The sequence below is a fragment of the Streptomyces sp. NPDC096193 genome (genome assembly GCF_040302905.1).
GTDB lineage: Bacteria > Actinomycetota > Actinomycetes > Streptomycetales > Streptomycetaceae > Streptomyces.
Genome location: NZ_JBEOSJ010000029.1, coordinates 1 through 57671, shown reverse-complemented (window position 1 = coordinate 57671; position 57671 = coordinate 1). Strand labels below are relative to the sequence as shown.

Annotated in this window: 45 protein-coding genes and 1 pseudogene (1 of these 46 running past the window's edge); 17 read left to right on the top strand and 29 right to left on the bottom strand. The window is 70.2% G+C overall.

Annotation, left to right across the window (positions count from 1 at the left end):
• Window positions 1-531 carry the 3' portion of a LacI family DNA-binding transcriptional regulator gene (locus tag ABTX78_RS30965; protein WP_352210098.1) on the top strand. It extends 486 nt beyond the left edge of the window, so the window shows 531 of its 1017 coding nt (coding positions 487-1017); its start codon lies beyond the left edge, outside the window; the stop codon is at window positions 529-531.
• 284 nt (window positions 532-815) lie between these two features.
• Here the strand turns inward: ABTX78_RS30965 and ABTX78_RS30960 are convergent.
• From ABTX78_RS30960 to ABTX78_RS30935, 6 genes and pseudogenes are all read right to left on the bottom strand, one after another.
• Window positions 816-961 (bottom strand): annotated as a pseudogene (locus ABTX78_RS30960) (IS5/IS1182 family transposase); the annotation flags it as partial.
• A gap of 31 nt (window positions 962-992) precedes the next feature.
• The gene (locus tag ABTX78_RS30955) at window positions 993-1613 is read right to left on the bottom strand and encodes a hypothetical protein (RefSeq protein WP_352210133.1); all 621 of its coding nucleotides are present in this window, start codon (window positions 1611-1613) and stop codon (window positions 993-995) included.
• A 225-nt stretch (window positions 1614-1838) separates the two neighbouring features.
• Window positions 1839-2732, bottom strand: coding sequence for a geranyl diphosphate 2-C-methyltransferase (locus tag ABTX78_RS30950; protein ID WP_352210097.1), 894 nt, complete (start codon window positions 2730-2732; stop codon window positions 1839-1841).
• A gap of 12 nt (window positions 2733-2744) precedes the next feature.
• On the bottom strand, window positions 2745-3863 hold the full coding sequence (locus ABTX78_RS30945) for a family 2 encapsulin nanocompartment cargo protein terpene cyclase (protein WP_502994011.1): 1119 nt from the start codon (window positions 3861-3863) through the stop codon (window positions 2745-2747).
• A gap of 256 nt (window positions 3864-4119) precedes the next feature.
• Entirely contained in the window at window positions 4120-5532 is a 1413-nt protein-coding gene (locus ABTX78_RS30940; RefSeq protein ID WP_352210095.1) for a family 2B encapsulin nanocompartment shell protein, read from the bottom strand.
• Between the two features lie 723 nt (window positions 5533-6255).
• A complete protein-coding gene (locus ABTX78_RS30935; RefSeq protein WP_352210094.1) occupies window positions 6256-6537 on the bottom strand; it encodes a hypothetical protein in 282 nt (93 codons plus the stop codon).
• Between the two features lie 446 nt (window positions 6538-6983).
• Between ABTX78_RS30935 and ABTX78_RS30930 the strand changes: the two genes are divergently transcribed.
• Both ABTX78_RS30930 and ABTX78_RS30925 read left to right on the top strand, forming a co-directional pair.
• Window positions 6984-7589: a hypothetical protein gene (locus tag ABTX78_RS30930; RefSeq protein WP_352210093.1), complete on the top strand. Its 606-nt coding sequence runs from the start codon at window positions 6984-6986 to the stop codon at window positions 7587-7589.
• Window positions 7590-7854: 265 nt separating this feature from the next.
• Window positions 7855-10494, top strand: coding sequence for a SpoIIE family protein phosphatase (locus ABTX78_RS30925; protein ID WP_352210092.1), 2640 nt, complete (start codon window positions 7855-7857; stop codon window positions 10492-10494).
• Window positions 10495-10741: 247 nt separating this feature from the next.
• Here the strand turns inward: ABTX78_RS30925 and ABTX78_RS30920 are convergent, their stop codons facing one another.
• A complete protein-coding gene (locus ABTX78_RS30920) occupies window positions 10742-11539 on the bottom strand; it encodes a CAP domain-containing protein (protein ID WP_352210091.1) in 798 nt (265 codons plus the stop codon).
• Window positions 11540-12201: 662 nt separating this feature from the next.
• Here ABTX78_RS30920 and ABTX78_RS30915 point away from each other — a divergent pair.
• The 7 genes from ABTX78_RS30915 (at window position 12202) to ABTX78_RS30885 (ending at window position 21457) form a co-directional block, all read left to right on the top strand.
• A complete protein-coding gene (locus tag ABTX78_RS30915; RefSeq protein WP_352210090.1) occupies window positions 12202-13092 on the top strand; it encodes a helix-turn-helix domain-containing protein in 891 nt (296 codons plus the stop codon).
• 207 nt (window positions 13093-13299) lie between these two features.
• Window positions 13300-15288: a maleylacetate reductase and hydroxyquinol 1,2-dioxygenase domain-containing protein gene (locus tag ABTX78_RS30910; RefSeq protein ID WP_352210089.1), complete on the top strand. Its 1989-nt coding sequence runs from the start codon at window positions 13300-13302 to the stop codon at window positions 15286-15288.
• A 14-nt stretch (window positions 15289-15302) separates the two neighbouring features.
• Complete coding sequence (locus ABTX78_RS30905) at window positions 15303-17066, top strand: FAD-dependent oxidoreductase (protein ID WP_352210088.1); 1764 nt, start codon at window positions 15303-15305, stop codon at window positions 17064-17066.
• A gap of 124 nt (window positions 17067-17190) precedes the next feature.
• A complete protein-coding gene (locus tag ABTX78_RS30900) occupies window positions 17191-17976 on the top strand; it encodes a CoA transferase subunit A (RefSeq protein WP_352210087.1) in 786 nt (261 codons plus the stop codon).
• Window positions 17976-18638 (top strand): CoA transferase subunit B, encoded by a 663-nt coding sequence (locus ABTX78_RS30895; protein WP_352210086.1) that lies wholly within the window; start codon window positions 17976-17978, stop codon window positions 18636-18638. The genes ABTX78_RS30900 and ABTX78_RS30895 overlap by 1 nt, the downstream gene beginning before the upstream one ends.
• 87 nt (window positions 18639-18725) lie before the next feature.
• Complete coding sequence (locus ABTX78_RS30890; RefSeq protein WP_352210085.1) at window positions 18726-19916, top strand: thiolase family protein; 1191 nt, start codon at window positions 18726-18728, stop codon at window positions 19914-19916.
• A gap of 851 nt (window positions 19917-20767) precedes the next feature.
• Window positions 20768-21457 carry a phosphatase PAP2 family protein gene (locus ABTX78_RS30885; RefSeq protein ID WP_352210084.1) on the top strand — a complete coding sequence of 230 codons (690 nt, stop codon included), beginning with the start codon at window positions 20768-20770 and terminating at the stop codon, window positions 21455-21457.
• Window positions 21458-21464: 7 nt separating this feature from the next.
• On the opposite strand, the gene ABTX78_RS30880 is transcribed toward ABTX78_RS30885, so the two are convergent.
• The 21 genes from ABTX78_RS30880 to ABTX78_RS30780 form a co-directional block, all read right to left on the bottom strand.
• On the bottom strand, window positions 21465-22790 hold the full coding sequence (locus tag ABTX78_RS30880; RefSeq protein WP_352210083.1) for a glutamate-1-semialdehyde 2,1-aminomutase: 1326 nt from the start codon (window positions 22788-22790) through the stop codon (window positions 21465-21467).
• A 7-nt stretch (window positions 22791-22797) separates the two neighbouring features.
• Window positions 22798-23349, bottom strand: coding sequence for a dTDP-4-dehydrorhamnose 3,5-epimerase (gene rfbC, locus ABTX78_RS30875; RefSeq protein WP_352210082.1), 552 nt, complete (start codon window positions 23347-23349; stop codon window positions 22798-22800).
• Window positions 23346-24587, bottom strand: a complete 1242-nt coding sequence (locus ABTX78_RS30870) for a polysaccharide pyruvyl transferase family protein (RefSeq protein ID WP_352210081.1) — start codon at window positions 24585-24587, stop codon at window positions 23346-23348. The genes rfbC and ABTX78_RS30870 overlap by 4 nt, the downstream gene beginning before the upstream one ends.
• Window positions 24584-25531: a glycosyltransferase family 2 protein gene (locus ABTX78_RS30865; RefSeq protein WP_352210080.1), complete on the bottom strand. Its 948-nt coding sequence runs from the start codon at window positions 25529-25531 to the stop codon at window positions 24584-24586. The genes ABTX78_RS30870 and ABTX78_RS30865 overlap by 4 nt, the downstream gene beginning before the upstream one ends.
• Complete coding sequence (locus ABTX78_RS30860) at window positions 25528-26826, bottom strand: hypothetical protein (protein WP_502994010.1); 1299 nt, start codon at window positions 26824-26826, stop codon at window positions 25528-25530. Before ABTX78_RS30860 ends, ABTX78_RS30865 begins: the two co-directional genes overlap by 4 nt.
• Window positions 26826-28106, bottom strand: a complete 1281-nt coding sequence (locus ABTX78_RS30855) for a DUF4910 domain-containing protein (RefSeq protein WP_352210079.1) — start codon at window positions 28104-28106, stop codon at window positions 26826-26828. The genes ABTX78_RS30860 and ABTX78_RS30855 overlap by 1 nt, the downstream gene beginning before the upstream one ends.
• A complete protein-coding gene (locus ABTX78_RS30850) occupies window positions 28094-29158 on the bottom strand; it encodes an NAD-dependent epimerase/dehydratase family protein (protein ID WP_352210078.1) in 1065 nt (354 codons plus the stop codon). The genes ABTX78_RS30855 and ABTX78_RS30850 overlap by 13 nt, the downstream gene beginning before the upstream one ends.
• A 3-nt stretch (window positions 29159-29161) precedes the next feature.
• Window positions 29162-29809: a PIG-L deacetylase family protein gene (locus tag ABTX78_RS30845; protein WP_352210077.1), complete on the bottom strand. Its 648-nt coding sequence runs from the start codon at window positions 29807-29809 to the stop codon at window positions 29162-29164.
• Entirely contained in the window at window positions 29806-30615 is an 810-nt protein-coding gene (locus ABTX78_RS30840; protein WP_352210076.1) for a glycosyltransferase family protein, read from the bottom strand. Before ABTX78_RS30840 ends, ABTX78_RS30845 begins: the two co-directional genes overlap by 4 nt.
• Window positions 30612-31847, bottom strand: a complete 1236-nt coding sequence (locus ABTX78_RS30835) for a class I SAM-dependent methyltransferase (RefSeq protein ID WP_352210075.1) — start codon at window positions 31845-31847, stop codon at window positions 30612-30614. Before ABTX78_RS30835 ends, ABTX78_RS30840 begins: the two co-directional genes overlap by 4 nt.
• The gene (locus tag ABTX78_RS30830) at window positions 31844-33088 is read right to left on the bottom strand and encodes a glycosyltransferase (protein ID WP_352210074.1); all 1245 of its coding nucleotides are present in this window, start codon (window positions 33086-33088) and stop codon (window positions 31844-31846) included. Before ABTX78_RS30830 ends, ABTX78_RS30835 begins: the two co-directional genes overlap by 4 nt.
• Before the next feature lie 2 nt (window positions 33089-33090).
• A complete protein-coding gene (locus ABTX78_RS30825) occupies window positions 33091-34395 on the bottom strand; it encodes an O-antigen ligase family protein (protein WP_352210073.1) in 1305 nt (434 codons plus the stop codon).
• 1 nt (window position 34396) lies between these two features.
• Complete coding sequence (locus tag ABTX78_RS30820; RefSeq protein ID WP_352210072.1) at window positions 34397-35917, bottom strand: right-handed parallel beta-helix repeat-containing protein; 1521 nt, start codon at window positions 35915-35917, stop codon at window positions 34397-34399.
• 8 nt (window positions 35918-35925) lie between these two features.
• Window positions 35926-37911, bottom strand: a complete 1986-nt coding sequence (locus ABTX78_RS30815) for a heparinase II/III family protein (protein WP_352210071.1) — start codon at window positions 37909-37911, stop codon at window positions 35926-35928.
• The gene (locus tag ABTX78_RS30810) at window positions 37908-40109 is read right to left on the bottom strand and encodes a bi-domain-containing oxidoreductase (RefSeq protein WP_352210070.1); all 2202 of its coding nucleotides are present in this window, start codon (window positions 40107-40109) and stop codon (window positions 37908-37910) included. The genes ABTX78_RS30815 and ABTX78_RS30810 overlap by 4 nt, the downstream gene beginning before the upstream one ends.
• A 17-nt stretch (window positions 40110-40126) precedes the next feature.
• A complete protein-coding gene (gene asnB, locus ABTX78_RS30805; RefSeq protein ID WP_352210069.1) occupies window positions 40127-42061 on the bottom strand; it encodes an asparagine synthase (glutamine-hydrolyzing) in 1935 nt (644 codons plus the stop codon).
• A gap of 3 nt (window positions 42062-42064) precedes the next feature.
• Entirely contained in the window at window positions 42065-43585 is a 1521-nt protein-coding gene (locus ABTX78_RS30800) for a Wzz/FepE/Etk N-terminal domain-containing protein (RefSeq protein WP_352210068.1), read from the bottom strand.
• Window positions 43582-44979, bottom strand: a complete 1398-nt coding sequence (locus ABTX78_RS30795; protein ID WP_352210067.1) for a Wzz/FepE/Etk N-terminal domain-containing protein — start codon at window positions 44977-44979, stop codon at window positions 43582-43584. The genes ABTX78_RS30800 and ABTX78_RS30795 overlap by 4 nt, the downstream gene beginning before the upstream one ends.
• Complete coding sequence (locus ABTX78_RS30790; RefSeq protein WP_352210066.1) at window positions 44976-46241, bottom strand: glycosyltransferase family 4 protein; 1266 nt, start codon at window positions 46239-46241, stop codon at window positions 44976-44978. The genes ABTX78_RS30795 and ABTX78_RS30790 overlap by 4 nt, the downstream gene beginning before the upstream one ends.
• Window positions 46231-47550 carry a nucleotide sugar dehydrogenase gene (locus ABTX78_RS30785; protein WP_352210065.1) on the bottom strand — a complete coding sequence of 440 codons (1320 nt, stop codon included), beginning with the start codon at window positions 47548-47550 and terminating at the stop codon, window positions 46231-46233. The genes ABTX78_RS30790 and ABTX78_RS30785 overlap by 11 nt, the downstream gene beginning before the upstream one ends.
• 82 nt (window positions 47551-47632) lie before the next feature.
• Window positions 47633-49111: a sugar transferase gene (locus ABTX78_RS30780; protein WP_352210064.1), complete on the bottom strand. Its 1479-nt coding sequence runs from the start codon at window positions 49109-49111 to the stop codon at window positions 47633-47635.
• Between the two features lie 1934 nt (window positions 49112-51045).
• Here ABTX78_RS30780 and ABTX78_RS30775 point away from each other — a divergent pair.
• On the top strand, window positions 51046-51492 hold the full coding sequence (locus ABTX78_RS30775) for a cupin domain-containing protein (RefSeq protein WP_502994009.1): 447 nt from the start codon (window positions 51046-51048) through the stop codon (window positions 51490-51492).
• Between the two features lie 250 nt (window positions 51493-51742).
• On the opposite strand, the gene ABTX78_RS30770 is transcribed toward ABTX78_RS30775, so the two are convergent.
• On the bottom strand, window positions 51743-52387 hold the full coding sequence (locus tag ABTX78_RS30770; RefSeq protein ID WP_352210063.1) for a dihydrofolate reductase family protein: 645 nt from the start codon (window positions 52385-52387) through the stop codon (window positions 51743-51745).
• Between the two features lie 421 nt (window positions 52388-52808).
• On the opposite strand from ABTX78_RS30770, the gene ABTX78_RS30765 reads away from it, so the two are divergent.
• The 6 genes from ABTX78_RS30765 to ABTX78_RS30740 all read left to right on the top strand — a co-directional run bounded on the left by ABTX78_RS30765 (window position 52809) and on the right by ABTX78_RS30740 (window position 57568).
• Window positions 52809-53912, top strand: a complete 1104-nt coding sequence (locus ABTX78_RS30765; protein ID WP_352210062.1) for an eCIS core domain-containing protein — start codon at window positions 52809-52811, stop codon at window positions 53910-53912.
• Window positions 53885-54445 (top strand): hypothetical protein, encoded by a 561-nt coding sequence (locus ABTX78_RS30760; RefSeq protein ID WP_352210061.1) that lies wholly within the window; start codon window positions 53885-53887, stop codon window positions 54443-54445. The genes ABTX78_RS30765 and ABTX78_RS30760 overlap by 28 nt, the downstream gene beginning before the upstream one ends.
• A gap of 8 nt (window positions 54446-54453) precedes the next feature.
• Window positions 54454-54633, top strand: a complete 180-nt coding sequence (locus tag ABTX78_RS30755; RefSeq protein ID WP_352210060.1) for a hypothetical protein — start codon at window positions 54454-54456, stop codon at window positions 54631-54633.
• Between the two features lie 187 nt (window positions 54634-54820).
• A complete protein-coding gene (locus ABTX78_RS30750; RefSeq protein WP_352210059.1) occupies window positions 54821-55846 on the top strand; it encodes a PstS family phosphate ABC transporter substrate-binding protein in 1026 nt (341 codons plus the stop codon).
• A 555-nt stretch (window positions 55847-56401) separates the two neighbouring features.
• Window positions 56402-56815 carry a DUF6153 family protein gene (locus ABTX78_RS30745; RefSeq protein WP_352210058.1) on the top strand — a complete coding sequence of 138 codons (414 nt, stop codon included), beginning with the start codon at window positions 56402-56404 and terminating at the stop codon, window positions 56813-56815.
• Between the two features lie 123 nt (window positions 56816-56938).
• Window positions 56939-57568, top strand: a complete 630-nt coding sequence (locus ABTX78_RS30740; protein WP_352210057.1) for a DUF305 domain-containing protein — start codon at window positions 56939-56941, stop codon at window positions 57566-57568.
• Window positions 57569-57671 lie beyond the last annotated feature (103 nt).

The following is a 57671-nucleotide window of genomic DNA, read 5'->3' as shown; positions in this document are numbered from 1 at the left end:
AGCCACGCCTACTCCGACAACCTCGGCGGCGCCGCGGCGGCGGTTCGACACCTCGTGGCCCGCGGCCGGACCGCGATCGCGACGATCACGGGGCCGCTGGACATGGATGTCGGCCGCGCGCGGCTCCAGGGCTGGCGGGAGGCACTGGCGGAAGCGGGCCACGGCGCGGACGAACGCCTGGTCGAGACAGCCGACTTCACCGAAGAGGGCGGTCGGCGGGCCATGCGTTCGCTTCTTGAACGGGCACCGGAGCTCGATGCCGTCTTCGTCGCTTCGGACGTGATGGCTGCGGGGGCGATGCTGGAACTCCACAGCCAGGGTCGACGTATCCCGGACGAAGTGGCGGTGGTCGGCTTCGACGACTCGTTCATCGCTCGCCACACCGACCCTCCGCTGACGAGTGTGCGTCAGCCGGTCGAGGAGATCGGGTCCACGATCGCCCGCATCCTGCTCGCGGAGATCGCCGACGCCGATGCGCCCCGGGAGCAGGTCATGCTCCCGACCGAACTCATCGTGCGCCGCTCGTCCTGACGGCGGGCGACGAGAGCGGAACGCGGCTCGGACTTCGCGCATGCGAAACCTGTCCCACCACCGGCAACAACGGTTCCAGTGCCGTCCACTGCTCGTCCGTGAGATCCCTCGGCCCCAGACCGCAATCATCCCGAGGCGAGGCGAGAGGTGTCGCGCACAATCCGACAGCACCTTCGCCGTGATCCAGCCTGACGAGGACGATCCCGCATGGTTCGCCTCCGTCGCTGTCCTGGACGAGGGCGGTTACGAGATCGTCTGTCCCGAAATGATCTCTGAGCCGTCTCGGGCACAGTGCGGGTGAAGACGTGCTCGACCCGGGCTGTCGCGAACCGCTTGCGGGGAGAAGGACGAGCATCGACCCGAGGTGATCGATGATCCGGTCCGCCGCCGACTTGGACAGCTCGAACAGCGGGGCGAGCTGCCGCATCGTTCCATGGGCGACTGGCGGGCTCGTCCCACCTTCAGCTGCCGCTCAGCGGAGACGCCCACGTGGGGTCGTGTAGGGCTTTCCTCGTGAGGTGAGCAAGCAGGTGCTCCGCCGCAATGGCAACAGCGTCCTGCGGTGCCCCGACTACGCTCAGGGCGGCGATAAGCCTCGCCGATGCTGTTTCCGGCACGTCCGGGTCGGTGAGGAGGGGAAGCAGCAGCAGGAAGCGGGTTGCCGTGTCATGGACCCCTTCGGCCGCGAGGGACGGGCTGTCAGCGATCCGAATCAGTTCGTGCCATGTCAGCCCAGTACCCGAGAAGTCTCCGTCCCAGCCGGCGATCTGCTCGACGTAGCTTCTGCCTACATGGGTGAGGAGGTAGTCGGTGCCGTAGTCGCCATCCAAGTTGCGGTAGATCACCACCGCTCCGGGGCTCTCTTCTGCCGGCACCCTGAACACTGGCCAGCGTCCAGGCTCGAAGAGGACCTCGGACAGCGCATCGGCATCGGCGCCGTCCTCACCGAACCATTCCGGAACCGGACGCTCGGCACACCCCCCGTCGCTACACATCGCCAAGAGGTAGTTCGACCAGAAGCCCGGATGGTCCAGCAGTGACTCGCCCGGCACCAATGGGCCGCCGTCATATCCCTTGATCATCACCCCTCGATCCTGTCAGTAGCCACTGACACGGTCCGATCGGGGATCGGCAACGGGGGCGACGCCCAGTTACGGGGCAGCCCATAGGCGCGGTGGTGCCGGACACCCCGCCTGCATATGGACGTACCGCTGCTGACTCGCCGACGAAACTCCTGAACCCCCGCTCGCGGAGGGAGGGTTCAGAAGCACACATCGCTCTATGGCGGTAAGGATCGGCGCGCTCGGTCAGATGCGGTCGGCCGCGATCAGGACGTACTGGAAGGAGCCGTCCTTGTAGGAGTTGATGAACGCCTCTTCGATGCCGGTGACCAGCCGTGACGTGGCCCGCAGTTCCCAGTAGGGCAGGGTCGCGGGGGTGAGGTCGACGACGGCCTGCGGTACGAGGCGGTTGTCGGCCATCGCGCGCAGGTACTCCCGGCGGGAGTGGATGTTGCACTCGAAGTGTGCGTTGATCTGGGAGACCCACTTGGACGGCTGGCCGTAACGGGGGTTCCAGCAGCCGGTGATGGTGACGTAGCGGCCGCCCACTTCCAGAACGCGGGAGTGTTCGGCGAAGAGGTCGTGGAGGTCGACGTACATGCTGGACTCGTTGTTCCAGGAGGCAGCGGCCTGACCGGTCTCGAAAGGCGTGTTGAGCATGTTGCAGACTCGGGCGCGGACATGGTCCTCGAAGCCGAGTTCACGGGTACGCCGGTTGGCGAACTCCGCCTGTTTGGCGGACAGAGTGACACCCTCGACCTTGCATCCGAAGCGCTGGTGGGCCATGACCATCGAGCCGCCGCGGCCGCAGCCGGCGTCCACGAGGGTGTCGCCGCGCCCGATGGGTCCGAGGTGGTCGAGGAGGAGTTCGGCCTGCGCCGATTCCAGCCGGTGGAGTTCCGCGATCAGCCTCTTCTCGTACGCACTGTCATCGGTGTCGCCGAGAGCATCGTGGTCGACGTCACCGATGCCGTAGTGGTGGTGGTAGAGGCCGTCGACATCGCCGAGACGCAGGTTCACCGGCCGGGACTCGTGGTCCCAGTAGCGGGCGATGTCCCCCTGGTAGGGAGTCGTCGGGGCCGGGATGAACGCGGAGGGTGCTGCGGAGGCCTCGGTGGTGGTGAGTTCGGCGCTCGTCATGTGATTCCATCCTTACCAGAAGTCGGGCAGGCTGTAGCGGTAGGTATTGGTCCGGTGCCAGTAGTGGTTGCCGTCGACCCACGCGGCGACTCCCCGCAGGAAGCGCTGGACCCCGGGGAGGGGACATGCCGCGGAGAGAGCGGCGGCCTCGTCCTCGAAGGCGTGCATCAGGTCGTTGTGGACCTCCACCGCCTTGAGGTACGCGTCCTTTTCCGCCGCGCCTTCGCGTTCGGCGATGACCACGGGCAGGTTCAAGTGCTTCCCCGGCGCGGCGAGTTCCTTGGTGTAGGAGTACAGGTCGTTGACGATGGTGGTGGCGTTCCCGGCGAGCGCGATGACGCGCTGCATGGCGGGCTGCGCGTGGAGGTCCGCCGGCAGCTCGTAGCCGCCGACGGTGTCCGTGATGGTGGGGCAGGGGCGGAAGTTGTTGAACTGCCGCATCGCCAGGTACTCCCACACCTCCGGCACGTGGTCGGTCTGGCTCCAGGCGGCCTCGGCGAGGTACCCCAGATGCAGACGTGCCATGTCGTGCCGGTAACGGTCGGCCTGGGAGGGCGTCGACTGCTGGACGAAGTACTCCATGGCGGAGCGGTACGCACGGCGCGGGGCGTCCGAGTGGAGGGACTGCGCCCACTGCGGCTGGTACTCCTGCGTGGTGTGGAGGTGGTCGAGGGCGGTGTGCGCCAGCAGGAGCCGTCCGCCGAGACCGATGGGCGAACCACCGTGGTCCTCGCAGTAGCAGTCGTCCACCGCGTTCTCGGCGACCATCAGCCTGGTGGCGATCATCAGGTGGTCGACGGTCGGTGCGTCCGGATGGCAGGCCACCATGTAGCGGCCTACCGAGAAGCCGTCGAACTGGTCCTCCCACTCGTCCGGATACAGGTCGACTTCCTCCAGCGCCCAGGCCTTGATCCGTGCGCTGACTTCCTCCACCCGCGACGGGTCGGGTTCCGGTACGGGGTGGTGATAGAGGCCGGGGATCGGGTGGCCCGCCACCGGCGTTTCGGCCCCGGGGGGCGTCGGTGGGTCCTCGCGCGGGGTCAGGTACAGGCCCGCCGTGCCCAGGCCGCTGGGACCGCGCAGGATCCTTGCGAGAGCGGACGGGACAGGCGGGACAGGTGGGTCAGGCATGACAGGCGGGTCATGCAGGACAGGCGGGTCAGATCGAACAGGACGGTTGGGCGGAACGGGCGGGCTGGGCAAAACAGGCGGGACGGCGACTTCGGCGGCAGAGGCCCGTGCGGTGTCGACGACAGGCGCCCCGAAGCGGGCCGCAGCGGCAGGCAGGCTCGACTGCACGGTGGAAGGCCCGGGATCGGACATCCAAAGCTCCTTGATGAGGCGGGTGGCTGCCCCGGTTCCGGACGGCCGGGGACGCGGACCGTGCCTAGGCGGGCCGACGGGCGATCTGCACGTTCTCCAGGACGCCGAGCGCGTCGGGCACCAGGACGGCGGCGGAGTAGTACGTGGTGACCAGGTAGGAGATGATCGAGCGTTCGTCGAGGCCCATGAAGCGCACCGACAGACCGGGTTCGTACTCTTCCGGCAGGCCGGTCTGCCGGAGCCCGATGACCCCCTGGTTCTCCTCGCCCGTTCGCATGCAGAGGATCGAGCTGGTGTTCTCCTTGGTGATGGGGATCTTGCCGCACGGCAGAATCGGGACGCCGCGCCAGGCCGGGACCTGCTGTCCGCCGAGATCGACGTGGTCCGGGTAGAGCCCGCGGGCGTTGAACTCGCGCCCCATCGCCGCAATCGTCCGAGGGTGGGCGAGAAAGAACTTGGAGCCCCGGCGACGGCACAACAGCTCATCGAGGTCGTCCGGAGTGGGCGGCCCTGAATGGGTCTGGATGCGTTGCTTGAAAGAGGCGTTGTGGAGCAGACCGAACTCGCGGTTGTTGATCAGCTCGAACTCCTGCCGCTCGCGCAGCGCTTCGATGGTGAGCCGCAACTGCTCCTCGGTCTGGTTCATCGGCTCGTTGTAGAGGTCGGCGACCCTGGTGTGGACCCGCAGCACCGTTTGCGCGATGGAGAGTTCGTACTCGCGCGGGTGGGGCTCGTAGTCGACGTAGGTTCCGGGCAGTTCGGGTTCGCCGGTGTGTCCGGCAGACATCGCGATCTCGGCCTCGCCGTGCCGGTTCTGCCGCTGCCGCGGAAGCGCACTGAACTCCCGTACGTGTGCCTGGAGGCGGGGTGCGGCGGACAGTGCGGCGCTGAACTCCTCGCGGGACAGGGTGAGCAGGGTCCCGGCGGTTTCGGCGGTGGCGGTGACATCCCAGGTGGCTTCGGGGGTCAGGAGGGCGTGCTCCCCGAACCGGTCGCCGTCGGCGAGCACGGCGACGGCGATGTCGTCGCCGTACTTGCCTACGGAGGTCTGCCTGATCCTGCCGTGAGCGATGAGGTGGATCTGCTCCGCAGGAGCGCCACGCTCGGCAAGCACTTCGCCGGCGCGGAAGTCGCGCTGGACGCACCGCCCGGCGAGCGCGGTGAGAACCTCGTCGTCCTCGAAGCCCCGCAGCAGGGCCAGTTCCCTCAACTCACGCGGGATCACGCGGACACGGGCGCCGTCCTGCACGAACTCGACACGGCCGTCGCCGACGGTGTAGCTGAGCCGGCGGTTCACCCGGTAGGCACCGCCCTTGGTCTCCACCCAGGGAAGCATCCGCAGCAACCAGCGGGAGGTGATCTCCTGCATCTGCGGGGCGGACTTGGTCGTGGTGGCGAGGTTGCGGGCGGCTGCAGTGCTGAGACTGGACCGCGGGGGCGGCTCCAGTTCGGCTTCCGGGCTGGTCTCAACGGTCATCGGACGAGGACTCCTTCGGCAGGGCGGCGACCGGCACGCCTGTGCGTTGCCGGTGAAGGGCAAAAGGGAGTGAATATGCGGATTCGGTCCGGATCCTGGTAAACCGTAGTGGCCGCTGCTCCCCGTCTGACCTGGAAAGCCGTCGGGATTACTTCGATGCAGTGGCAATGCGGTGCATGACGTTTGCCCAACGACCGGCGAGATCCGGTCACTTCCAAGATTTTTTCCCGGCGAGGGAGGGGAGGCATGCTGGCCGGGCCCACAGGGAGCGAAACGCGGGCGGTGGCCGGGGCACCGGGTGGAAACAGTCCGGAATGACGACCGGTGCCTGGCGCGAACCGGCGCCGAGGTGAGCTGTTCCCTGTGTGACGGAGCCCTGCGTGGATGGCGATCCGGCCACGCTCCTCAGCCGCGAACTGACGTGAGTTCGCGCGCACGTGTGGGATGTGGCCGTGCGGGGGTGACGTGCCCTGGCGCGCGGCGTCGGCTGCGGGGTCGATGCCTGCCGCACCGGCACAGCGTGCCGGTGCGATGGGCGTCATCGGCGAACGGCCACCTGTCAGGCCGCAACCGCGGGCGTCAGCTGGGGAGCTCTGACGGCCCGGGGTGCCGGCTGCGGCCTCGCCTCACCCGGGCGCAGTCGCCCCCCGTATGTCGTCGACGGTCAGCGTCGGCTGCCTGCGGGCACTCTCTGGTGCAGGTTCGTCGCAGGGTGCAGGTTCGTCACAGGGAGGACGAGACCGCTCGGCGCGAGGCGCTGGAGCGCCTGCCCCGCGGTGACTGCGCGTCAGTCCTCTTGCGCGTGTGCAGGATCACCCAGCAGGCGAGTGCGACGCTGGTGACAGTCCAAGCCGCGAACCACAGCGTCAGCCACCAGCGCGGATCGGGTCGCAGGAGTGCCTCCGTGGCTGCCAGCGAGACGGCGACGGACAGGCCGCAGCACAGGAACAAGGCCGCCCAGACCACAGCGAGACGCCTCCTGTGCTCGGCTGCCTGTCGTTGCACTTCGCGGTTCCTCATGGTTCCCCTTGATGGCGCGTCGAACAGCCGGGCCGGCAGCCGCGTTGCCAGGTAACGCTTTTGGCGCCACGGATGCCTGGAAGCCGAGTGCTCGGCAGGCCGTGTTCCACGCGCCAAGCATGTGTGACGGCGGTCACACGCACCTCCCTGTGGGCGGCGTTGAGCCGCTTCGCCCCGTGTCGGCCGCCCTGGCAGGGCCTTGGTGGGCGAGTGAGGCGAGGCGTGATGACCGGCCTCGAAGACGATCCGCCCCTGCGGTCGACTGCCTCCTGCGCCGCACGCTCCGTACGCCGACCAGGTGCCGCGTTCCTGACGTTTGACCACGGAGAGCGATGGAAAGGTCCAGTCCGACGTACGGTCGACCGACCGGCTGAGCCTCACCCGGCGGGGGCCGCTTCTCCTCGATGCCCTGACCGAACGGGAGCCCGCCGATGCGCCTCTACGCCCAGACTCCAGCTCGTCGGAACCGTCAGGTGCTCGGGGACGTGATCGCCCTGGTCCTGGTGGCCGCCGCGGTGAAGTTCGCCCTCGTCGTCCGTGAAGCGATCATGATGCTGGTCGAGCCGGGGCGGAAGGTCGAGAACTCGGGCGACGACCTCGCTGCCGAACTCGACAATGCGGGCGACGCCGCCTCGGACGTGCCGCTTGTCGGAGATCTGCTGAAAAGGCCGCTTCAGTCCGCGGCCGATGCCAGTACCGGGTTCGGCGACGCCGGACAGTCGCTCCAGGACGCTGTCAGCCAGATCGCCACTCTGACGACAACCGCTCTGATCGTCATTCCCGTGATCTTCGTGCTGCTGCTGTGGCTTCCTCGGCGCCTGCGCTGGATCCGGCGCAGTGGCGACCTTCGACGCCTCGTCGATGCCCCTGGAGGCGCCGATCTGCTCGCACTGCGCGCCCTCACCGGCCCGCCTGGTGATCTCGCCGGGCTCCAAGCTCCCCCAGGCGGCCTCGTTGACGCGTGGCGCCGCGGGGATCGGCAAGTCATCGCCGACCTGTCCGGGGTCGCGCTCAGGCGGGCCGGCTTGCGGCCCTGACCGGCAAAGCGGGGGCGTTTCCGTGCTCGGCTCGGTATGGTTCCCGCCCTCCCGGGCCGTGGTCGTCGACCATCCAGCCGGACGGAAAGGCCCTACGGGTCGGAATGCCCCTCCGGGGCACCCGTCCGACCCGGCGCCTAGGCGTCTATAGCCCGATTACCTCCAGTAATGCTAGAAAGGACGCGTGATCAGGCGTTTTGACCGATTCCGTGGCGTGTCGGTTCAGCCACGGAACGACAAGCGCCCCAGGAGTGTCGCCGGTCAGATGTTCCTCCTGCAGGTCGTGGTCGTGGTCCTGCTCGTGCTGGGGGCGGTCCTGGCGCTGTTTCTGCAGTCGCGGTACGACGGCAACCGGGAAGCCAGGACGCGATCGATCGCCGTGGCGGAGACATTTGCGCAGACGCCGGGTCTGCTCGCGGCTCTGAAGTCGCCCGATCCGTCCCGGGTGCTCCAGCCGATCACGGAGCAGACCCGTGAAGCCGCGGGCGTGGACTTCATCGTCGTCATGGACACCAAGGGGATCCGCTACACCCACCCTCAGCCGGAGCGGATCGGTCAGCGTTTCGTGGGCACGATCGAACCCTCGCTGGCGGGAGAGGTCACTGTCGAGAGCGTCGACGGTCCCCTCGGCCAGGAGGTGCAGGCCGTGGTCCCCGCCACCGCGCCCGACGGCTCCGTCGTGGGTCTGGTCTCCGCCGGTCTGACCGTCGAGAGCGTCACCGGCGCGGTGTACGGGCAGCTGCCCGTCATTCTCGGCGCGGGCGCCGCGGCCCTCGCGCTGGCCACGGCAGGTACGGCACTGGCGGCGAGACGGCTGAGACGGCAGACCCATCTACTCGGCCCGGCCGAGCTGGCCCGGATGTACGAGCACCACGATGCGGTGCTGCACGCCGTACGCGAAGGTGTCGTGATCACCGGCGACGACGGACGGCTCGTGCTGGCCAACGACGAGGCCAGACGACTGCTGGGCCTGGGCCCCGACTGCGAGGGACAGCGCGTTGCCGATCTGCCCGGCCTCGATGCCGCCACGGCCGATCTGCTGGCCTCCGGACGCGCGGCCACGGACGAAGTCCAAGCGGCCGCGGACAGGCTGCTGGTCGTCAATCAGCGCCCGACGCACGGGTCGGCCGGACCGACGGGCGCCGTGGCCACCATCCGCGACTCCACCGAGCTCCAGGTGCTGACGGGCCGCGCGGAGATCGCCCGTACACGGCTCAGGCTGCTGTACGACGCCGGTGTCGGCATCGGCAGCACACTCGACGTCAGGCGTACCGCCCAGGAGCTGGCCGATGTCGCCGTCCCCCGCTTCGCCGATTTCGTCACCGTCGACATCGCCGACCCCGTACTGCACGGCGAGGAGCCGAACGGCGAGGGGACCATGCGACGCACCGGCGTGAGCGGCATCCGTGACGATCACCCCCTCTATCCCCGGGACCGACTGATCATGTTCGTGCCCTCGACGCCACAGGCCCGCGGGCTGGGCAGTGGGCGTGCGGAGGTGGTGACCGATCTGTCCAAGGCGCCGGGCTGGCAGGCCCAGGACCCGGAGCGGGCGCGGGAGATCGTCGAGTACGGCATCCATTCGCTCATCACGGTGCCACTCCGGGCCAGGGGCGTCGTCCTCGGCGTGGCCAACTTCTGGCGCTCACAGGAGCCGGGCGCTTTCGAGGAGGAGGACCTCTCTTTGGCCGAGGAACTGGTCGCCCGCGCCGCCGTGTCCGTGGACAACGCCCGCCGCTACACGCGCGAGCACGCATTGGCCGTGACGCTCCAGCGCAGTCTGCTTCCCCGCACCCTGCCGGACCAGAGCGCCGTGGAGGTCGCGCACCGCTATCTGCCGGCGCAGTCAGGGGTGGGCGGCGACTGGTTCGATGTCATCCCGCTGCCCGGTAGCCGGGTGGCGCTGGTGGTCGGCGATGTCGTCGGGCATGGTCTGCACGCCGCGGCGACGATGGGGCGACTGCGCACCGCGGTGCACAACTTCTCCACGCTCGACCTGCCACCCGAGGAGATCCTCGGCCATCTCGACGATCTTGTCGGGGGCATCGACCAGGGCGAGTCGGAGTGCGACGGCGGCCGCGAGATGGCGGGTGCGACCTGTCTCTACGCGATCTACGACCCCGTCTCACGGCGCTGCACCATGGCCCGTGCCGGGCATCTGCCACCCGCCCTGGTGCGCCCGGACGGCACCGTCGACTTCCCCGACCTTCCGGCCGGGCCGCCGCTGGGACTCGGCGGTATGCCTTTCGAGGCCGCCGAGTTGGAGCTCGCCGAGGGGACCCAGCTCGTTCTCTACACGGACGGGCTGATCGAGGAGCGAGGCCGTGACATCGACGTCGGCGTCGAGGAACTGCGTCGCGCCCTGGCGCATCCCGGCCGGCCGCCGGAGGAGAGCTGCCGGGCCGTGCTGAGTGCCATGCTGCCAGCGCGTCCCACGGACGATGTGGCACTCCTGATCGCCCGTGCGCGGGTGTTCGGGCCGGACCGGGTCGCCGAGTGGGATGTGCCGCGCGATCCGAGTGCGGTGGCAAGGACGCGGGCGGCGGCGACGGCGCAGCTGGACGAGTGGGGTCTGTCCGAGCTGGCGTTCAGCACCGAGCTCATCCTCAGCGAGCTGGTGACCAACGCGATCCGTTACGGCTCCGGAGCGATCCGGGTCCGGCTGGTGAACGATCACGGCCTGACCTGCGAGGTGGCCGACGGAAGCAGCACATCGCCGCATCTGCGGTACGCGGCGACCATGGACGAGGGAGGCCGCGGGCTGTTCCTCGTGGCCAAGATGGCTGAACGCTGGGGCACCCGCTATACGGCCGAGGGCAAGATCATCTGGGCTCAGCAGGCCCTGCAGGGGGAGACCGGCGACGGTGAGGCGCTGCTCGAGCTGTTCGACACCGAGGGCATGTGACGGGGACTCCCGCGCAGAGAGGTTGGGGGAGGGGTGCGCCGGTGGGCGCAGCATGCCGGCTACGCGCGGGGCGGCGGCCGCTGTCCATCGGCCGCCGTCCCGCGAGGGCGATCACCACCTCTCCGGCGGCGAGATGGTGCGCCGGGGCCGCCGGTGAGGTGGGTGACGGTGGACAGTCCGGTGGCGTTGCGGTCGCATCGCTGCCGGTGCGGCCGGTCCTACGGTGCGGCCGGTCCTGCGGTGCCGCTTAGCGGGCGGTGCCGAAGTCCTGCGTCCAGTAGTCGTCGGGCTGCGCGTGGCCGACGCCGATCTCCTTGAACGCGCAGTTGAGGATGTTGCGCTTGTGGCCGGGGCTGGCCATCCAGCCCGCCATGACGCTCTCGGGGGTGTCGTAGCCGTAGGCGACGTTCTCGCCGTAGGTGCTCCACTGGTAGCCGGCACGCGTGATCCGCTGGCCCGGCTCCGATCCGTCGGAGCCCGTGTGGGACATGTTGCGGTGGGCCGCCATGTCCTTGCTGTGATCCTGCGCGGCCTTGGCCAGCTTCGCGTTCGACTTCACCGGTGCGCATCCCGCCTTGCCGCGCTCACTGTTGACGAGTGCCACGACGCGGGCGACGTCGCCGGACACCGGAGCGGCGGGCTTCGGGATGGCGGGCTTGGGCGCCGCGGGCTTGGGTGCTGCGGGCTTCGGGGTGGCGGGCTTGGGCGCCGCGGGCTTGGGTGCTGCCGGCTTCGGCGTGGCGGGCTCGGGCGCGGCCGGCTTCGGCGCGGCCGGCTTCCCGGTGCCGGGTGTGGTCGTGGGCGCCTGCGCGTCGGGGCGGCTCGGCTCCCGGTCCCATGTGTCACCGTCCCACCGCCGGTCGGTCTCGTCCCCCTGCCACCGCTGCTCGGCGCCTGCGTTCTTCCAACGGCCATGGGACCGGCTGTCCTGGGTCCCCTCCGGATCCATACAGGCCATGGCGACAGAGGGCACACCCACGGCCGCCATGGCGACGGCCGCGATGGTGATCTTCCGGTAGTGCTTCGTCTTACGGTGCTTGCTCATGTGTGACCTCACTCGGCATCGCGGAGCGCCACCGAAAGCGGTTGGCCCGGTCCGTTCTGTGGGTGACCTGTGGTGGCGCCTTTGCGGGCAGCCATTGTTAGGACCGCTGAACGTGGAGGGCAACGACCAGCGACCACGGCACACGATCGTAGGTTCGGATCACCCTTGCCAAGAGCGTGCGGTCGTGTATGCAGACCCGTCCACGCTCTTTGACGCCCCATCAAAAGAGCCTGTGCGCCCGCCAGGCCGTCGCAATTGCAACGAGGTCGGAAGGCCGCCGAGCACCGTGCGAGTGGTGCTCGCAGCGAGATGGACAAATATCCTTATGTCGCCAAGCGCGACATCCACCAGCGGCCCCCTGGCGGCGGAATGGCTGTGGCAGATGTCACGGAACCATTGCTTCCGTTTCATCTCCGGGCTCGAGCCTGAGGTCGACGTTCGCCGTTCCTGTTCGCGGCGGCCTGCTCTCTGGAACGGGTCGGACGCAGGTTCAGCCTCGCCCGAGCTGTCTGTGCGTACGGCGGTGGACAGGGCGCGGCTGCGGGCACCTCGCGGCAGGGAATGCGACGGGATGCCTCCGCATTGATTGAGTATTCAATAGAATGCAATCGGACGGTGCCGTAAAGGAGGCCGCATGGTCACCTTCGACCTCGGAGGAAAGAATGCCTGAGCTGGGGCTTCTCGACACCGGCGGCATTCTGCGCCAGCCATGGGTGAGCCCTCGGAGGACCAGCTCCGGCCTGGGCTGGGAGCACGCTTATGTCTCCACACAGAGTGAGCAGCCGTACCACGCGAGGTTCGACGCGGCGGCCACGCATCTGCTGATCCTCCATCTGGGTGGGCCGGTGACCGTCAGGCGCCGGTCCGGCCCGTCCACGCAGGCTCGGCGCGTCCCGGCCGGGGGGATCTTCCTCCACCCCGCCGGCCGCGCCCTGGACGTGGAACTGCAGGGCCGGCTGGACACCGTCCACCTGTACCTGAGCGATGCGGCACTGCAGAACGCGCACGGCGAACACGGGGCGGTCAAACTCGCGGAGGAGCTGGGCAGCGCGGATCCGCTGGTCGAACAGCTCGTCCTGGCTTTGGACAGCGTCGTACGGCGTTGGGAGCCGTCCGCCCGCACCTACGTCGATCACCTCGTCGCCATGCTCGCCGCCCAGCTCGCCCGGGCCCACGCCGCCGGCCGCACGGCCGGCTCCGCGGGCACTGACTCCGACGGCGCGCTGTCGGGACTGAGCGCCCAACAGCTGACGACCTCACGAGAGCTGATGGAGGAGCGGCTCTCCGAGCCCTTGCCCGTGTCCGCCCTGGCCTCGGCCGCCAGCCTCAGCGTGAGCCAGTTCAGCAGGCAATTCAGAACCAGCACCGGCAAGTCTCCGCACCAGTTCCTGCTGCAGTTGCGGCTGGACCACGCCCGCAGGCTGCTCCGCTCCAGGCAGCAGCCCATCGCCGAGGTGGCCCTTCGCTGCGGATTCTCGCACCAGGAGCATCTGACCCGCGTGATGCGCGCCAAGCTGGGCACGACCCCCGCGGCCTTCCGCCGGGCCGCCTGACCCCCGCCTGCCACCGGACCTGCCTGTCGCTCGCCACCTGCCACCGACCCGCCTCACGCCGCTGACCTGTCCGAGCCGCCCGCCGCCTCGCGCCCTGCGCGCCGATCCTGCAGAAGTACGCGCGGAACGTGCAGGAACGAAAGCCCCGCAGTCCCGACACTCGGAGGCAGACGCCCAGGAACACGGCACTAGCGAAGGCGGGACCCGATGGGGAATTTCGTCTACACCTCGCATCCCTCGCGGATCATCTTCGGCACCGGCACGGTCCGCCAGGTCCGCGACGAAGTCGAGAGGCTCGGCGCATCGAGAGTTCTCCTGCTCTCCGGTTCGCCCGTGGCCAAGGCCGCCGCCCGGGTACGGGAGGTCCTCGGGGACCTCAACGTCGCGGAGTTCGACGGTGCGGCGATGCACACACCGGTGGAGGTGACCGAACGCGCCCTCGCCGTACTGCGGGAGCACTCGGCCGACTGCCTGGTGGCGGTGGGCGGCGGCTCCACCACAGGGCTGGCCAAGGCCTTGGCGCTGCGGACCGGACTGCCTCAGCTGATCCTTCCCACCACCTACGCCGGCTCCGAGGTCACCCCGGTGCTCGGTGAGACGCGCGACGGGCGCAAGACCACCCAGTCCTCGCCGGAGATCCTGCCCGAAACCGTCGTCTACGACGTCGAGTTCACCCGTGACCTGCCGGTGGGCATGTCGGTCACCAGCGCGGTCAACGCCCTGGCCCACGCGGTCGAGGCCCTGTACGCCCCGCAGGCGAACCCGGTGATCGACGCCACGGCGCTCGACGCGGTCCGCAAGGTCGCCCGCGCCCTGCCCGTCCTCGTCGCCGACCCCTCCGACCCCGCGGCGCGCACCGACCTCCTGCACGCCGCATGGCTGTCCGGTACCTGCCTCGCCGCCGTCGGGATGGGGCTGCACCACAAGCTGTGCCACACGCTCGGCGGCGCGTTCGATCTGCCGCACGCCGAGACGCACACGGTGATCCTGCCGCACGCCATGGCCTACAACGCGCCCGCCGCTCAGAACGTCATGAGCCGCATCGCCGACGCCCTCGGCGTGGCGGACGCACCCAGCGGGATGTACGACCTGATCGCGTCTCTGGGCGGCCCCACCTCCCTGCGCGAGCTGGGCATGGTGGAGGGGGACCTTTCACTGGCCGCGCGACAAGCCACCGCCATGCCCTACCCCAACCCGCGGGAGCTGACCCCGGTGGGCATCGAAGGCCTGCTGCGCGACGCCTGGGAAGGCCGCCGCCCGGCGGTTTCCCCGGCCCTGGCGCCGGCGCCGGACGGACACGGCGCGGCGTCGGACACACAGGGACCGGCTTCGGACGTGGAACGTCTGACGGCTCAGGTGCTGGCCAGTTTCGCCGACGCACCCGACCCACGGGTGGCGCAGCTGCTCCGCGACCTCGTCCGGCAGCTGCACCATTTCGTGACGAGCAACGACGTCACCGGGTCCGAGTGGCAGTACGCGATCGACTTCCTGACCCGGACCGGGCAGATCAGCACCCATACCCGCCAGGAGTTCGTGCTGCTGTCCGACACCCTCGGTATCTCCAGCATCGTCGATCTGCTCACCAACTCGCGGACCCCGCAGACCACACCGTCGGCCGTCCTCGGCCCCTTCTACACGGACGGTCCGCCGGAGACCGCCCAGGGCGCCGACATCTCACAGGGCGTGGCCGGCACTCCGCTGTGGGCCGACATCCGCATCACCGACACCGACGGCCTGCCCCTGCCGGATGCGGTCGTGGACGTCTGGCAGGCCAACGAGGACGGGTTCTACGACGTCCAACTGCCCGAACTCGAAGGCCCGGTTCTGCGCGGCCGCCTACGCACGGACGACGACGGGAGGCTGCGCTTCTGGACGATCCTGCCGGCCGAGTACCCGATCCCGGACGACGGACCGGTGGGACAGATGCTGCAGGCCGTCGGCCGTCATCCCTATCGCGCCCCGCACGTGCACTTCATGATCTCCGCGCCCGGCCACCAGCGCCTGGTCACCCAGTTGTTCGTGTCGGGCGGCAGCTACCTGGACTCCGACACCGTGTTCGGTGTCAAGGAGGGCCTGATCGCCGAGTTCGTACCCCGCGTCGGACCGACCCCGGACGGCCGCGCCGTCGAGGGGGAATGGCGCAGCCTGCAGTTCACCTTCCGCATCGCCCCCCTTGCCACCGGCCCGGCACGCTGATCAGGAGCAGTCCCATGGAATCGAACAAGACCTACGACACCGACGTCCTCGTCGTCGGCAGCGGCCCCGCCGGTGGCTCCGCGGCCCTCCTCCTGGCCTCGTACGGCATCCGCACCCTCCTCGTCACCAAGTACGGATGGCTGGCCAACACCCCCCGGGCGCACATCACCAACCAGCGCACGATGGAAGTGCTGCGGGACCTCGGTGTGGACGCCGAGGCCGCCGAGGCGGGCAGCCCGGCCGACCTCATGGGCGACACCGTGCTGTGCACCGCGCTGGCCGGCGAGGAGATCGGCAGGATCCGCAGCTGGGGCACCGGCCCGTACTCGGCGACCGAGTACGGCACCGCCAGCCCCGCGCAGATGATCGACCTTCCGCAGACCTATATGGAACCGATCCTGGTGAAGAACGCCGCCGCGCGGGGAGCGAAGATCCGCTTCGACACCGAGTTTCTCGACCTGGAACAGGACGCCGACGGGGTCACCGCGCGCCTCCGGGACCGGGTGCGCGGCGACGAGTTCACGGTACGGGCCCGCTATCTGATCGGTGCCGACGGAGGTCGCAGCAGGGTCGCGGAGCAGATCGGGCTTCCGATAGCCGGGCAGAGCGGCAAGGCCGGCAGCATGAACATCACGTTCAGGGCCGACCTGTCGCGGTATGTGGCCCACCGGCCGAGCGTCCTGTACTGGGTGATGCGTCCCGGTGCCCACATGGGCGGCATCGGCATGGGGCTGGTGCGCATGGTGCGGCCCTGGAACGAGTGGCTGCTGGTGTGGGGATACGACATCGACCAGCCCGCACCTGACATGGACGAGGCGGCCGCCGGGGAGATCGTGCACGACCTCATCGGGGACCGGGACGTTCCCGTCGAGATCACGTCCAGTTCCCTGTGGACGGTCAACCACAGCTATGCCACGACGTACTCGGCCGGGCGGGTCTTCTGCGCGGGGGACGCCGTGCACCGGCACCCGCCGTCCAACGGTCTCGGCTCCAACACCTCGATCCAGGACTCGTACAACCTGGCCTGGAAGCTCGCCACGGTCATCCGCGGTGAGGCCGGGCCGGGACTCCTCGACACCTACACCGCGGAGCGGGCACCGGTCGGCAAGGAGATCGTCGACCGCGCCAACCTGAGCCGCGACCAGTTCGGCCCGGTGTTCCAGGCCCTCGGCCTGGACGGGTACAGCGAGGAGGACGACATCGCCGAGGGTCTCGCCGCGAGCCGCAGCGAGACGGTCGACGGTGCCAAGCGCCGTGAGGCGCTGGAAGAGGCCATTCAGCTGAAGAACTACGAGTTCAACGCCCACGGTGTCGAGATGAACCAGCGCTACATCTCGTCCGCGGTCATCGAGGACGCCGGCCCCTCCGAGGTGTGGACAGGGGACCCGGAGTTGATCCACCGGCCCACGACCCGCCCCGGCGCCAAAGTGCCGCACGCCTGGCTCGTCGACGGCGACGGCCACCGGATCTCCACGCTGGACATCGTCGGCAAGGGCACCTTCACGGTCGTGACCGGACTCTGCGGAGGCGTGTGGGAGTCCGCGGCGGCAAACTGCGGCAACGCACTGGGCATTCCCCTGAAGTCCGTGCGCATAGGCGCCGCGAACAGCCGCGACGCCTATGGCGAGTGGCGGCGTACATCGGAACTCGCCGAGGACGGGTGCCTGCTGGTCCGGCCTGACGGGTACATCGCCTGGCGGTCCGTCTCGACTCCGGAGGCCGAACCCACCGCGTACGAGGAGTTGTTGGCCGCCCTGAGGGCTGTGCTGCAGCGCTGACCGTACTCCAGCGCCACCGGAGCGCTGGACGTGTACCGGACACGCGACCGCACGGACGCAAGGACGCACGAACAGAGGCGGGCGCCCCTCCCGCCTTCGCCGAACAGAACGGAGTGCAGTGCACATGGACAAGGTGGTGGCCGGCGCCGAGGTCGCGCTGGCGGATGTCGGGGACGGAGCATCGCTCGCCGTCGGCGGCTTCGGCCTCAGCGGCGTCCCCAATGTGCTGATCCAGGCGCTGTACGCGACCGGCGCGAGCGGACTCAGCGTGGTGTCCAACAACTGCGGTGTCGACGGCGGCGGCCTCGGTATCCTCCTCGCCGCGGGGCGCATCGCCCGCGTCACCGGCTCCTACGTCGGTGACAACAAGGAGTTCGCCCGCCAGTACCTCTCCGGCGAACTGCTGGTCGAGTTGACGCCTCAGGGCACGCTCGCCGAACGCCTGCGGGCCGGCGGCTGCGGCATTCCCGCCTTCTACACGCCCGCCGGGGTCGGCACTCAGGTCGCCGAAGGCGGACTGCCCTGGCGCTACTCCCCCGGGGAAGACACCGTAGCCGTCGCATCACCGCCCAAGGAAGTCCGCGAGTTCGACGGCCGGCGCTACGTGCTCGAGCACGGCATCACCACCGACGTGGCTCTCGTGCGGGCCGCGAAGGGCGACCGGCACGGCAACCTCGTCTTCCACCGGTCGGCCCGAAACTTCAACCCGCTCGCGGCGATGGCCGGCCGCGTCACCGTCGCCGAGGTGGAGGAGCTGGTCGAACCCGGCGAACTCGACCCGGACGAGATCCATCTCCCCGGCGTCTTCGTCCAGCGTGTGGTGGAACTGACGCCGGAACAAGCGGTGGACAAGTACATCGAACGGCGCACGGTCTCCGCACCTCCGGCACGAGAGACGGTGCAGCACTGATGCCTTGGACCAGGGACGAGATGGCGGCCCGCGCCGCGGCCGAGATCCAGGACGGCGACTACGTCAACCTCGGCATAGGACTGCCGACGCTGGTGCCCCAGCACATGGCCGAAGGTATCCACGTAGTCCTCCAGTCGGAGAACGGCATCCTCGGCGTCGGCCCGTATCCCGACGAGCAGGACGTCGACCCCGACCTGATCAACGCGGGCAAGGAGACGGTCACGGTGCTGCCGGGCGCGAGCTTCTTCGACTCGTCACTGTCCTTCGGAATGATCCGCGGCGGCCACATGGACGCCGCGATACTGGGCGCCATGCAGGTCTCCGCCACCGGCGATCTCGCCAACTGGATGATCCCCGGCAAGATGGTCAAGGGCATGGGCGGTGCGATGGACCTCGTCCACGGCGCCCGGCGGGTCATTGTCGTCATGGACCACTGCGCAAAGGACGGCAGCCCGAAACTTGTTGCCGAGTGCACTTTGCCGCTGACCGGCCGGGCGTGTGTCGACCGCGTCATCACAGACCTCGGCGTCCTGGACGTCGCCGAGCGCGGCCTCGTCCTCGTCGAGACCGCTCCCGGCGTGCACCCCGACGAGGTCGTCGCCCGTACCGCCGCGCCGGTACACGTGCCGGCCACCGTCAGCCGGCGTCCGGCCAGTGCCTGAACCCCGCCGGCCGGGTTCCGGAAAGCCCGCCCCGGACCAGCGGGTTCACCTGCCCTCAGCTGTTCCTCGCAACCAGAAGGAGTCCCGATGAACGAGAGCCCGCGGGACGTGTACGTCGTCGACGCCGTCCGCACACCGATCGGCCGTTACGGCGGTGCCCTGTCCGCCGTGCGTCCGGACGATCTCGCAGCCGGCGTCTTGCGGCGTCTGCTCGAGCGGAGTCCTGCCCTGGACCCGGCCCTCATCGGCGACGTGCTGTTCGGGAACGCCAACGGAGCGGGGGAGGAGAACCGTGATGTCGCCCGCATGGCCGTACTGCTGGCGGGCCTGCCCGTCACCGTCCCCGGATCCGCGGTGAACCGGCTGTGCGGCTCGGGGATGGAGGCCGTCGTCCAAGCGGCCCGCGCCGTGGCACTCGGCGACGCGTCGATCGCCGTGGCCGGTGGAGTGGAATCCATGAGCCGCGCCCCCTGGGTCCTGCCGAAACCGGAGCGGGCCTTCCCCGTCGGCAACCAGCAGCTGTACTCCACCACCCTCGGCTGGCGGATGGTCAACCCGCGCATGCCCGAGGAGTGGACGATCCCGCTCGGCGAGACCGCCGAGCTGATCGCCGACAAGTACGGCATCACGCGTGAAGCCCAGGACGTCTTCGCGCTCGCCAGTCACGAGAAGGCTGCCCGGGCCTGGAAGAACGGTGCATACGACGCAGAGGTGGTCCCGGTGGAGAGCATCGACCTCCTGCGTGACGAGGGCATCCGGGACGACACGTCCCTGGCGGCGCTGGCCCGTCTGAAGCCCGTCTTCCGCGAAGGCGGTACGGTCACGGCCGGCAACGCCTCGCCCCTCAACGACGGTGCGGCTGCGCTGTTGCTCGCCGACGAGGCCGGGCTGGCCGAGATCGGCCGCGAGCCGCTCGCCAGGATCCGGGCCAACGCGGTCACCGGCATCGAGCCGCAGTACTTCGGCCTCGGCCCGGTGGAGGCCATCCGCAAGGCCCTCGCGAAGGCCGCGCGAGACTTCGGCGACCTGCGCACCGTAGAACTCAACGAGGCCTACGCCGCCCAGGCACTGGGCTGCCTCGCCGCCTTGCCCGAACTCGATCCCGGCCTCCTCAACCCGAGAGGCGGCGCGGTCGCCCTCGGCCACCCGCTCGGCGCCTCCGGCGCCCGCATCACCGGAGCGGTCGCCCACCAACTCGCGCAAGCGGGCTCGGGCACCGGCCTGGCCGCGCTGTGCATCGGCGTCGGCCAGGGCATGGCCCTCGTCCTGGAGCGCTGAGCCGCGCTCCTTTGACGTCCGGGCGTGTTCGTCCCAGCCCGCTCACGGGTGCGGGCACGGCGGCGATGCCCGCTCGGGGCGGGTGCGTCGCCCGGTTCGCCGTCACTCGCCAGGGATTCACGTCTGCATGGTCATGAGCGGTGCGGTCCCTCCGGGCGCTCACTGCGAACGTCGCGCAGGCGACGGACGTAGCGGGCAGACACGGCACTTGGCCGACCGTCAGCGGGGCGGGGGCGAAGCCAGGGGGACCGCCGTCCAGCGGCGAGTGTGCTGCTCGGCGTCGCCTTAGGGATGGTGGACGTGGTGGTGGCGGTGCAACGGGCAGCGCCGGATGCTGACCCGCGGACTGTCCGACGGCGGTTTGCCGCGACCGCACCATTGAGGAAGCGATGCCGCGCGCGGCCTGTACATCCACGTTCCGGCCATGTCAGCGGCCGGCGGCGGGCAGTTCTTCTGGACGCGGCATCGCGGTAACGGCGGGGGCGACATAGCGTGGGCCCCGACGGGGGGAGGAGAGGCATCGCATCTGTCGGATGCTCTGCGACGGTGTGTGGCGGGTGCGCTCATCGGCCTGCGCGGTGGGGTCGCGATGGTGGCCTTTCGGAACTGCTGGCGGGAGCAGAGGTACTGACGGGGCATAGGCCGTGGCGTGCCGCTGCACGGTCGCCGGAGTCGGCCGCGAACAACCCCCCGCCTCATGGGGCGGGTCGGAAAGAGGAAGGCGCTGATGCATGGCTGCCCACAGGTCGCGTGAAGCGCCGAGCTCTCGCCCCGCCGCCAGGAGTCACGATGCGGAACCCCCTCGACCGATCCCCGCAGAGCACCGCAGGCCGACCGGACGCGGTGGGCGGGTGACCGGCCGGTCAGCGGCGCACGCGGTGCCGCCCCCGTCGCTGGGCGCATGGCTCGGGCTGATCGCGGCCCTCGCCGCCCTGATGGTCGTCGTGCTCGGGATCCTGTACGCCGGCCACAGCGAGCCCGGCCGGGTGGACGGGTGGATCATCCGGCCGACGGCGGACAGGGTGGGCCCGCCGTGGCGAGACGTCGCTCTGGCCGTCGACTTCCTGGGCGAGCCTGCGGGAGCGGCGGTACTGGTCGTGGCCACCGCAACGGGCTGCCTGCTGCTTCGGCGTCCTCGTGCCGCGGCGCTCATCATTGCCGGTACCGCCATGACCGTGGGCACGACGACGCTCCTCAAGCCCCTGGTGGCACGCACCATCCACGGTGACGACAACCTGTCCTATCCGAGCGGGCACACCGCCTTCCTCACCGCGCTCGCCCTCGTGGTCGCGCTGCTCGCGACCGGCCGACTCGGCCTCGGCAGAAAGACCGGCACGGTGGTGGTGCTCGCCGCGGCGCTGGTTGCGGGCGCCGCGATGGGATGGGCGCAGGTCGCCCTGGGCGCGCACTACCCGACGGACGCCCTCGGCGGCTGGTGCACCGCGCTGGCGGTGGTACCGGCGACCGCGTGGCTGGTCGACCGGATCGCCGACAGCCTGGCCGACCGGAGGGCCGACGCCGGTCAACGGGAGCCTCGCTGACGTCACGTCACGTCAAGCGGCGGAACACCGGCTTTACCGCTCGTCCTCCCAGCCAAGGCGTGGGGTCCGCGGCGTCAAGGGCCTTCCGGTACACCGCACATGCCTGGGCCACCACGTCGACGGTGTGATCGATGTCGTCGTCACTCAGCGCGCTGCTCACCACGAACGACGGGGCCAGCACCCCGCCCGCGAGGAGACGGCGCAGGAAGAGGGTGCGGTACCGCTGCGACGGCCGCCCGTTCTCATCGAGGGTGGCGAAGACCAGGTTGCTGGCCCGGCCACGGACGACGACATGGTCGCCGACACCCATGCCGGCCGCGGCCTCGGTGACGCCGGCGGCCAATCTCTCACCGAGGGCGTGCAGTTGCGCGGTGATCCCTTCTTCGACGTAGGTGGTCTGCACGGCCATCGCGGCTGCCAGGGAGTGCGTTTCCGCACCGTGCGTGGTGGACAGCAGAAAGACCCGGTCCTCGGAGTGGCGCAGCCCGCCGCGCTCCATCAGCTCGCGGCGCCCGGCCAACGCGGAGATGGCGAATCCGTTGCCCAGCGCCTTGCCGAACGTGGAGAGGTCCGGGACGACTCCGTACAGGCCCTGCGCTCCCGCCTCGGACCAGCGGAAGCCGGTGATCATCTCGTCGAAGACGAGTACACAGCCTTGCCGGTCGGCCAGTTGGCGCAGACCGGCGAGGTAACCGGGAGGCGGCTCGGTGTGGCCGGCGGGTTCGAGGATCAGACAGGCGACCTCACCCTGATACCGGGTGAGCAGTTCCTCCGTCGCGGCCAGGTCCCCGTAGGGGAACGCCACCGTGAGCTCGGTGGTCTCCGCCGGAATACCGGCGGACATCGGCGTGGAGCCGATGAACCAGTCATCGACGGAGAAGAACGGCTGGTCGCCGCAGACGGCCACCCGCGGGCGCCCGGTGGCCGCGCGGGCTAGCCGCACCGCGGCGGTGGTGGCGTCAGAGCCGTTCTTCGCGAACTTCACCATCTCGGCGGTCGGCACCGTGGCCAGGAAGCGTTCCGCGGCGTCGGCCTCCACGATGGACGGCCGGACGAAGTTGCTGCCACGGTCGATCTCCCGGCGCACCGCCTCGATCACGCGTGGGTGGGCGTGGCCGAGGCTGACCGACCGCAGGCCGGAACCGTACTCGATGTAGCGATTGCCGTCGACGTCCCACACATGGGCACCGCGGCCGTGGCTGATGACCGGAGCCAAGTCCTCGGGGTACTGGTCGTCGCCCTTGGCGTAGGTGTGCGCGCCTCCCGGAATCATGGCGTGCAGCCGCTCGTTCGCCGTCCGCGACCGGGGCAGTCGAAACTCTTCGGTGTCCACGACGACCTCAACTCTCTCTGTGCTTCAGGACCTCGGCGAGGCTCGGTGCCTCCCGGTCCCGCTGGGACATCGATGTGACCGGCAGCGGCCAGGAAATGGCGAGATCCGGGTCGTCGAAGGCGATCGTCACGTCCTCGGCCGGGTCGTGCGGACGGTCTATCCGGTACGAGGTGTCGGCGGTCTCGGTCAGCGACTGGAAGCCGTGCGCGCACCCCGCCGGGATGTACAGGGTCACCTGCGTGTCGCCGGACAGCTCGAAGGAGGCATGGTTGCGGTAGGTCGGCGAGTCCGCCCGCAGGTCCACGACGACGTCGAAGATCTGCCCGTACGAGCACCGCACCAGCTTGGCCTCGCCGGCGCCGGAGCGCAGATGCAGGCCGCGCAGCACGCCGCGGACCGAGCGGGACACACTGTCCTGGACGAAGGCGTTCGGATCGAGGCCCACCGAGCGGACCACGTCGGCGTCGAACGTGCGGCAGAAGAAGCCGCGCTCGTCGGCGTACGCCGTCGGCTCGAAGAGGTACGCGCCCGCGATCGCCGGGACTTCGGTCACCTTCACGGCGTCTCCTGGGTGCGGGCGTGCGCGAGATCGGCCGGCGGGAACAGGGCGGCCGTCAACGCGGTGAATTGGTCGTCGAGTTGGCGGGCAGCGATCAGGTTCCGCTCGGCGAGCGTGTGCCGCAGCTCCGCCGATCGCTTCTCCAGCGCCCTGAACTGCTCCAGCAGCCGGTCGGCGTCCACCTCGCGAGCCGGGTGGCAGTACGCGCCCAACCCCATCCGATCCATGAGCGCGTCGCTCTTCGCCGCATAGCTCAGCGCGAGCGTCGGGGTGCCGACCTTCAGCGCGCAGATCAGGTTGTGGTAGCGGGTCGCCACCACGGTGTCGGCAGCCGCCGTCTCCTTCATCAGGTCGGCCAGCGAAGCCGCCTCGGCAGCGGTGACCAGCGGCGAGTCCACCGCTTCGAGGATCGCGGAGACCACCGGCGCGTCGCATGCGTCGCCGGTGAGCAACCGGACCGGCCTGCCGTCCTCGACCAGCGCGCGGACGAACCGGGTCGTACCGTCGAGGTAGCGCCGGTGGATCTCCTCGGCCCGGGCGCGGTCGTCGTTGCCGCCGTGGAAGTCCATGACGCCGACGCAGACCAGCCCCGACGGGGCTGAGAGCTTGTCGGGTCCGCCTGCCGGTGCCGGCAGGGCGAACGCGAGGTCCGGGTAGACCTCGTCGCGCGCGGTGTCCACGCCCATGGCCCGCATCGCGTCGCGGGACAGGGTGTCCCGGTACGACCGGTAACCGGCCAGCCGCGCCGACCGGCGCACCAGGGCACGGGTCGGACGGTCGCCGATGGCGGCGGCGCCGACGCCGACCAGCGCGACCCGGGTGCCGAACATCCGGCCGGTCACGCAGAGCAGGAACAGCGAGTACGGGAAGCCCCACGGCCGCAGCGGCAGCGTGGCCTCCAGGACGCCCATGCCCGGCACGATCACCACGTCGTGCCGGCGTACCCAGGCGGCGGTGCGGACGGCGTCGACGAGTTTGCCGAGACCCTTCGCCACGACAGCGCCCGCACGTGCCGCGGTCCGGTACTCCCCGCGATACCAGTGCAGCCGCGTCGCGGGGATCCCGTACCGGGACGCCACGACCTCGGGTCCGCCGCAGAGCGCGTCCACCACCGCGTCCGGGTGCGCGGCGTGGAGGTACCCGAGCACCGCCTCCAGCGATCCGTCGTTGCCGAGGTTGCCGGAGCCGAGCAGTCCGAACACCCCGACGCGCACCGGGATTTCGTCCGCGGACGTCACGCTTTCCTCCCCTCACGCCCGGCGACGAGGGCGTCGACGGAGACGGTGCGGCGGCCCGGGTCGACAGGGGCGCGGTCCTCGACCCGCTCGCCGGCGCCCGGCCGGAACCGGCTGGTCATCCACGCGGCCAGGTGGCGGAAGCACGCGCGCCGGTCGGCCGGGGACAACGGCGCCCGCCGGATCGCCGCGGCGAACCCCCAGACGTACTCGGCGAGCAGCCGGGGTGTCGGGTGCAGCGGGCCTGCCCGGCGCGGGTCCAGATTGACGCACCGGGAGCGCTTGGACGGGTTGGCCCGCTCGGCGCGGGTGGGGTGGTCCCGGCGGAAGTACAGCAGCTCCGGCACCTGGTGGAAGGGCCCGTTCAGGACGATCTCGGCGACGAACGTGCGGTCCGCGTGGTGGTAGCTGTTGTGCGGCCTCACCCGGCGCAGCATGTCGGCACGCATCACCCCGTAGAAGTCGTCGCCACCGGGTTCGAACAGGAAGCTGCGGAAGCGCTCGGGCGCGTGCGGCGAGGCAGTGGCGAGCCCGTACTCGTACGGGACCTTCAGCTGTCCTTCGCCGTCGATGACCGCCTGGTCGGAGTGCGCGAGGATGACCTGCGGCCGCTCGTCCAGTGCCTCCACGCAGCGTCGCAGCAGGTCCCGGGCGTAGAGGTCGTCGTGCGAGGCCCACTTGAACAACTCGCCGCGGCACTCGGTGAACACGTAGTTGTGGTTGGGAGCGGCGCCGATGTTCCGCGGCAGCCGGATGTACCGGATGCGGGAGTCCTGCGCGGCGTACTCGCGGCAGATGTCCTCGGTCCCGTCAAAGGAGGCGTTGTCGGAGATGACCAGCTCGAAGTCCTGGTATGTCTGGCCGAGCAGGGCGTCGAGCGATTCGGCGAGGTACTCCTCGCCGTTGTACACGGGCAGGCCGATGCTCAGCCTGGGGTGGGCGGTCATGTCGTCCTCACTTCGGGGATGGTGTCCTGGTGGTGCTCGCGCAGGGCGGAACGCAGCTGGAGCCACCACACGGCGGAGCCGGCGAGGGTCGCGGCGGCGACGCCCCAGGCCGAGCCGACCGTGCCGCCGAGGGCAGCCCCGCCGAGCCCGCCCGCCACGTAGCAGGCGGAGGCGAAGAGCTGGCAGCGCAGGCTGCGGCGGGCCGCGGCGAGCGCGCGCAGCCCGGCCGCCGCGCCGGTGCCGAGGCCGGCGCACGCGACGCCGAGGGTGACCGGCACGATGAGCTGTGAGGCCAAGTGCCAGACGTCGCCGAGGACGAGTTCGCCGAGCCGGTCCGGCATCAGGAGCAGGGCCCCGCCCCAGAGCAGCGCGGCGGCGGCCTGCCCGCCCCCCAGCAGGAGGCAGAATCTGCCGAGGCGGTGCGGGGCCCGCCGCAGCACCCGTGCCGCCTCCGCGACCGTGACCAGTGAGAGGCCCATCAGCACGGCGAGGAACGGGCCGAGGAGGAGTTCGGCGCCCCGGACCGCGCCCACGGCGCCGACCCCGACGATCACGCCGAGCCCGTACGCACGCAGCTGGCCGGCACCGCTGAGGCTGACGTTCTCGACGAGGTACCGGTTGCCGAGGTCGCGTTGCTCGCGGAGCCAGGCGCGTGCTTGGGTCGTCCGGGGCCGGATGCCGGACTGGATGTATCCGTATCCCGCGGCCACGGTGGCGGACGCGCCCCAGGCGAGCACGAAGGCGGCCACGCTGCCCACGCGGGCCGCCACGACCAGGGCCGGGACGAGCGCGACGCCCCACACGAGGTCGTTGACGAAGGCCTTGCGCCCGAGGCCCGCGGCGAAGAACGAGTACCGCCAGGCGTCCTGGAGCAGCAGCCCCGGCAGCATGACGCCGAGACACACGAACGCGGGCCCCACACTGCCCCCGAGAGCAACACCGACCACCAGACACACGGCACCGATGGCGCCGCCGACGCCGAGCGCGGTACCCGACGACCGGGCCACCGCCCCGCGCCAGGACGCGTCCGACACACCGCTGAAGCGCACCACGAGCGGATCGGTGGCCAGGCCGCGAGACACGTTGAGCACCACGCCGTACGTCACCCAGGCGAGGCTGAACACGCCGAACGCTGTCACGCCCAGCGAGCGCGCCACGTAGATCCCCACCGCGAAGTTGCTGATGCTGGAGGCCGCCTGGTCGGCCAGTCCCCAGGACAGCCGCCCGGCGAAGGCACGCCGGGCGGACCCGGCTGCTGCCGTCGCCTTCTCCTCCTCGATGGTCATCCGCGTCATCACTTGATCAGACCGGCGCCGTGCAGGGCGTCGGTCGCGGCGGCGACGGTGTCGAACGGCAGCCCGGACCGCTCGGCGACCTCCAGCAGACCGTGCTCGCCGTCGGACAGGCTGAGCACCCAGAGCATGGCCATCTGCGCCTGCTGCGCGTCGCTGCGTCCGCCGAGTGAGTCGTACAACCCGCGCCGCCCCAACTGCGGTTCCCCGTAAGGACTCAGGTTGAGATACCGCCGGTTGCGGTCGAGGACGGCGAACGCCTCGCGGCAGACGGCGAGTGTGTCCGCCATCGCCGCGGGGGAGACGAAGTCCGGGTTGTCCGCCGAGGTGTGGTACTCGGGGTAGCCGGCGTACGGGGTCCGGCTGAGCGAGCCCACGCCCAGGTCGAACCCGGGCGAGCAGTACTGCCGCTCGTCGTAGCCGTACGGGGTGAACTCGGCGATGTGGTGCGGTCGTTCGGAGGCGGCGAGGACGTGTCGCATCACCTTGTCGATCTCCGCGTCGCCGCGTCTGCTCTGTTTGTACGTCAGCGAGCCCGAGTCGCCGGCGCAGGCCAGCACCAGGCCGTGCTTGACGCGCTCCACCCGCTCCGCGTTACGGGCCAGCCAGGTGATCGCCCCGATGGTGCCGGGCGCGTAGACGAACCGGTAGGTGTAGTACGGCGTCTCCTTAGCCAGCGCGCGGGCCAGGTACGTCGCCACCGCGATGCCCGCCAGGTTGTCGTTCGCCAGCGACGGGTGGCAGACGTGGCAGGAGACGATCACCTCGTCGGAGACCTGACCGGGGATCACGTGCTCGGCGTAGGTGAGATGGCCGTCCGCGAGGGTGGAGTCGATGCGTACCTCGTAGTCGCCGTCCGGCAGCGCGTCCAGGGTCTCCTGGGACAGGCAGAAACCCCACGCCGGCCGGTAGTAGCTCGTGCGGTACGGCACCCAGCCCGGGTGGTCCGGGAGGGTGTGCAGGTGTGCGCGCAGCTCGGCCAGCGGCATGATGCGCGACACCGGCACGCTGTAGCCGAGCACGTGCAGGCTGGACGCGGCGAAGTCGACGACCCGGTTGCCGGCGGCGTCGGCGATGTACGCGTCGCGGATGTTCCACTCCTGGGGCACCGTCCAGTCGAGCACCTGCGTCCCGGTCGGTACCTCGTGCACCTGAAGCGGGACGTACTCGCCGACGATGTCCAGGGTGGCGCGCACACCGTCGCCGGTGATGCTCCGGCACAGCGGGTAGAGCCGCTCCACCAGGGCGTGCATCTCTTCGCCGGTAGAGGTCATCGGCGCCACCGCAGGGTGTCGTCGACGGCGCCGGCCTCGGACGCCGCGCGCAGCACGGCGAGGCGAGTGAAACGCCGCTCGAAGTCCTCACGCGTGAGCCCGTGTCTCCGGTAGGCGTCGGCGAGTTCGAGGGCGCCCTGCTTCACCGTCCACTCGCAGTCGAAGCCGGGTATCGCGGCGCGGAACCGGGAGAAGTCCACGCGGTACGAACGCGGATCGGCGCCGTTCTCCCCGGTGATCTTCACCTGAGCGCCGGAGACCGCTTCGGCGACCTGATCGGCGATCTCGGCGACCGTGACGTTGTTGACCTCGCTGCCGATGTTGAACGCCCGGTCGTGCACCGCTTCGCGCGGCGCGGTCAGCGCGGCCGCGAAGGCCCGTGCGATGTCGGCGGCGTGGACCAGCGGACGCCAAGGGGTGCCGTCGGAGAGCACCAGCACCTGGCCGGACAGGAGGGCATGGCCCACCAGGTTGTTCAGCACGATGTCGGCGCGCAGCCGGGGCGAGAAACCGAAGGCGGTGGCGTTGCGCATGTACACCGGGCTGAAGTCCCCGTCGGACAGCGCATGCAGGTCGTCCTCCACCCGTACCTTCGACTCCGCGTACGGCGTCACCGGGCGCAACGGAGCGTCCTCACCGACCAGGTCGTCGCCGCCGGAGGCGCCGTAGACCGAGCAGGTCGACGCGTACAGGAAGCGCCGCACTCCGGCGTCGCGGGCCAGCCGGGCCAGGCGTACGGACGCGTGGTGGTTGATGTCGTAGGTGAGCTGCGGCGCCAGCGATCCCAGCGGGTCGTTGGACAGGGCGGCCAAGTGGATCACGGCGTCCACCCCGGCCACGTGGTCGGCGGTGACGTCGCGCAGGTCCACCCGGTGACCCATGGGGGCACCGCCCACAGGCGCGCCGGCGCCGACTGGGGGAGGGTCGGCCGGCGGCGGGCCCAGCACACAGTCGGCGAACAGGCCGGCGTCGAGCCCGACGACCTCGTGCCCGGCGGCGGTGAGAACCGGGGCCATGACGGTGCCCAGATAGCCCTGGTGGCCGGTCAGCAGTACGCGCAAGGTTCATTCCCCCAGCTCGAGAGTGAGTTTGGTGACGGCGAACGCCTCGGCGTAGCGCGCCTGGCATTCGATACCGCGGATCCGGGCCAGCCCGAGGAAGGCCTCCCGGTCGTACCAGGGCCGGTGCCGCTGCGAGGGGTAGTGCTCCTGCAGCAGCCGCACCTTCTCTTCGGCGATCTGCGGTGACAACGGCTGGTACGCCGACGGACGGCCGAGGTCGCCGTCCCACTTGACGATCTCGTAGCCGAGCACGAGGTGATCGCGGAACGCGGTGGGGATCAGCCGTGCCAGACCGCGGTGGTCCTGGTGCGCGTCATCGGTGCGCGGGGCCAGGATGAGATCCGGCTCGCTCCGTTGGCGCAGTTCCTCGACCGCGGCCTTGGCCTCCTCCCAGTACGCGGGCAGCCGGCCGTCCGGCAGCTTGTGCACGGTGAGCCGAAGGTCGGCGCCGGGGCAGAAGGCGGCCAGCGCGGCCTGCTCCTCCTGCTCCCGGTCGCTGCCGCCGCCGGTGAGCACCAGTGCGTCGACGCGGATGCCCGGCCGCGCGAGGCACATCATCAGCAGTGTGCCGCCGGCGCCGATGGCGATGTCGTCGCAGTGCGCGCCCACCGCCACGATCCGGTCCAGTGGTCCGGCGCCGAGCCGGATCATGTGGCCCTCACCCTGGCTTTCGCTCCCGCGCCGTCCCGTTCCCACACGGCCCACGGGCGGTCGCCCCGGGCGTAGGCGGCGTCGAGCGCGGCCCGCTCCTTCACGGTGTCGGTCGGTTTCCAGAAGCCGCGGTGCTGGTGCGCCACCAGCCTTCCGTGCTTGGCCAGTTGGGCGCATCCGTCGGCGACCAGGTCCCCGTTCTCCGGGATGTGGTCGAAGATCTCCTGGCGGAGCACGAAGTAGCCGCCGTTCTCCCACAGCGGCAGTTCGCTCACCGCGGTGATGCCTCCCACCAGGCCGTCCTCGCCCAGGTCCACGCAGTGGAAGGACGACTGAGGCGGCACCACCATCATCGACGCGCCGGCGTCACGCCCGGCGAACCGGTCGATCATCTGCGGCAGGGGTGCGTCGGTGAGCACGTCGGCGTAGTTGGCGAGGAACATCTCGTCGCCGTCGAGGTGGTGCCGCACCCGGCGCAGGCGCTCCCCGATCGGTGACTCGACGCCGGTCTGCGCGAACGTGATCGTCCAGTCCGAGATGTCGGTGGACAACAGCTCGGTGCGCCCGCCCCTGAGCACGAAGTCGTTGGACGCCGTCTCCTCGTAGTTGAGGAAGAAGTCCTTGATGTGGTGGGCCCCGTATCCGAGGCACAGGATGAACTCCGTGTGCCCGAAGTGCGCGTAGTAGCGCATGACGTGCCAGATCAGCGGCCGCGGTCCGACCATCGCCATCGGCTTGGGAACATCGTCGGGGGTTCCGTTGCGCATCCGCATCCCGTAACCGCCGCAGAATAGAACGACCTTCACGACGTGACCTCGACAATGCTCAGTTCCGGGATGGGGAAGACCAGCCGGCCGCCCCACTCGCCGATGAAGGACAGTTGCTCGACCAGCTCGGCCCGCAGGTTCCACGGGAGGACGAGGACGTAGTCCGGCCGGTCGACGGACATCTGATCGGGCGGCAGGATCGGTATGCGGGTGCCCGGGGTGAACCTGCCGTGCTTGTAGGGGTTGCGGTCGACCGTGTAGGGCAGCAGGTCGGGCCGGATACCGCAGTGGTTGAGCAGGGTGTTGCCCTTGCCCGGGGCGCCGTAGCCGACGACCGTCTCGCCGCGGTCGGCCGCCTCGATGAGGAACCGCAGAAGATCCCGTCGCACCTTGGCCACCCGGTCGGAGAACTCGGTGTACCCGGACAGCTCCTGGAGCCCGGCGGCCTTCTCCCGGGCCAGCACGTCGGCCACCCGGCCGGTCGGCTCGCCGGCCACCTCGGCCGGCCGGGCCCACAGCCGGATGGAGCCGCCGTGCGTGGGCAGCAACTCCACGTCCACGAGCGAGAGTCCGCCGCCGGCCAGTGCCCGGATCGCGGCCGCGACCGTGTAGTACTGGAAGTGCTCGTGATAGATCGTGTCGTACTGGTTGTCCTCGATCAGGGTCAGCAGATGCTGTACCTCGATGGAGACCCAGCCGTCGTCGGCGACCAGGGCGCGCAGCCCCTGGGTGAAGCCGACCACGTCGGGGATGTGCGCGTACACGTTGTTGGCCACGACCAGGTCGGCCGGTCCGTGCTCCTCGCGGACGGCGGTGCCGGTGGCCGGGTCCAGGAACGCCGTGAGGGTAGGCACACCCGCGTCCCGCGCCGCCTTGCCGACGTTCACCGACGGCTCGATGCCGAGGCAGCGGATCTCGCGGTCCACCACATGCCTCAGCAGGTACCCGTCGTTGCTCGCGACCTCGACCACGAAGGCGTCGGTGCCGAGACCCAGCCTCTGCACGGCGTCGGCGACGAACGTGCGCGCGTGCTCGACCCAGGAGGTCGAGAAGGAGGAGAAGTACGCGTACTCGCTGAACGTCTCTTCGGGCGTGATCAGTGGCGGTATCTGCGCCAGCCAGCAGTCGGTGCAGACCCGCAGGTGCAGCGGGTACGCCGGCTCCGGCCGGTCCAGTTGGTCCGCGGCGAGAAAGCTCTCACATGGTGGCGTCGCCCCGAGGTCGACGACGCTCGCCATCGCTTCCGAGCCGCAGAGTCGGCATCGTGTCATGTGCTGTCCCCATCCCCCCTGCTCGCGCGGGCGTTTCCGCCGCGCGTCAGCGCTGACCGTCCCGCGATCGCGGTGCGGTACTCCTCCAGCAGGCGCTCCAGGCCGACGGCCGGGCTGAACCCCTGCTCGTATCGGCGCCGGGCCGCCTGGCCCATGTCCCGGTTGCGGTCCGGCCCGGCCGCGATCCGGCGTATGCAGGACGCGAGCGAGGCGACCTCGCCCGGCCGGTGCAACAGGCCGGTCACGCCGTCCTCGACGAGTTCGACGAAGGCGCCGTGACCGGCCGCGACGATCGGGACCCCCGCGGCCATCGCCTCGACGACGACGAGGCCGAACGCCTCGAGCCACGTCGAGGGGGCCACCACCGCGACCGATCGCGCGATGGCCTCCCTGCACCGGGCCGTGTCGTACAGGCCGACGCAGCGCACGTCGTCCCGGCCCGCCGCCCAGGCGGTGACCTCGTGCTCCAGCGGTCCCGTGCCGGCGATCACGAGCGGCACGCCGACACCGCCGCTCGCTGCGATCTCGTCCCATGCGGCCATGAGCAGCCGTACGCCCTTGGCCTCCGCGAGCCGGCCCAGATACAGCAGATGGTCGCCTGCGCCCGATCGGCGGGCATCCGTGTCGGGGACGAAGTTGTGCTTCACCGCCAGCCGTTCGGCCGGCATACCGGCCCGCACCAGGACGTCGCGCTGCGCCGCGGAGATGCAGAAGAACCGCTCCACGCCGGACCACCACCGTCGCCGGTTGACCGACAGGCTGACCGCGAGCGGCACCGTCGCGAGGCGGGAGTTCCGGTAGCAGCCGTGCCGGACGGCGGGCAGCGGTGCCGCCGCCCCGACGCACTCGGTGCACGGCCGGCCGTCCCGCTGCAGCGTGCCCGGCGGGCAGATCTGAGTGTAGTTGTGCAGCGTGGCGACGGCGGGCACGCCGGCGTCGGCGCAGGCGGCCAGCACCGCGGGGGACAGGAGCGGGAAGACGTTGTGGACGTGCACCACGTCCGGCCGCTCGGTGCGCAGGCGGGCGGCGAGCTCCGCGCGGACCGCCGGGTTCCACGGCACGAGGAGCGGGACTGCGGCCTTGCCGAGCAGGGAGCGGGCGGCGATGTCGTCGCTGCGCCGCTCGAACACCTCTACCCGATGGCCGGCCGCGCGCAGTACCTCCACCTCCTGGTCGACGACCTTGTTCTCCCCGCTCGGCTGCGCCGAGGCGTAGCGGTTGTGCGCCACGAGAACGTGCATGGTCAGGTCGCCTCCGTTCTCCGGGCCCATCGCGGGATACGCCGTCGAGGGACGTGGGGCGGTGCGAGGGGGGCGGCCGTGGCAGGCGCCGCGAGCAGCGAGGCGGCCAGGGCCAGATGCAGCAGATACGGCGAGGCGTCGCCCAGGCCGGCCTCCGTGTACGACGCGATCGCGCAGTAGCTGATCAGGAAGATCGCGCAGGCCCTCTGCAGCGACGGTGGCCGCAGCAACGCGATGCCGCCGAGGACGATGATGATCGCCGCCACCAGGGTGACGCCGATCAGTCCCTGTTCCTGGTAGACGGCCAGCCAGCTGTTGTCGATCGGCAGCCCGCCGAACGACTTGTCGCCCAGGCCCATGCCGAACACCTTCTCCCCGGTCGTCCGGGGTTCGGACAGCAGGGCGTCCCAGACCTTGGCCCGGCCGGTGAGGCTGGCGAAGTTCTCCCTGGTCTGTCCGCGCAGGAACCACGCCTGGAGCAGGGAGGAGAACCCCACCGCGGCCACCGTGGCGCACAGTACCGCCCAGGTGAAGAAGCGGCGGGCCGTGGCGCTGGTGAGGAGGAGCGAGCCGATTGCCAGCACCAGCCCGACGAACAGGCCCAGCGTGGCCGTCCGGGTGTGGGTCAGTGCGAGCAGGACGAGTGCGGGCACGATGATCACCGACGCCCCGACCCTGTCGGTCCGGCGGCCCACCACCAGCAGCACGGTGAGCCCGATGATCACCGCGGCGTACTGTCCGATCTGCGGCGGGGTGAGCGGCCACAACGCGCCGACCAGCCGGCCGCCGTAGAGCTCGGGCAGGGCCGCGCCCGGTGAGATGAGCAGGCCGGCGGCCACCGACCCGAGCACCGCGAAGTACATCCGGACGTGATGCCGGACGAACGTCAGGCCACCGTCCCACCAGCGGCTGAGCAGCCACAGTGTGCCGACGAAGAGAGCCAGCCGGGCACAGCGGAACAGCGCACCGAACCCGGACTCCGGGTTCGCGCTGGAGATCACGCTCGTCACCAGGAGCAGGGTGAGCAGGGACACGTACGCACTGGCCCGGATGCGCAGCCGGAGATTGACGGCGAGGGCCAGCGTGAACGCGGCGACCAGCGCGCCCATGGTGACCATCTGGATGAGGGACCGGGGCAGCGGGACGATGGTCTTCGCCCCGGCGGAGCCGAGCGTGTTGAGGACCAGGAGCCCCCAGACCGTCCCGACGATCCTCGGGGAGCCGGAAGGGCGCGGTTCGGTGCCGTTCTGCTTGTCCGCCGTGTCCGGTCCGTCCGGCAGCCCACCGCGTTGCAGGTTCTGGGCCACCTCAACCACCGGCCCGTGGGTCGAGGGTGCTGCCCGCGTCCTGCTCGTACGGCACGCCCTGCCAGCGCACGAAGTCGAGCACCTGGCTCGGGTCGTGGGCGACGAATGTCCATGGTCCGACGTAGACGTTGTCGCGCCAGCGGTTGTGCTGCGTGCGCGTGATCGCTTCGGAGACCCGCTCGCCCCGGTACGGCGACCAGTCCGGATAGGTGCCGTAGTTGGCGAGGACCGCCATGCGGTCGCACTGCGCCGTGCACTTGACGACGGCCTTGTCCAGCACGAAGCGGTTGTCGTGGATGTCCACCCGCTGGGTCTTCCACCGGCAGTCGGCGTACAGCGGTGCTCTGGCGATGGCCGGCTTCGCGCAGCGGTCGATATCGGGAACCAGCAGGGTGCACTCACCTGATGAGGTGTTGGCCGGGCTGTTGCAGAAGCGGTCGGCGTTCTCCCACAGGGTGATCCCGGACCAGTTGTTCTCCAGAACGTTCCGATAGATCTCGATCTTGTCGGTGCGGGCTCTGATCCGTGGTTCGCCGCCGGATTCGGACACGTAGACGGTCGCGAACGGGAAGGTGTCGCCGCGGTCGGCCTCCGCGCGGCCCTCGACCCAGTTGTTCCGCCGGATCGTGTTGCCCCGGATGACCGCGTTGTAGCTGGTCTCGTAGATCAGCGCGGCACCGTCGTTGCCCTCGATCAGGTTGTTCTCGATACGGAAGTCGTTGTTGTTGGTGTCCGCCCACAACCCTGTCCCACGGTTGTCGTGCACCCAGTTGCCACGCACATCGGCGCCGTTGACGGCCCAGAACTTGATGCCTCCGGTGCAGCCGCAGCCTTCCCGCCGTCGCTCCCAGTCGTCGGTGTTGTTGCCCGTGATCTCGTTGCCCTCGACCACCAGGCCGCTGATGGGGCCGCTGCCCTTGTACGCGTTCATTCCGTACTGTCCGTTGCCGCGCAGGCAGCTGGCGCGGACCTGCTGGCGGGCACCGGCCATCAGCCCGGCACCGGAGTTGTCCCGGATCGTCGCGTGCTCGATCACCCACCCGTCGGCCGAGTCATGGTTGACCACGCCCTCGTCCAGCGGCGCGACGAAACGCTGCACGGTCAGATGGCGGATGGTGACGTCGCGGGCTTTGCCGCCGAACGCGTACTGGTTCTTCTTCCCGCCGTCGAGCACCGCGCCCGGCGCACCGAGGTAACGGTTCCCCTCCTTGGGAACGACTTGGGCGAACCGGTCCGGACCGAGCGTGTGCTTGCCCGGTCGAAGCCAGAACGTGGTGCCGGGAGGGTTGCTCGCGGTCTTCGCCGCCAGGTCGCCGACCACCCCGGCGTCGACGCTGACCGCGCCCGCCGGCGCACCCGTCGGCCCGGCCTCCGGGTCGGCGCACACCCGCGCGACGGCCCTGGACGACGGGGCAGGGGTCGGCTTCGCCCCGGCGTCCGACGTGCTGTCACAGCCGGTCGCCAGCAGAGCCAGGGCCAGCGGTGCCGCCGCCCACGCCGAGTGCCGCCTCGTGAATCCCACGTGCCCGCCTAGCCGTGGAACCTGAGCACGGTGGTGAACTGCACCAGCAGCGCGGCGGCGTCGGCGGGGCCGGTGCCGACCAGCGTGGTGGTGGGTTCCTTGCGCCCGAATCCGGGGGAGTACCAGCCCAGCGGCGGGTCCATCTCGCCGCGATGCGCACGCCAGTTCAGTTCTCCGGGCAGGTCGAGCTCCGCGGAGCGTTCCTCGCCGTCCCGGGTCCAGGTGAGCATGGCCCGGCTTCCCGCCAGGTCCGCGGCGATCGCCGGGCCGAGGTGGAACGCCAGCTGCATGGCCCGGTTCGGACCGCGCACCTCGTCGACCACTCTCAGCTCCCGGCTCGTGGCCTTCAGTTCCACCCGGCGGCGGTGCACCGAGCCCTGGTAGCCGTCGTGTTCGGCGCCCCAGCGGGCCGTCCCCCCGTCGTCGGCGGCGGAGGTGTCCGCGACCAGGACGCGGCTGCGGGCATGCCGGGTCCACAGGAACGGGCCGCCGGAGACAGACTGGTCAACGCCGTCCAGTTGCAGGGTGTTGTGGGCGAGGGTCGACCGGAAGTACTGCCGCCACTCGGGCTGCCCGTGGTAGCAGTACGTCCCCGGGTCGGCGAGCACGTCGACACCGTCGTGCCGTACCTCCACGGACAGCGCGTCCGCGTGGGCGTGGGCGGCGATGGACAGGAAGCCGTGCGGACCGCCGTCGCAGCGGCACCAGATCTCCTCCGGACCACGCAGGATGGTCATGCCCGCGTCGGCGAAATGAGCCGGCCGGCTCTCCGGGCGCGTCACCTCCGGTGCGGTTGCCTCGGCCGAGTACGGCCGGATGAGAGCGGCCAGCAGCGTGGTGCGCACATCGGTGCCGGTCACCACCGGCCACCAGGCGAGCCGGCCGAACACGGCGTCTCCGGTGGCCAGCAGGGAGGCCCAGCGGTCGGTGCCCGCACCGTCCACGATCAGACCGTGACCGTCGTCCGCGTCACCCTGGCGCGGCGGCCGCAACCGGTTGTCCACGACGGCCGCGAGCGCGTCGGTCATCCGCAGCAGTACCAGCCGAATGGATGCGGGGACCGGCGTGTCGGCGGCGTCCGCCTCGGCCACGGCGGCCAGGCCGAGCTCCAGCACCAGTCCGTGGTACTCGGTGGCCAGCTCACGGTTGAGGCCGGAGTCGAAGGTGTTGCCGCGCAGATGCCGCTCCAGCGACCGCAGCGCGTCGGCTCGCCAGCGCGCCGAGGAGGGGAACCAGCCGAACGCGCAGGCGGCGGCGAACTGCCCGGCGGCCTCGGCGATGACGTGGTTGTTCGCCGACGATCCCCGGCTGGGGAAGGCGGCCAGCCAGCGCTGGTGGTGCCAGATCTGGTTCAGCGCCACCGGGTTGTCCTCGAACAGCCCCGCCACGCCCGGCCAGCCGTCGAGCAGCCGGCGGATCCACACCCAGGACAGCAGCCGGATCCCCAGCTCGATGCCGCTGATCCAGTGCACTCCGTGGAGCGGTGCGTTGGCCGCCCACCACAACCGCAGATGCTCGGCGACCCGCTCGGCGTACCGCTCGTCCCCGGTGATCGCGTAGGCGGCGGCGAGCACGGTGAGGTACTGATGCCGGGACGGCTCCCAGATCTGCTTGATGTCCCCGACCGCGTCCTCGTTGCGGTACGGCACGTCGAAGGCGTAGCCCCACGGAGCCCGGCGGCCGGTCTTCGGGTCCTGCCACCAGTCCGGATCGACCAGGTCGTCACGGACCACGCCGAAATACTCGACGTGCCCCGCCAGCAGCCGGTCCGCCTCGGCGATGAGACGTTTCGCGGCGTCCGGTGGCACCGCGGCGAACGTCCCGGCGGGCAGCACCGCGGTGAACCGGGCGCCGGTCACGCGCGGGCAGTTGGGCGGCGCCGACCGCCACCGCCGTCTGCGCACCGCGTCGCCCGCCCGGCCGCCGACCTCCCGCGGCCCCATCCGGGACAGGCGCCGCAGGTACCAACCCGCACTCCCCGAGCTCACCGTCATCGCGCGCTCGCCAACGTCACCGGCGCGCCGCCGGCCAGGGCTGCCTGTACGGCGAAAGTGGCCGCGGTGGTGGCGACCAGCGAATCCAGCGGCACCGGCATCGGTCCACCGGTCCGCACGGCCCTGACGAACGCGGCCAGTTCGGCCTCCTGACCCTTGTCCCGAGCCTTGGGCAGCCGCGAACTGACCCACCGCTTGCGGCCGGCCCCGCCGCCGTCTGCGAACAGCGAGGCGCGGACGAAGTCGTCCAGCCGCAGCACCTTGCCGTCCGCGATCAGGTCCAGCGTCTCCTTGGGGAAGCCGGCCGCTCCGGTGGTGACATAGCTGATGGTCGCGGTGGATCCGTCCGGGTAGCGCAGCACGACCTGGAGGTCCTCGTTGCCGGACGGGGCGACCGCGTACACCGAGACCGGGTCGGCCTCCAGCAGCCAGCTCGCGGTGTCGATGAAGTGTCCGCCCTCGCCCGCGAACCGCGAGCCCTCCGTACCCTGTTGGAGGTACCAGCTGCCGTGTCCGAGGCGGCCCGCGTTGACCAGGTAGCGCAGGCTCGCCGGACCGCTCCGGGCGCCGAACCGCCTCTTGGCCTCTTGGAGCAGCGGCGCGAACCGTCGGTTGAAGCCCACCTGCAGCCGGTCGTTGCCGGACTCCTCGACAGCCGCGAGCACGTCTGCCAGGTCCTTCTCGGTGAGCGCCAGGGGCTTCTCCACGAACACCGCCTTGCCGGCCAGCAGTGCCCGTCGGGTCAGTTCGGCGTGCGAGCTGTGGCGGGTGACCACGAACACCGCGTCGATGGCCTTGTCGCCGAGCACGGCGTCGAGATCGGTGGTCGCCTCGGCGAAGCCGAACTTCCGCTGGGCGTTCGCTGCGGACAGTGCCGTCGTGGTGACGACGGTCGACAACTCGACTCCGTCGCGCTGGGCCAGGTGGGGCAGCAGCATCGACGTCGCATAGTTGCCCGCGCCGACGAACGCGAGGCGCACCGGTGACCTGGCGGCCACGGCCCGGGTGGACGCCGGGCCGCCGCGCGGCTGCACCGCGGGCACGGTCAGCGCCGGGGCCGCTGCCTCGCTCGCGTGCTCGGGGTAGCGGAACAGCACGGCCACCGCCTTGAGTTCGCCGTCCTTCAGGCTCTGGTACGTCTCCACCGCCTGGTCGAAGTCGGCGATGTGGGAGACCAGCGGCTCCACGTCGACGCTGCCGCGGGCGACGAGGTCGAGGAAGCACGCCAGGTTCCGGCGCTCGGTCCAGCGCACATAGCCGATCGGGTAGTCCCGCCCGTCGAGCTCGTACTCCGGGTCGTAGCGCCCGGGGCCGTAACTGCGGGAGAACCGGACGTCGAGTTCCTTCTCGTAGTACGCGTTCCACGGCAGGTCGAGGCGGCACTTGCCGATGTCCACGACCCGGCCGCGGTCCCGGCACAGCCGCGCGGCCAGCTCGACGGGCTGGTTGCTGCCACCGCCGGCGGCCAGGTACACCTGGTCCACGCCGTGACCGTCGGTGAGTTCGACGACGGAGTTCTCCACGACCGCGGAGGCGGGATCGCCGCAAGCCGCCGCGCCCAGACGCTCGGCGAGTTCGCGGCGCGCCGGGTCGGGGTCGGCCCCGACCACGCGGACTCCCGAAGCGGCCAGAAGCTGCACCACCAGCTGCCCGATCAGGCCGAGACCGATGACCAGCGCCACTTCGCCGAGCCGCGACTCGCCCTGGCGAACACCCTGCATCGCGATCGACCCGACCGTGCCGAAGGCCGCGTGCCGCGGATCCAGTCCGTCCGGCACCGGAGCGTAGAGGTTCTTCGGCACCCAGTTCAGCTCGGCGTGCAACGCGTGCTCGTTGCCCGCGCAGGCCACGAGATCGCCGACCTTCACGTCGTCGATGCCGGCGCCGACCTGCTCGACCACCCCGCACAGCGAGTAGCCCAGGGGTGTGTACGAGTCCAGCTTGCCCATCACCTTGCGGTAGGTGGCGGGCACCCCGTTGGTGGCCACGCTCTGCATGACCTTGGCCACCTGGTCCGGGCGGGAGCGGGCCTTGCCCAGCATCGACATGCCGGCCTCGGACACCTTCATGAGCTCGGTCCCGGTGGATATCAGCGAGTAGGCGCTGCGGACCAGCACCCCGCCCGGCTTGCACCCCGGCACCGGCACGTCGAGCACCGCCAGCTCGCCGCTCTTGTAGTTCTGTACAACCTGCTTCACCCGTACTCCTCTGATTCCTAAGCCGTGTACCGAGTGCTCTGGCCGGACCCGGAGGTCGCGTCGCGATACCAGTACTCGAGGGTCAGCACATGCCACAGATGCTTGGAGAAGTCCTGCCGTCCGGCGGCGTCCTCGGCGGCCATGCGCGCCAGCGCGTCACGGCGCAGGAGCCCGGAGTTGACGAGCACTCCGTCGTGGATCACCTCGCGCACCAGCGGTGCCAGATCCCGGCTCATCCAGGCGCGCAGCGGCGCGCTGAACAGGCCCTTGGGCCGGTACACGACCTCCCGCGGCAGGACCGAGGAGGCCGCCTCCTTGAGGACGGCCTTGCCCTGCCGCCCGACGATCTTGCGTTCGCCCGGCACCGCGAACGCCGCCTCGACGACCTCGACGTCGACATACGGAACCCGCACCTCGGTCGACGCGGCCATGCTGGAGCGGTCCGTGTAGGCGAGGTTCAGTCCCGGCAGGAACATCCGGGCGTCGCCCAGGCACATGCGGTTGACGAAGTCGTCGAGGTCGTTGTCCTGGTAGATGTCAGCGTGCTCGGTCAGCACGTCATCGACCGTCCCGGCCAGATCCGGATCGACCAGAGCGAGCAGCTCGTCCTGGTCGTACATCGTGTAGCTGCGCCGGAACGCGGTCTCCTCCGGCAGATCGGCGAAGGAGAGGAACCGCTTGGCGAAGCGCACCGACCGGTAGCCCCGGCGGGCCGAGGCGACCGGCAGCCTGTCCGCAACCGCGGACACTCCGTGCCGCAGCGGCTGCGGGACGCGCTGGTACCGCAGCGCGAGCAGATTGGCCAGGTGCTTGCGGTACCCGGCGAACAGCTCGTCGGCGCCCATCCCGGAGAGCATCACCTTGACCCCGGCCTCCCGGGCGGCCGAACAGATCAGGAAGGTGTTGATCGCGGCGGGGTCACCGATCGGCTCGTCCAGGTGGTACGTCATCTGCGGCAGCAGGTCGAGCACGTTCGGAGCGATCTCGATCTCGTGCAGATCGACGCCGAACCGGTCGGCCACCTGCCGGGCATACCGGAGGTCGTCCGGCATCGCCTCGAATTTGGCGTCCTCGGCGCGGAACCCGATCGTGTAGGCGGAGATCCCGGGTTGGTGGCGGGCCGCCAGCGCGGTCAGGTAGCTGGAGTCGAGACCGCCGGAGAGGAACGTCGCCACGGGTACGTCGGAGAGCAGATGACGCCGGGTCGAGTCCTCGACGACGGCGGCCAGGTCCGGTCGCTCGCCGGCCAGGGCCCGTTCCCGGCCCTCGGCGGCGACGTCCTTCAGATGCCAGAACCGGCCGCGCTCCACCCGGCCGTCGGGCCGGCACCTCAGCCAGCTTCCCGGTGGCAGCTTCTCCGCTTCGCGGAAAGCGCACCGCGAATCCGGTACCCAGTAGTACAGCAGCGAGGCCACCAGCGCCGCATGGTCCACCTCCAGCGACCCGCCGGTCGCGGCGGCGAGCGCCTTGAGCTCGGATGCGAACATCAGCCCCTCGCCGCGCCGGAGCATGAACAGCGGCTTGATGCCGAGCTGGTCGCGGGCGAGCACCAGGTCACCGGTGCGCTCGTCGAAGATCCCCAACGCGAACATGCCGCGCAGCCGCGGCAGGCAGTCCGTGCCCCAGCGCCGCCACGCCTCCAGGAGCACCTCGGTGTCGGAGGTGCCGCGAAAGCGCACCCCCTCGGACTGCAGCTCGGCCCGCAGCTCGGGCGCGTTGTACAGCTCGCCGTTGTACGTCAGGGCGAGGCCGTCCGAGACCATCGGCTGGGCGCCGGTCTCGGACAGGTCGATGATGGCCAGCCGGCGGTGCCCGAGGTGCACTTCGCCGTCACCGAGGGTGTGGCTGTAGCGGCCCGCCCCGTCGGGACCGCGGTGGGCGAGGGTGTCGGTGAGCCGGTCGGTGACGACCTTTCCGTCGGGCCATCGGTACGTGCCTGCGATGCCACACATGTGCTACCGCGCTTCCTGGTTGCTGTCCGGGACCCGTGCCGCCGCCATCGGCAGCCGCTCCGCCTGCCACCGGCCCGTCCCCTGCTGTCGGGGCGGCCGCTCGCTCCGGCCGCGCAGCGCGACGTGCAGGCCGTCCCACAGCGTGCCGTCGGTCCGGTCCCGCGGGTCGGGGTCGATGAGCACCACACCGATCACCGGTATGTGCTGGTCCGCGAGTTGCCGTGCCACGGTGTGCAGCCATGCGGCACTGGCGTGCCCGGCCCGCAGGACGAGCACGGTCCGAGTGCCGAGGTACTGGAGGTCGGTCCAGGCCGTGCCGGGCGCCACCGAGCCGACGCCGAGCAGGCGCTCCTCGGGCGACACGGTCGCGACACCCTCGCCGCTGATCACGGCGGGATCACCCGGCTTCGTGCGGCGGCCGGCGAGCTGCGGGCCGGGGAGACCGTCGACGACGGCCACGGGCCCGTCGGCTGCCAGCGCTCCGGCGACATCCACCGCGAGCACGCTCGCGCTGCGCGCACAGCCCAGTTCCAGCAGCGACAACGGTTCCGCGGAGCCGCGCGCCGTGCGGGCCAGGGTCACGGTGAGCCGTTCACGTGCCGCCCGGGTCCGTCGGCGCTGCCACAACCTGCCTGAGCGGCGGGGCAGTTCGGCGATGACGGAGGCACCCAAATTGGCCGCGATGTCCCGGCGCAGCACGGGGCGGTCCGCCACCACCGTGCCGACCGCGGCCACCGCGAGCCCGAGCACGAGTCCGAGGACCAGCCCGATCGCGGCGTTCGTGGCAGCTGCCTCGGGCAGCGAGTGCCGCACCGCGCGCGGGGCGTCCACGATCTCCGTTCCGGCCACGACCTTGGGGGTTCCGGTGCGTGCCTCCGCGGCTCGCTGGTCGAATTCGGCGATGCGCGAGCTGAGTTCGGCCCGGCGCGCGAAGAGCGACTCGATGTCCGCCGACGCCTTGGGGTCGGCGTCCGGGGATTGCTCACCGATCGCCTTGTTGACCTCGCCCAGCTCGTCCCGCATACGGTCCCGCTGGTCGAGCAGGGCCGCGGCCTCGGCCTGCGCGGCTTCCCGCATCCGCCGCACATGGTCCGCGACGAACGCATCGGCCAGCGCCTGCGCCCGGGCCACCGCTTCCGCGTCGTCGGCGCCGGTCACATCAATCCGCAGCAGGTTGTTGGTCAGACCGGTACCCCGGTAGTCCCGCATGAAGTCCTCAGGCTTCTCCTGTGACTCGAGGGACCTGAGGGCCATGCCGGCGACCCGCGTGGTCTGCAACAGCTCGACATCGGTGCGGATCAGCGTTCCGGTGTCGTTCGGCTGGTCCTCCTTGTGCGCGACCAGCACCTTGGTCACCGCGCTCGGCGGCGGCGGCAGCAGGACCGCGACCGCCGCGCCGACCAGCAGGCCGAGGAGCGCCAAGGCGCTCCACAGGCGGCGGCGCCTGCGGACCGCGACCACCAGCCCCTGGACGTCGAGGAGCGTGACCGTGCCCGACGACTCCGAGGACGTGCTTGTCGTCACGCTGAACCTCCCGTAGCGCGGCCGCGCACGGCGAGGGCCGGAGTGGCCTCGTCCGCCGGACGGGCGGCATCCCGCGTGCGGCGGGCCCGGACCGGGCCGGCGACGACGACGCCGACGACCTCGTGTCTGCCGTCCGCGCACGCCTCGGCGATGCCGGCGAGCTCCTCCGCGGTCCAACTGCCCGCGCTCAGGACCACCAGGGCACCGGACTCGGTGTCGCGGTCGGGGACCAGCGGCCGGTCCACCGAGACCTCCACCACCCGCAGCTTTAGGTATCCGCTGCCCGAAGGGCTTGGGGAGGGATCGCCCGTGGCCTCGGCGACGAGCTGCGCGGCGGCCCCGAGGCCGATCTCGTCACCCTCCGGTACGACGACCAGCAGCGGCCGGGGGACCGGCAGCAGGTTCCGGACGCGAGCGCACACACGCCCGTAGCGGATCTGTCTGCCGCTCGCGTCGCCGGACTTCTGCGGAGCCGGCATGTCCCACCGGGTGTCGACGCCGAGGAGCCGGCGGATCCGCGCCCGCGCACCCCGGCCCTCCGGCCGGTGCGCGCGTCGGTCGTCCGGCACGTCGACCGTGCCCAGCAGCGCCGAGCCCAGCGCGGCGGCGATCTCCCCTTCGGTGCGCAGCCGGCGATTCGTCCGCGCGGCGACGAGATGGCCGATGACGGCGAGCAGGAAGAACAGCAGCGCCCCGCCGACGATGAGCTGCGTCCTCGTCGGCGGTGCCTGACCGTCCGGCCTGGCGGCCGGGCCCATGACGATCATGCCGGCCTTGTTGTTCGCCGGGTCGGCCTCGTCCAGCTTCGTCATGGCCTCCTCCAGCGAGGTGCGCAGCTTCTCGAGGGAGGTGCGGGCCTGAACGCTCTCCACGGTCTGCCCCGGATCGGCCGCATTGGCCAGTTCGCTGATGCGGCGGTTGGTCTCCTCGACCTTCTGCCGCAGCGCCTCGGGCCCCGTCGCGGCTCCCGGGGCGGTGCTGCCGCCCGCGATCCGCTCGGCGAACACCACGAACTCCTGGGCCACCCGGTCGGCGAGCTGCTGCGCGCGCTCCGGGGTCCGGGCCGTACCCGAGATCTTGATGATGTTTCCGTCGGCGGCCGTGGCGCTCACTCGATTCCGCAACTCGCCGGCGCTGACATCGGTCCGGTCGAGCGCGGCGCCCGCGCGGTCGACCACCGTCGAACTGGTCGCCACGTCCACCTGGGTCAGCAGCTCGCGTTCCTCCCACTGCCCCGGCAGCAGTACCGATGCCGACGCCGTGTACCGCGGAGGGAACACCAACGAGGAGCCGTAGCCGACGAGTGCGCCCACCACGGCCAGGAGGGCGAGAAGCCGCCACCTCCGCCGGAGAATCCGCCCGACGGTGACCAGGCGGATCGTGTCATCGCTCAACGGCGCGGCCTCTTCCCTGCGCGTACCGGGGTGCCGGACGCGACCGGAGTGCGGTCACGGCACGCGGCGGCATAGGCGGCGAGCAGCGAGGCCTGCGAGTTCCGCCAGGAGAGCTCCCCGCTGATCCGCTCCTGGCCGATCTTGCCCATCCGGGCCCGCTTCTCCGGATCGTCCAACAGCAGCGCGATCAGCCTGGCGAACTCCGCCTCGTCGTTGGCCGGTGCGTAGACGGCGGCGTCATCGGCGGAGACGCGCGCCTCCTTCAGGTCGAACGAGACGATCGGTTGGCCCATCGCCATGTACTCCAGGACCTTGTTCATGGTCGACACGTCGTTGAGCGGATTGCGCGGGTCGGGGGAGAGGCACACGTCCGCCGTGGACAGGTAGCGCACCAGGTCGGCGTCCGGAATGCGCCCGGTGAACTGCACCTGCTCCGTGAGTCCGAGCTGCCGCGACAGCTCCACCATCGCGTCGAAGGCGTCGCCGGCGCCGACGAACACCGCGTGCCAGTCGGTCCGCCCGAACGCGTCGCGCAGCTTCGCCAGAGCCCGCAGGGCGTAGTCGACGCCGTCCTGAGGACCCATGACGCCGAGGTAGCACAGCAGATGAGACTTGCCGCGCTTCAACTCCAATTCGGGAGGCGCCGGTTGGAACCGGTCGGTCTGGGGCGCACTGCGCACGACGAACACGTCCTCAGGGCGACGGCCGCCACGGCGCATCGCGACGTCGCGATAGCTCTCGTTCGTGGCGAGCACGATGTCCGCGGCCCGGTAGGTGCGCCGTTCCAGCGCGCACACGCCGCGGTAGAGCAGATCCTTGCCGCGGTCGAACCGGGAGAGGTACAGCTCGGGCACCAGGTCGTGCTGGTCGAAGACGAACCGCGCGCCGCGCCGTTTCAGCCACAGGGCCGGCAGGAACAGCAGGTCGGGCGGGTTGCAGGCGTGGACCACGTCGACCGGGCCGACCTTGCGGGCCAGCCGGGCCGTGTGCCACAGCGCCGCTGCGTACTCGCGGAGGTAGCCGGCCGGTCCACCGGAGGCCGCGCGCAACGGGTAGCGGTGGATCCGCACCCCGTCGATCTCCGCTTCCGGTTCGGTGTCCCGCTTCTCCCCCCGGGGGCAGATGACGTGCACCTCCCAGCCCGCGTCGCGCAGGGTCGTGCACTCCTGCCACACCCGCCGGTCGAACGGCACCGACAGGTTCTCCACCAGGATCAGCGCGCGCCGGCCCGAGCCGTCACCGCTGATTGCGTCACCAAGCAAGGCCTATGTACCCCGGTTCGGTCCGGCGCGTCTCGGCGTCGGGAAGGTGGATGAGGTCGACGATCACCGGGCCGCCGCCGCCATGGGGCAGCGCCGAAAGGACGGCCGGGTCCCTGGTCCCCACCAGGCACACCTCGGCGTGATCGAGCACCTCCTCGACGGAGTCCGCGAGCAGCTGCGCGAGGTGTGGCAGCCGGGTCTCGATGTACTCGCGGTTCGCGCCGAGGAGCCGGGAGAGGCTCACGTTCGCGTCATGGATCCGCAGGTCGTACCCCTTGCCGTGGAGCTTCTCCGCCAGTTCGACGAGCGGGCTTTCACGGAGGTCGTCGGTGCCCGGTTTGAAGGACAGCCCGAACAGGCCGACCCGGCGCTTGCCGGTGCGCTCGACGAGTTCCACCGCGCGTTGCAGATGGTCGGAGTTGGAGGGCAGCACATGGGAGAGGATGGGCACCGAGACGTCGGCCCGCTGCGCGGCGTGGACCAGGCTGCGCAGGTCCTTGGGCAGGCAGGAGCCGCCGAAGGCGAAGCCGGGCCGCAGGTAGGCGGGGCTGATGTTCAGCTTGCGGTCGGCCAGGAACACGTCCATGACCTGGTGCGAGTCGACCCCGAGCGCCTGGCACACCGCGCCCAGCTCGTTCGCGAAGCCGATCTTGAGGCCGTGGAACGCGTTGTCCGCGTACTTGATCGCCTCGGCCGTCGGGACCGGTACCCGGAACACCTCGCCGGGCAAACCGTCGTACAGGGCCGCGACCGTATCGCCGCTCGCCGCGTCGAGCTGGCCGATGACGGTCTTGGGCGGGTCGAAGAAGTCCCGCACGCTCGTGCCCTCACGCAGGAACTCCGGGTTGACGGCGACCCCGATGTCCACCCCGGCGGTGCCGCCGACGGACTTCTCCAGAATCGGTACCAGCAGGTTCAGGCAGGTGCCCGGGAGCATGGTGCTGCGGAACACGACGGTGTGCCGCCCGCCCCTGTCGGCCAGCGCGGCGCCGATCTGCTCGGTGACCCGCTCCAAGTACGTGGTGCACAGGCTGCCGTTGGGCTCCGACGGCGTGCCGACGCAGATCAGCGAGACCTCACTGTCCCTGATCGCCTCGCGGACATCGAGGGTGGCGCGCAGTGCTCCGGTCCGCACGACCTCGGCGATGAGCTCGCCGATCCGCTCCTCGACCACGGGGGCCTTGCCGTCGTTGACCAGGTCGACCTTCACCTGGTTCACGTCCACCCCGATGACCTCGTGCCCCATGCTGGCCAGGCACGCGGCCGATACGCAGCCCACGTAGCCGAGCCCGAATACGCTGACTCTCATGACGCGTTCCTCCCCCCAGGCAGGCCCTCACGGCCTGCGGTACGTGCGTCGGCCGGCCGGTTGATCCGCGGCCTTGCGCGCATCAGTAGGCCCCCTGCCCGTGGAGCACTGCCCGCAGGGTCTTCCACAAGATCACTGTGTCCAGGGCGAGCGACCAGTCCTCCACGTACCGCAGGTCGAGGCGGACCGCCTCCTCCCACGGCAGGTCGCTGCGTCCGCTGATCTGCCACAGCCCGGTGAGTCCGGGTTTGACCAGCAGCCGCCGACGGATGTCCGGGCCGTACGCGGCGCACTCCTCCGGCAGCGGCGGGCGCGGACCGACGAGCGACATCGAGCCGGTGAGCACGTTGAAGAGCTGCGGGAGCTCGTCGATCGAGTACCGGCGCAGCACCGCTCCGACCCGGGTCACCCGAGGATCCCGGCGGAGCTTGAACAGCAGTCCCGCCCCCTCATTGCGGTCGGCCAGCTCAATCCGTGCCCTGTGGGCCCCCGAGACCATGGTGCGGAACTTCAGGATGGTGAACTCGCGGCCGTCCTTGCCGACCCTGCGCTGGCGATAGACCGCCCCACCCCGGCTGTCCACCATGACGAGCAGCGCGACGAACACCATCAGTGGCGCGAACAGCATCAGCAGGACCGCCGCGGCGAAGCGGTCGACGACCCCCTTGACCGCCCGGCGGCCCCCGCTGAAGGTCGGCATGCTGACCCTCAGCAGGGGGATCCCGAGCACCGCGTCGACGTGCAACCGCGGACCGGCCACCTCCATGAGGACGGGGGCCACGACCATCTCGGCATCGCTGCCTTCGAGGTTCCAGGCCAGCCGTTGCAGCCGGTCCGGTGACCAGTGCGGGTCCGGTGTGACCGCGACGACACGGTAGCCGTCGCGGCGGACGTGGCCCGCGACGTCATTCAATTGGCCGACGACGGGCACACCGTCCAGTTGGGCTCCGTCGATTCCGAGACCGTCCGTCGTGCACACCGCGTCCACCCGCCAGCCGAGGTGCGGGAACTTGCGGGTTCGGCTGATCAGGTCGCGCACGGTGTCCGGGCTTCCGGCAGCGAGCACCGGTCTCAAACACCGTCCCTCGTACCGCTGTTTGTGCAGTCCGAGGCGCAGCAGATAGCGCGTGGTCATCGTCACGAGCGCGATCGCGGGGATCGCGACGAAGATCCAGAGCTTGATGTTGCGCGAGGTGAGGGCGATCCCGCCGAGTGCCAGGACGACGGTCGCGGTGAACAGAGAACGTCCGAGCCGGCGGAACTCCTCGGCGCCCTGGCCGAGCACGGCCGGAGCCCACGACCGGCTCACGGCGAGTGCTCCCAGCACCAGCAGTTCGGTGCCGAACGCGAGAATTCCCCACTTCTCGTGCCAGTTGGCCGCGTCCCGGGACCCGAAGAAGTTGCCGATCGTCGCCACCACCAGTGCGGTGGCGATGGTGTCGCTGATGATCACGCTACGGCGGTATCGCTGCTCCCAGCCGTGCACGTGCCGGCTGATCGCCCCGTTCGCCAGACGCCCCCGCGTCGACGGAACAGGGCCGACTAGTCCCCCCTGCTGCACAGAACCCCCCAGGTCCCCAGTGATTCGACGTGCGCGCCCAACACTGTTCCTCCCCCCAGGAGGCCCCCGCCCCCCCGCACGCTCCCACCCCTCGGGAGGCACATCGCCCCCCGCGCCGCGCTGTTCCTCTCCGTGGGAGGGCCCCCGCCCCACCCCTTGCACGACATCACGGCTGCATCAGGGCACGTTGAACAACCTGCCCTGGCGGCAGTGGACTTGCCTGTCTTGCCGAACTCTCGAGGTGCACGGGAACCCGCTGAAACCTCGGGTGCTCCCCGCACCCGAACCCCCTTCTCGGGCCCCGAGATTGATCATTACCACGTCGTCTGGCACCGGGGACGCGACTGCTGGCGTGCGTAGTGCCGGACTTTCAGAGCATTGGTGGTGCCTCGTGCCCGAGCGGTTGAAGCACGGTCAATCTAGACCAACTGGGGCCAGCATGTAGAGAGGACGTGTGCAATTCGTGCTCAAGATTTGTGGCTGAACCGATTGACCGGTGCTTACGGGGTCCTGCCGCCATCGTGCTGTGGTGATGCGGGAGGTGAGGTGGCCGGTGTTCAGCGGCATGGTCAGCACCGTGTGACGGGGGAGGGCATGGTGATCCCTGCACCTGGTTCGAAGGGCTTCTGGCCTGCGGTTGCGCGGTGTTAACACGCCCTGGCCGATGCCCCCTCGGGCTTGGGTCGCGGCTCCCCAGTGAACTGGAGGCGCCGCGAACGCCGTTTGGTGCTCCGTGAACGACAAGTTCCCCCCGGGTGTGTCTGCGGCAGTCTGCCGGCGATCGTTGGCGACCGAGGGGCATCGTCCTCGGGCGGCGAGGGGGCCGCCATATCGCAAACCCGCACAAGAGGCGCACGGAAGCGCTCTGGCTGCCAAATGACCGAAAGCCGCCTGCCGGCGCGGGGGTTGTCCGCGCGTCCTGGGGGTGCGGACTCGGGCGGCCGGGAGCATCCGGGGCAACAGGTTCCAAGACAGTTCGCGGTGACGGGCCCGGCCCGGTCCCGGGACGCCGGTAAGAACCGTGTCGTCAGCCGCGAGAGCGAGTTGCTGGGCGGCGGCGCCAGCCATGTGAAGTACCCGTACCACCTGGTCAGCGGGCCGTGTTCCCGCAGACCCCGGCGTCTGCCCGGGCAAGTCCGGCAAACGGGTCCGGCTGCGCAACGCGGCGGCGACACGGCGTACCGAGTGGCGCTCGGGCCCACACCGACGGGTTCCCTGTCGAGCAGCAGCAGGCCAGAAGCCGTGCTCATCCGGATAGGGAGCGGTACGACGTCCAGGTCACCCTCGGTGACGGCGTATTCCGGCCGGTCGCGTTGGCCGAGGGCAAGGACGCCACCGGCGTGGCCCTGCTGCACAGGGGCTCCGGCGGCGCGACGAAAGCGACCGTCCGCACGAAGGAGCTGAGCGCACCTGCACGGCCACACCTACCAGCTCGGGAACAGTGGCCCGCGCCAGGGCACCTCCATCGTGCTGCAACCCTGGGAGCGGGGATGACGATGGTCCGGTCCGGCCGTCCCATCCCCTCGGGCAGGTGGTCGGGGAAGAGGATCCGGTTGGTGCACTCCCCGGACTCCTGCCGGTCGAAGACCGGCTCCGCCGGCACCCCGGTCACCGTGCCGCCTCCGTCCGGCTGCTCTGGCGGCTGTTCTTGGATGCAACTGGTGAAACGCCACCGTCGCTGCCAGGTGCCCGCAGATGACCTGGTGCGATGTGTTCTCGATGCCGCTCGCTCCCGGATTGTGGTGGCCGAGGACGGGAGGCAGAGTGGTCTGGGGGCCATCTGAGTGAGCTGGGTCCTCATGATGGAGCAAGTTGTGTGAGCCCGAAACCGACGAACTCGGGCACCGCCGGACGAGTGGATCGGTTCACTGGTCCAGAATTCCGTGGCCGACGCATGATCGTCCATTTCAGGCAGGGGTACGGAGGTGTGGTGCATGTCAGAGGAGAACCCGGCGCACGGGTCCGCCGACGAGGGGACCGAAATCTCGTTGCCGCCCGAAGTCCAGATGCTGCAAGACGTCACTCCGCCTTTCTTTCCCGAAGGTGGTTCTGCGATGACCATCCGTGTCGAGTGGCCTCCCGGTCACCCTGGGCTACCCGCGCACCGCCACTCGGGGCCTGCGTTCGGCTACGTGATGGAGGGTGCGGTCCGGTTCGAGCTCGAAGGCGAGCCGGAGCGTGTGGTCGAGGCAGGTGGGACGTTCTGGGAGCCGGGTGGTGACGTGATCCACTACCAGGACGGCAACGCCCTGTCGGACGCGCCGACCAAGTTCGTCGTGACCATGGTGTGCGCACCGGGTCAGCCGATGCTCACTTTGGTCGAAGAGGAGGAGCTGAAGGAGCGGGCGCACCTGCGGGCTCCACGTCCCTCCAAAGGCTGACCCGCGACGCTCCAGGGTCCCGGGCTCCGCTTGCAAGTCCCGTCCGGCCAGCGGGCGGACGACGCCAGTACTTCGGCAAAGCCGTTGACAGGACGTTCCGCCCCCCGCTCTGTCCACCCATCGTCGACCGTCCCGCACTCAACGGCACCGTCATCGAGACCGGCACCGACCGACTCCTACCGGCTCGCCTCCACCCGGGGCCGAGGTGAGGCAAACCGTCAAGTCCGGCCGCCCGAGGCGCGGCCGCCGGTCACTTTCGCCAGAACAAGTGGTGCGTCACCCCGCTCGGGCTGGGCACCACATCGAGGTGGAACCGGTCGAGCAGCTCATCGGGTGATTCCCAGAGTCGTACTCCGGACCCGAGCTTCACCGGCGAGACCGCCACGTGCATGGTGTCGACGAGGTCGGCGTCGAGGAACTGCCGGATGGTGGTGGCCCCGCCGCCGAGTCGGACGTCCTTGCCCTGCGCCGCCTCCCGGGCCTGCTGAAGGACCGTGGCAGGGTCATCGTCGACGAAGTGGAACGTGGTGTCGGAGAGCGTGAACGAAGGACGCTTGTGGTGGGTCATGACGAACACCGGGGTACGGAACGGGGGCTCGTCACCCCACCAGCCCTGCCACTCATAATCGTTCCAGGGCCCGCGCTGGGGCCCGAACTTGTTGCGGCCCATGATCTCGGCGCCGATGTTGCGTGCGTAGTCCCGCGTGAGGTAGTCGTCCAGGCCCCGGCTCCCCCCGGGGTCGGTGCGCATGGGCCAGCTCGCGGTGGCGCCGGCCCAGGCGAACAGCCTCCCGGGATCGACGTGACCGAAGGGCCTTTCGAGAGTCTGGTCCTCACCCGCACCGATTCCGTCACTCGAGACGTTGAAATTCTGGACTCTCAGTAGCTGAGGCACGTGCTCCTCCTGTGCTGTCGACAACGGTGGGGAGACTTGCCGGGCCGGGAAAACTCATCGCTGCGTCCGTGACCGGTCAGCATCTGGACTGCCCAGTGTCCCGACCCGCGAGGTTTGCGCGATTCCTGCAAGCTCCGTGGTGAGGGGATGTCCGTCCCCTGCGGAGCCTTTCACGGTCTGCTCGACCATCAAGGAGGCCTAAAGGTGTGTCACCGACAGCGGGCGGGGCACGCAGTGACGTCATTGCTCTGGGCAGGCTCGGTTTCGATCCCCTGCTGACGCATTTCCTTTCCGGAGGCCCGCACGGACCGCCCCGGCGTCGCCCGGCGTTGCCCTCACGCTGCCCGCACGGGCCTGGACACCGCTGCCGTCAGCGCGGTCCACTGGGCCGCCCAGAGTCGCGCCTAAAAGGAGGCTGCAGGTGCACAGAGGCAAGTCGCGCAGCGAGCGGACCGAGATTCGCCAGCCGGCGCGTGGCGGGGCCGGGGCACGGCGGGAGTCGTCCGGGGTCGGTGCCGCCGTGCCGCCTCTGCTCACTGCCGACGCGCTCAGGGCGGCTCAGGTCGGCGCGGGCAACGCCGCGGTGATCGGCATGATCGCCCGCCGTGCGCGCCCCACGGCCGCCTCGGAGCAACAGGCCGGCACGGGGGTGCACGAGGTCCTGCACTCGGCCGGCAAACCGCTCGGCATGCCGGTGCGTCAGGAGATGGAGTCCCGATTCGGGACCGACTTCTCCGGCGTGCGGCTGCACACCGGTGCCGAGGCCGCCCGCTCGGCCCGTGCCATCGGGGCGCGCGCCTACACCTCCGGCAGTCATGTCGTACTCGGCGACAGCGGTCGGGACAAGCACACCCTCGCCCACGAGCTCACCCACGTCATCCAGCAGCGTCAGGGCCCGGTCTCCGGCACCGGCCATGCCGACGGGCTGCGCCTCAGCGACCCCGGGGACCACTTCGAGCGCGAGGCCGAGTCCATCGCCCGGCAGGTGCTCTCCGGTCCCGTGCCGGTGGCGCGAGCCGCACGCGCCGTCGACGTGAACGGTCACGCCGAGCGGGAGGCAGATGGAGCAGTCGGGATCCAGCGGATGGTCGGCTTCGAGTTCGAGACCAACATGCTGGTGCGGGCCGGGGAAGAGCCGGTGATTTCCAAGAACGAGAAGTTCTTCGAGGCCGCTTCAGGTGACCGGTACATCACTCCCGATGCGAGCGCGCTGGAGTTTGTGACGGTTCCCTTCGAGGAGGAGGGCGACGCCCCGGACTTGGAGAGGATGACCAGGGCGGTCAGTGAGATGGCCGAGGCGTTCGGACTGCTCCATACCTCGGCGAAGCTGGCAAGCCTCATGGATGGGAACGCGGCCCATGGCGAGGCGCTCGGGCCAAGGCACGACCCACCAGCACGAGGGAAACGATGTGTATGTGCCGGGTGCGGACCGTCTGTACCCGCCACTGGCGAAACCGCAGGCGACCGGAGGCGACCGGAGGCGTCAGCCTCGAGAAGATGTTCGCCCTGTTCAAGGCGGTGGTGAACCAGAAGTTCCCGCTGAAGTCCCCGTCGAATCCGGACGATGTGGCCCTTCTCGGGGACGATCCGGAGACGCGTGCCGACACGACCGCGCTCGGCGGCGCCAACGCCAAGCGGGACGCGGCGATCCTCACGGATGCCCAGCACCTCACCGAAAAGTACGTCGCGGGCCTGCAGGCTGCCGGAACGGGAGAGCCCAAGGGGCTGCTGGCCATGGTGTTCTCGTATCTGCTGTCCGGCGCCCAGCAGTCCGGACGGCAGGATCATGCAAAGTACTTCCTGCCGCTCATGACCAGGATGAGCTTCTCCGCGATGTACGCGTCGCTGCCCGAGGAAGCGAAGTCCGCCTTCGATCCTGTACGCATTCTCGAAACGGCCGCTCTCGCACCGGGCGACCCCGTCTACAAGGAGGGCTTCGCCGACCGTGGAGCCGGCGACAGGGAGACATCCCGCGGGCCTGTGCGTAAGGCGTGGCTGGACAGCATCGCATCTGGTGGCCCGGACCTGATGTCCGCGGGTGGCGGAAGCACACGGTGACCGAGGGGATGAAGGCCAGCTCCCCGGCCATGGGCCAGCACCAGCGGCTCGACCCCGGACACGCGTCCGGTGCGGCCGATCTGGTGCAGGTCGAGCTCCGCCGTCTGCCTGGCCAAGTCCCCCCGCAGGAGTGGCTGCCCGTCGCAGCCGCCATTTTCAAGATGTTCAGAGAGGTCCAGGGACCCTGAGCTGTCGCTCCCGAACCACTCGGAAAACGTCCCGGAGCAGGTGTTGAGCGGGCCGTTGGCGGCAGACCGATGAGCGGACCGCACCGTAAGCGTGGCCGGTTCCCGGATTCCTGGTGATCTTTCAGTCCGTCGGTGATACCAGCCGTCGCTCTGGCTCCCCTGGAGATACGGGGGTTCACCTGGCGAAGTGGCCGCCGATTCGGCGGTGACCGATCTGTACCCAGCGGGGAGTATATATAGACGAATGGCAATGGTTCATCCTGCATTGCGTGCTCCCTGGGCTCTGACGGCGGCGGTGATGCTGTCCGCGAGTGCGTGCGGCAGTGACGACGGGGGCTCCGGCGCGGGCGAGCGCGATCAGCTGTCCGGCACGATCTCGGTCGACGGCTCCAGCACAGTGGCTCCACTGTCCATGGCGGCGGCCCAGATCTTCCACGAGCGCAACCCAGGGGTGAGGGTCACGGTGGGGGCTTCGGGCACCGGCGGAGGATTCGAGAAGTTCTGCGCCGGCCAGATTGACATCTCCGACGCTTCCCGCCCGATCAATGACCAGGAGAAGGCTGCCTGCGAGAGGAACGGCATCACGTTCGAGGCGTTCCAGGTCGCCAACGACGGTCTGTCCGTCGTGGTGAGCAAGGACAACAACTTTGTCGAATGCCTCACGGTCGAGCAGCTGAGGAAGATCTGGGAGCCCGGCTCCAAGGTCGACAACTGGAAGCAGGTCGATCCGAAGTTCCCGGACCTTGAGCTGAAACTGTTCGGCGCGGGAGCCGATTCGGGGACCTTCGACTACTTCACCCAGGCGATCAACGGGGAGGAGGGCAAAGGCCGCGCGGACTACACGGCCAGCGAAAACGACGCTGTCACTGTCCGGGGTGTCTCCGGTGCCAGAGGCGGCGTGGGCTATCTCGGCCTGTCGTACTACGAGCAGAACCGGGACAGGCTGAAGGTCCTGAAGATCGACGCCGGCGACGGCTGTCTGGGGCCCAGCCGGGCGACCGTCCAGGATGGCACCTACAAACCCCTGTCCCGCCCACTGTTCATCTACCCGAAGGGCTCCTCGCTGGAGAGGGATGAGGTCAAGGCGTTCGTCGAGTTCTACGTCGTGAGCCACGTCGACATTGCCAGGAAGGCCCACTTGGTCCCGCTCAACAATCAGCAGGAAGCCGAGCTGAGGGAGAACTTCGAAAACCTCAAGGCGAAGCTCGACTGACAGAACGACGGCCCAACCACGCCGGCTGCCTCTGGGCCTTCGCCTCACTACGGGCAATGCCCGCCTTCCTCATCCGCGCCTCCCGCCTCCTTCCCGCCCGGGTATTCGACCGCATGACGAATTCCGGTCTGCGCAAGCACTACCCGGCTGCCGGGGCGTGATCGTTCTCAGCTGCTGATTTGGCATGCAAGCTCGCCATCGCCCACCAGGCCGCACTCCGCCTCGCAGCCTGCCTCATCTGGACAGCCGCTTGCTCGCCGAGGCGCCTTGCTCGCGAAAATGACCACATGATCTTGTGAAGTTCCTCGTCGCACGCATCGTGGATGACAACCACGCCTATGCCTACGTAGCCGCCACCGAGTTGAAGCCCGTCAACTGCCTACCTGGTCCAGGCCGGTACCGGCAGAAGACACAGACCTCACAGACCTCGGTCGGCCAGGCCCCCCTGCCTCCTGGGCGCAGCTATGAGATCGTCGGCAGCCCATGTCGTGCGGAGGGTGGATCCCGGACGGTCGGCGGAGGTAAACCCGTGGGGCCGGATCGTACGATGACGGCATGACCCGCGCCGCCCCCTCGTCGAGCCGCCGCCGTGCGGGGAGTGGTTTCGTGCTGATGGTGCTGGTGGTTGTGGCCGGTGTGTTGGCGATGCACGGGCTGGGTCCGGGGCCGGCGCCGGTGAAGGCGTCAGCGGGGGTCGGCGGTCACAGTGCGGCGATGGTTCAGGAGTGTGCCGCCGTCCACCAGTTGGCCGGGGACTGCTCGCACACCGATGGCGGTTCGGGCCACGCGGAGCACGCTGATGGCAGGTGTGCGGCGACCGGTGTCGGCGCCGCGTACGCGCCTCCCGTACTGGCAGCGGCTCTCGATGTCGGGCCGGTGCCGGTGGCGCCGGCCGGCAGTGCGGCGGGGACTCCGGAGAGCGGGCGGGCGCCGCCCGATCTCGCCGAGCTGCAACTCCTGCGGATATAGGACCGCCCGCGCGGCACCTCCTGCCCCCGCATGGCCGGGCGGGTGATGCCGTGCTCCGGCACATCCTCGTTCCGTATCGGCGCCGGCCCACGTGAGGGCGGCGCATCAAGGAGTCGCACCACCATGGACAAGAACCTCATCCGCTGGACCGCCCTGGTCGTCGCCGCCGGCGCCGCATCGCTCGTGCTCGCCGCGTGCGGGTCGAGCGGCGACACCTCCGCCGCGCATGGCGGCGGCCACAGCCCGTCCCCCTCGACGTCCTCGTCCGCGCCGGCCCCCCAGGGCCGGCACAACGTCGCCGACGTCGCGTTCGCCGGGGGGATGATCCCCCATCACCGCCAGGCCGTGGAGATGGCCGACCTCGCACCCTCCCGCGCCGAGTCGCCGGAGGTGAAGAGGCTGGCGGGGGAGATCAAGAAGGCCCAGGACCCGGAGATCAAGACCCTCTCGGGCTGGCTGACCTCCTGGAGTGAGCAAGTTCCCGCCGAGGGGGCCATGGACCACTCTGCACACGGCGACGACGGCGGCATGATGACGCCCGAGGAGATGGGCAACCTGAAGAAGGCGTCCGGCAAGGCGTTCGACATGGCCTTCATGCAGCTGATGATCAAGCATCACGAGGGCGCGGTGGCGATGGCGAAGACGGAGACTGCCGACGGCGCTTTCCCTGACGCCAAGACGATGGCGGGCGCCATCATCACCTCCCAGACGGCTGAGATCGCCAGGATGAACGACCTGCTCGGCAAGAGCTGACCCACCCGGGCGGGGGGTGTGCCGGGGCCGCACGCCCCGGCCCAAGGACCACACGATGATCGTCTCGTACCGCAGCTCGAGGGGCGTGCCGTACCTGACGTAC

Coding starts and splice junctions, on each gene's coding strand:
- ABTX78_RS30775 (WP_502994009.1), top strand. CDS start 51,046: ATGTCAGAGGAGAACCCGGCGCACGGGTCCGCCGACGAGGGGACCGAA.
- ABTX78_RS30815 (WP_352210071.1), bottom strand. CDS start 37,911: ATGACGGTGAGCTCGGGGAGTGCGGGTTGGTACCTGCGGCGCCTGTCC.
- ABTX78_RS30895 (WP_352210086.1), top strand. CDS start 17,976: ATGCCTTGGACCAGGGACGAGATGGCGGCCCGCGCCGCGGCCGAGATC.
- ABTX78_RS30915 (WP_352210090.1), top strand. CDS start 12,202: ATGCCTGAGCTGGGGCTTCTCGACACCGGCGGCATTCTGCGCCAGCCA.
- ABTX78_RS30865 (WP_352210080.1), bottom strand. CDS start 25,531: ATGACCGCCCACCCCAGGCTGAGCATCGGCCTGCCCGTGTACAACGGC.
- ABTX78_RS30740 (WP_352210057.1), top strand. CDS start 56,939: ATGGACAAGAACCTCATCCGCTGGACCGCCCTGGTCGTCGCCGCCGGC.
- ABTX78_RS30860 (WP_502994010.1), bottom strand. CDS start 26,826: ATGACGCGGATGACCATCGAGGAGGAGAAGGCGACGGCAGCAGCCGGG.
- ABTX78_RS30900 (WP_352210087.1), top strand. CDS start 17,191: ATGGACAAGGTGGTGGCCGGCGCCGAGGTCGCGCTGGCGGATGTCGGG.
- ABTX78_RS30945 (WP_502994011.1), bottom strand. CDS start 3,863: ATGCCTGACCCACCTGTCCCGCCTGTCCCGTCCGCTCTCGCAAGGATC.
- asnB (WP_352210069.1), bottom strand. CDS start 42,061: ATGTGTGGCATCGCAGGCACGTACCGATGGCCCGACGGAAAGGTCGTC.
- ABTX78_RS30955 (WP_352210133.1), bottom strand. CDS start 1,613: ATGATCAAGGGATATGACGGCGGCCCATTGGTGCCGGGCGAGTCACTG.
- ABTX78_RS30930 (WP_352210093.1), top strand. CDS start 6,984: ATGCGCCTCTACGCCCAGACTCCAGCTCGTCGGAACCGTCAGGTGCTC.
- ABTX78_RS30905 (WP_352210088.1), top strand. CDS start 15,303: ATGGAATCGAACAAGACCTACGACACCGACGTCCTCGTCGTCGGCAGC.
- ABTX78_RS30910 (WP_352210089.1), top strand. CDS start 13,300: ATGGGGAATTTCGTCTACACCTCGCATCCCTCGCGGATCATCTTCGGC.
- ABTX78_RS30785 (WP_352210065.1), bottom strand. CDS start 47,550: ATGAGAGTCAGCGTATTCGGGCTCGGCTACGTGGGCTGCGTATCGGCC.
- ABTX78_RS30745 (WP_352210058.1), top strand. CDS start 56,402: ATGACCCGCGCCGCCCCCTCGTCGAGCCGCCGCCGTGCGGGGAGTGGT.
- ABTX78_RS30755 (WP_352210060.1), top strand. CDS start 54,454: ATGAAGGCCAGCTCCCCGGCCATGGGCCAGCACCAGCGGCTCGACCCC.
- ABTX78_RS30835 (WP_352210075.1), bottom strand. CDS start 31,847: ATGACACGATGCCGACTCTGCGGCTCGGAAGCGATGGCGAGCGTCGTC.
- ABTX78_RS30890 (WP_352210085.1), top strand. CDS start 18,726: ATGAACGAGAGCCCGCGGGACGTGTACGTCGTCGACGCCGTCCGCACA.
- ABTX78_RS30830 (WP_352210074.1), bottom strand. CDS start 33,088: ATGCACGTTCTCGTGGCGCACAACCGCTACGCCTCGGCGCAGCCGAGC.
- ABTX78_RS30760 (WP_352210061.1), top strand. CDS start 53,885: ATGTTCGCCCTGTTCAAGGCGGTGGTGAACCAGAAGTTCCCGCTGAAG.
- ABTX78_RS30940 (WP_352210095.1), bottom strand. CDS start 5,532: ATGACCGTTGAGACCAGCCCGGAAGCCGAACTGGAGCCGCCCCCGCGG.
- ABTX78_RS30920 (WP_352210091.1), bottom strand. CDS start 11,539: ATGAGCAAGCACCGTAAGACGAAGCACTACCGGAAGATCACCATCGCG.
- ABTX78_RS30925 (WP_352210092.1), top strand. CDS start 7,855: ATGTTCCTCCTGCAGGTCGTGGTCGTGGTCCTGCTCGTGCTGGGGGCG.
- ABTX78_RS30845 (WP_352210077.1), bottom strand. CDS start 29,809: ATGATCCGGCTCGGCGCCGGACCACTGGACCGGATCGTGGCGGTGGGC.
- ABTX78_RS30950 (WP_352210097.1), bottom strand. CDS start 2,732: ATGACGAGCGCCGAACTCACCACCACCGAGGCCTCCGCAGCACCCTCC.